Source organism: Synechococcus sp. PCC 6312, assembly GCF_000316685.1.
GTDB lineage: Bacteria > Cyanobacteriota > Cyanobacteriia > Thermosynechococcales > Thermosynechococcaceae > Pseudocalidococcus.
Genome location: NC_019680.1, coordinates 57,672 through 115,342, shown reverse-complemented (window position 1 = coordinate 115,342; position 57,671 = coordinate 57,672). Strand labels below are relative to the sequence as shown.

The 57,671-nt window shown below is 48.7% G+C and carries 44 protein-coding genes and 1 pseudogene (1 of these 45 only partly in view); 19 read left to right on the top strand and 26 right to left on the bottom strand.

Annotation, left to right across the window (positions count from 1 at the left end; all coding sequences use genetic code 11):
- Window positions 1-14 precede the first annotated feature (14 nt).
- Both SYN6312_RS00485 and SYN6312_RS00480 read right to left on the bottom strand, forming a co-directional pair.
- A complete protein-coding gene (locus SYN6312_RS00485) occupies window positions 15-344 on the bottom strand; it encodes a hypothetical protein (RefSeq protein ID WP_015122900.1) in 330 nt (109 codons plus the stop codon).
- A gap of 193 nt (window positions 345-537) precedes the next feature.
- Window positions 538-750, bottom strand: coding sequence for a hypothetical protein (locus SYN6312_RS00480; RefSeq protein ID WP_015122899.1), 213 nt, complete (start codon window positions 748-750; stop codon window positions 538-540).
- A 100-nt stretch (window positions 751-850) separates the two neighbouring features.
- Here SYN6312_RS00480 and SYN6312_RS00475 point away from each other — a divergent pair, with 100 nt between their 5' ends.
- The 3 genes from SYN6312_RS00475 to SYN6312_RS00465 are packed head-to-tail and all read left to right on the top strand — an operon-like array spanning window position 851 to window position 2,783.
- Window positions 851-2,152 carry a NupC/NupG family nucleoside CNT transporter gene (locus tag SYN6312_RS00475; protein ID WP_253276391.1) on the top strand — a complete coding sequence of 434 codons (1,302 nt, stop codon included), beginning with the start codon at window positions 851-853 and terminating at the stop codon, window positions 2,150-2,152.
- Window positions 2,153-2,195: 43 nt separating this feature from the next.
- Complete coding sequence (locus tag SYN6312_RS20875) at window positions 2,196-2,573, top strand: GIY-YIG nuclease family protein (RefSeq protein ID WP_015122897.1); 378 nt, start codon at window positions 2,196-2,198, stop codon at window positions 2,571-2,573.
- Between the two features lie 3 nt (window positions 2,574-2,576).
- Complete coding sequence (locus SYN6312_RS00465) at window positions 2,577-2,783, top strand: hypothetical protein (RefSeq protein WP_015122896.1); 207 nt, start codon at window positions 2,577-2,579, stop codon at window positions 2,781-2,783.
- 2 nt (window positions 2,784-2,785) lie between these two features.
- Here the strand turns inward: SYN6312_RS00465 and rfaE1 are convergent, their stop codons facing one another.
- On the bottom strand, window positions 2,786-3,859 hold the full coding sequence (gene rfaE1, locus SYN6312_RS00460; RefSeq protein WP_253276390.1) for a D-glycero-beta-D-manno-heptose-7-phosphate kinase: 1,074 nt from the start codon (window positions 3,857-3,859) through the stop codon (window positions 2,786-2,788).
- Window positions 3,860-4,042: 183 nt separating this feature from the next.
- Here rfaE1 and SYN6312_RS00455 point away from each other — a divergent pair, with 183 nt between their 5' ends.
- Window positions 4,043-4,810 (top strand): TIGR00297 family protein, encoded by a 768-nt coding sequence (locus SYN6312_RS00455; RefSeq protein WP_015122894.1) that lies wholly within the window; start codon window positions 4,043-4,045, stop codon window positions 4,808-4,810.
- Here SYN6312_RS00455 and urtE read toward each other — a convergent pair.
- The 8 genes from urtE to SYN6312_RS00415 form a co-directional block, all read right to left on the bottom strand.
- Window positions 4,807-5,562: an urea ABC transporter ATP-binding subunit UrtE gene (gene urtE, locus SYN6312_RS00450; RefSeq protein WP_015122893.1), complete on the bottom strand. Its 756-nt coding sequence runs from the start codon at window positions 5,560-5,562 to the stop codon at window positions 4,807-4,809. The genes SYN6312_RS00455 and urtE overlap by 4 nt on opposite strands.
- A gap of 5 nt (window positions 5,563-5,567) precedes the next feature.
- Window positions 5,568-6,578: a DNA cytosine methyltransferase gene (locus tag SYN6312_RS00445; protein WP_015122892.1), complete on the bottom strand. Its 1,011-nt coding sequence runs from the start codon at window positions 6,576-6,578 to the stop codon at window positions 5,568-5,570.
- A 9-nt stretch (window positions 6,579-6,587) separates the two neighbouring features.
- Entirely contained in the window at window positions 6,588-7,673 is a 1,086-nt protein-coding gene (locus SYN6312_RS00440; RefSeq protein WP_015122891.1) for a HindVP family restriction endonuclease, read from the bottom strand.
- 20 nt (window positions 7,674-7,693) lie between these two features.
- Entirely contained in the window at window positions 7,694-8,446 is a 753-nt protein-coding gene (gene urtD / locus SYN6312_RS00435; RefSeq protein WP_015122890.1) for an urea ABC transporter ATP-binding protein UrtD, read from the bottom strand.
- Window positions 8,406-9,617, bottom strand: coding sequence for an urea ABC transporter permease subunit UrtC (gene urtC, locus SYN6312_RS00430; protein ID WP_015122889.1), 1,212 nt, complete (start codon window positions 9,615-9,617; stop codon window positions 8,406-8,408). The genes urtD and urtC overlap by 41 nt, the downstream gene beginning before the upstream one ends.
- 9 nt (window positions 9,618-9,626) lie before the next feature.
- Complete coding sequence (urtB, locus tag SYN6312_RS00425; RefSeq protein WP_015122888.1) at window positions 9,627-10,778, bottom strand: urea ABC transporter permease subunit UrtB; 1,152 nt, start codon at window positions 10,776-10,778, stop codon at window positions 9,627-9,629.
- A 173-nt stretch (window positions 10,779-10,951) separates the two neighbouring features.
- Entirely contained in the window at window positions 10,952-12,250 is a 1,299-nt protein-coding gene (gene urtA, locus SYN6312_RS00420; protein WP_015122887.1) for an urea ABC transporter substrate-binding protein, read from the bottom strand.
- Window positions 12,251-12,515: 265 nt separating this feature from the next.
- Complete coding sequence (locus SYN6312_RS00415; protein WP_015122885.1) at window positions 12,516-14,078, bottom strand: hypothetical protein; 1,563 nt, start codon at window positions 14,076-14,078, stop codon at window positions 12,516-12,518.
- Window positions 14,079-14,278: 200 nt separating this feature from the next.
- Between SYN6312_RS00415 and SYN6312_RS00410 the strand changes: the two genes are divergently transcribed.
- The 3 genes from SYN6312_RS00410 (at window position 14,279) to SYN6312_RS00400 (ending at window position 17,287) form a co-directional block, all read left to right on the top strand.
- Entirely contained in the window at window positions 14,279-15,031 is a 753-nt protein-coding gene (locus tag SYN6312_RS00410; protein WP_015122884.1) for an MBL fold metallo-hydrolase, read from the top strand.
- Between the two features lie 229 nt (window positions 15,032-15,260).
- Window positions 15,261-15,914, top strand: a complete 654-nt coding sequence (locus SYN6312_RS00405) for a cytochrome b/b6 domain-containing protein (RefSeq protein ID WP_015122883.1) — start codon at window positions 15,261-15,263, stop codon at window positions 15,912-15,914.
- Window positions 15,915-16,090: 176 nt separating this feature from the next.
- Window positions 16,091-17,287, top strand: coding sequence for a Coenzyme F420 hydrogenase/dehydrogenase, beta subunit C-terminal domain (locus SYN6312_RS00400; RefSeq protein WP_041430458.1), 1,197 nt, complete (start codon window positions 16,091-16,093; stop codon window positions 17,285-17,287).
- A gap of 1 nt (window position 17,288) precedes the next feature.
- On the opposite strand, the gene ureG is transcribed toward SYN6312_RS00400, so the two are convergent.
- Window positions 17,289-17,915 carry an urease accessory protein UreG gene (gene ureG, locus SYN6312_RS00395; protein ID WP_015122881.1) on the bottom strand — a complete coding sequence of 209 codons (627 nt, stop codon included), beginning with the start codon at window positions 17,913-17,915 and terminating at the stop codon, window positions 17,289-17,291.
- A gap of 73 nt (window positions 17,916-17,988) precedes the next feature.
- Window positions 17,989-18,291, bottom strand: coding sequence for a hypothetical protein (locus SYN6312_RS00390; RefSeq protein WP_015122880.1), 303 nt, complete (start codon window positions 18,289-18,291; stop codon window positions 17,989-17,991).
- Window positions 18,292-18,333: 42 nt separating this feature from the next.
- Here SYN6312_RS00390 and SYN6312_RS00385 point away from each other — a divergent pair, with 42 nt between their 5' ends.
- Window positions 18,334-19,086, top strand: a complete 753-nt coding sequence (locus SYN6312_RS00385; RefSeq protein WP_041430456.1) for a biotin--[acetyl-CoA-carboxylase] ligase — start codon at window positions 18,334-18,336, stop codon at window positions 19,084-19,086.
- Here the strand turns inward: SYN6312_RS00385 and SYN6312_RS00380 are convergent.
- Window positions 19,083-19,604, bottom strand: coding sequence for a metal-binding protein (locus SYN6312_RS00380; protein WP_015122878.1), 522 nt, complete (start codon window positions 19,602-19,604; stop codon window positions 19,083-19,085). The genes SYN6312_RS00385 and SYN6312_RS00380 overlap by 4 nt on opposite strands.
- A 591-nt stretch (window positions 19,605-20,195) precedes the next feature.
- On the opposite strand from SYN6312_RS00380, the gene SYN6312_RS00375 reads away from it, so the two are divergent.
- A complete protein-coding gene (locus SYN6312_RS00375; protein WP_015122876.1) occupies window positions 20,196-22,508 on the top strand; it encodes an NACHT domain-containing NTPase in 2,313 nt (770 codons plus the stop codon).
- A gap of 8 nt (window positions 22,509-22,516) precedes the next feature.
- On the opposite strand, the gene SYN6312_RS19595 is transcribed toward SYN6312_RS00375, so the two are convergent.
- From SYN6312_RS19595 to SYN6312_RS00345, 7 genes are all read right to left on the bottom strand, one after another.
- Window positions 22,517-22,669 carry a lmo0937 family membrane protein gene (locus SYN6312_RS19595; protein ID WP_015122875.1) on the bottom strand — a complete coding sequence of 51 codons (153 nt, stop codon included), beginning with the start codon at window positions 22,667-22,669 and terminating at the stop codon, window positions 22,517-22,519.
- A 35-nt stretch (window positions 22,670-22,704) separates the two neighbouring features.
- On the bottom strand, window positions 22,705-23,196 hold the full coding sequence (locus SYN6312_RS20870; protein WP_015122874.1) for a CsbD family protein: 492 nt from the start codon (window positions 23,194-23,196) through the stop codon (window positions 22,705-22,707).
- Between the two features lie 66 nt (window positions 23,197-23,262).
- A complete protein-coding gene (locus SYN6312_RS00365; RefSeq protein WP_015122873.1) occupies window positions 23,263-23,667 on the bottom strand; it encodes a hypothetical protein in 405 nt (134 codons plus the stop codon).
- A gap of 247 nt (window positions 23,668-23,914) precedes the next feature.
- A complete protein-coding gene (locus tag SYN6312_RS00360; RefSeq protein ID WP_015122872.1) occupies window positions 23,915-24,097 on the bottom strand; it encodes a CsbD family protein in 183 nt (60 codons plus the stop codon).
- A gap of 354 nt (window positions 24,098-24,451) precedes the next feature.
- The gene (gene ftsH / locus SYN6312_RS00355; RefSeq protein WP_015122871.1) at window positions 24,452-26,314 is read right to left on the bottom strand and encodes an ATP-dependent zinc metalloprotease FtsH; all 1,863 of its coding nucleotides are present in this window, start codon (window positions 26,312-26,314) and stop codon (window positions 24,452-24,454) included.
- A 135-nt stretch (window positions 26,315-26,449) separates the two neighbouring features.
- Entirely contained in the window at window positions 26,450-27,076 is a 627-nt protein-coding gene (gene nusB / locus SYN6312_RS00350) for a transcription antitermination factor NusB (RefSeq protein WP_015122870.1), read from the bottom strand.
- A 35-nt stretch (window positions 27,077-27,111) separates the two neighbouring features.
- Complete coding sequence (locus tag SYN6312_RS00345) at window positions 27,112-27,801, bottom strand: DUF502 domain-containing protein (RefSeq protein WP_015122869.1); 690 nt, start codon at window positions 27,799-27,801, stop codon at window positions 27,112-27,114.
- A gap of 375 nt (window positions 27,802-28,176) precedes the next feature.
- Here SYN6312_RS00345 and cysC point away from each other — a divergent pair, with 375 nt between their 5' ends.
- The 6 genes and pseudogenes from cysC to SYN6312_RS00320 all read left to right on the top strand — a co-directional run bounded on the left by cysC (window position 28,177) and on the right by SYN6312_RS00320 (window position 43,983).
- Window positions 28,177-28,743: an adenylyl-sulfate kinase gene (gene cysC / locus SYN6312_RS00340; protein WP_015122868.1), complete on the top strand. Its 567-nt coding sequence runs from the start codon at window positions 28,177-28,179 to the stop codon at window positions 28,741-28,743.
- 86 nt (window positions 28,744-28,829) lie between these two features.
- On the top strand, window positions 28,830-29,885 hold the full coding sequence (locus SYN6312_RS00335) for a TIGR03032 family protein (protein ID WP_015122867.1): 1,056 nt from the start codon (window positions 28,830-28,832) through the stop codon (window positions 29,883-29,885).
- Window positions 29,886-29,966: 81 nt separating this feature from the next.
- Complete coding sequence (locus SYN6312_RS00330) at window positions 29,967-30,848, top strand: Rpn family recombination-promoting nuclease/putative transposase (RefSeq protein WP_015122866.1); 882 nt, start codon at window positions 29,967-29,969, stop codon at window positions 30,846-30,848.
- Window positions 30,849-30,916: 68 nt separating this feature from the next.
- A pseudogene (locus tag SYN6312_RS20865) lies at window positions 30,917-40,369 on the top strand (FG-GAP-like repeat-containing protein); the annotation flags it as partial.
- Between the two features lie 174 nt (window positions 40,370-40,543).
- A complete protein-coding gene (locus SYN6312_RS20460; protein ID WP_253276484.1) occupies window positions 40,544-43,207 on the top strand; it encodes a DUF4114 domain-containing protein in 2,664 nt (887 codons plus the stop codon).
- Between the two features lie 65 nt (window positions 43,208-43,272).
- Window positions 43,273-43,983: a Coq4 family protein gene (locus SYN6312_RS00320; RefSeq protein WP_015122864.1), complete on the top strand. Its 711-nt coding sequence runs from the start codon at window positions 43,273-43,275 to the stop codon at window positions 43,981-43,983.
- 178 nt (window positions 43,984-44,161) lie between these two features.
- Here SYN6312_RS00320 and SYN6312_RS18065 read toward each other — a convergent pair whose 3' ends face one another.
- The 4 genes from SYN6312_RS18065 to SYN6312_RS00300 form a co-directional block, all read right to left on the bottom strand.
- Window positions 44,162-47,359: an ATP-binding protein gene (locus tag SYN6312_RS18065; RefSeq protein WP_015122863.1), complete on the bottom strand. Its 3,198-nt coding sequence runs from the start codon at window positions 47,357-47,359 to the stop codon at window positions 44,162-44,164.
- 385 nt (window positions 47,360-47,744) lie between these two features.
- Window positions 47,745-49,412 carry a DNA mismatch repair endonuclease MutL gene (gene mutL, locus SYN6312_RS00310; protein WP_041430451.1) on the bottom strand — a complete coding sequence of 556 codons (1,668 nt, stop codon included), beginning with the start codon at window positions 49,410-49,412 and terminating at the stop codon, window positions 47,745-47,747.
- Complete coding sequence (locus tag SYN6312_RS00305; RefSeq protein WP_015122861.1) at window positions 49,409-49,858, bottom strand: hypothetical protein; 450 nt, start codon at window positions 49,856-49,858, stop codon at window positions 49,409-49,411. The genes mutL and SYN6312_RS00305 overlap by 4 nt, the downstream gene beginning before the upstream one ends.
- 66 nt (window positions 49,859-49,924) lie before the next feature.
- Entirely contained in the window at window positions 49,925-51,259 is a 1,335-nt protein-coding gene (locus SYN6312_RS00300; RefSeq protein WP_015122860.1) for a MotA/TolQ/ExbB proton channel family protein, read from the bottom strand.
- A gap of 351 nt (window positions 51,260-51,610) precedes the next feature.
- On the opposite strand from SYN6312_RS00300, the gene egtC reads away from it, so the two are divergent.
- A complete protein-coding gene (egtC, locus tag SYN6312_RS00295) occupies window positions 51,611-52,390 on the top strand; it encodes an ergothioneine biosynthesis protein EgtC (RefSeq protein WP_015122859.1) in 780 nt (259 codons plus the stop codon).
- 11 nt (window positions 52,391-52,401) lie between these two features.
- On the opposite strand, the gene SYN6312_RS00290 is transcribed toward egtC, so the two are convergent.
- Window positions 52,402-54,702 carry a cation:proton antiporter gene (locus SYN6312_RS00290; protein WP_015122858.1) on the bottom strand — a complete coding sequence of 767 codons (2,301 nt, stop codon included), beginning with the start codon at window positions 54,700-54,702 and terminating at the stop codon, window positions 52,402-52,404.
- Window positions 54,703-54,929: 227 nt separating this feature from the next.
- On the opposite strand from SYN6312_RS00290, the gene SYN6312_RS18060 reads away from it, so the two are divergent.
- The 3 genes from SYN6312_RS18060 to SYN6312_RS00280 all read left to right on the top strand — a co-directional run.
- Window positions 54,930-55,832, top strand: coding sequence for an N-acetylmuramoyl-L-alanine amidase (locus tag SYN6312_RS18060; RefSeq protein WP_015122857.1), 903 nt, complete (start codon window positions 54,930-54,932; stop codon window positions 55,830-55,832).
- Between the two features lie 127 nt (window positions 55,833-55,959).
- Entirely contained in the window at window positions 55,960-56,097 is a 138-nt protein-coding gene (locus tag SYN6312_RS20860; RefSeq protein ID WP_083853474.1) for a DUF29 family protein, read from the top strand.
- 34 nt (window positions 56,098-56,131) lie between these two features.
- Window positions 56,132-57,671, top strand: the 5' portion of a protein-coding gene (locus SYN6312_RS00280; protein WP_015122856.1) for a cation:proton antiporter. The gene runs 572 nt beyond the window's last position; 1,540 of the gene's 2,112 nt are visible here — the first part of the coding sequence; the start codon lies at window positions 56,132-56,134; its stop codon lies beyond the right edge, outside the window.

Genomic DNA, 57,671 nt, shown 5'->3' with positions numbered 1-57,671 from the left:
GAAGGGACTATACTCTATTCTCGGTTAATTTCACCATCTCGCCGCCCCAATTCATAAACTCCACCGCCAATCGTAGCCATAATTCCTAAGCTGACTGACCAACTCAAGCCCAGAGAGAGGGTAACTCCATAAAATAGCCCCACCCCCAACAAAACAAAGGGCAAAATCCCCGCCATTGCGGCCCAAAACTCGGCCTGGGATGATTTTGCTTGGCCCAGCCAGGTTTCCAGACGCTCAATAATTTTTTGTCCGATGGGGTAAAATCCTAAGTACAGCGCAATCGCCCACAGACCTGAGCCTGCAATCCCCAACGCCGCCCCATGCCAGGCCTCTGATACGGTCATGTGTTACACCCTTGTCGTAATCCTTAACTAATAGTAACAATCTCTGGCTGTAGTCCAAGGGGGTTAGGGCGCGATCTAGGCTTTGATGGAGTTTATTGCCCACCCGAATTACTCCCGATCCGTCAAAAAATTAGACTTGGCTTTGCTCTTGAACCGGGGGGTGGCTGATGCTTATTCGGAACGGCGGCTATCCCTAGTCAATAGAAATAGATTGGGGCCCCGAAGCTGAGTTTTTTGGGGTGCTGCTAGGGGTACTGGTGGAGGTTGCTCCTTGTTTGGCTAACCATTGACTAACAGGTTCCTCGGACAAGCTCAGACCTAATAATCCCGAGACAAAGCCACCGAGAAACGCGACAGGTTTTTTAGCCAGTTCTTGGGCCAGGGGAGAAAGTTCAGTCACAAACATGGAATTGCTTTCCGCACAAAGGTCGTTTCACCATTGCTATCCTAACCTGCAACTCCCAGTTTGGTGATCCAAAGCGCAGTTTCCTGAGGGTAATTGAGCTATGAAACGTATGGGATCAGTGACGGCAATTTGGGGATGTGAGGAAACGATGGAGCGGTGGATTTCCCTGTTGGGCCTGGGGGTGTTTGTTGGGTTTGCCTACTTAATTTCGACCAATCGGCAAGCAGTTCGCTGGCGGACTTTGGCTTGGGGCCTGGCATTGCAATTACTCCTAGGCCTGGTGATTTTGCGCTTGCCCTTGGGGTTAAAACTCTTTCAGGGCCTGGGTAATGCCGTGAGTTGGTTCCTGAATTTTTCTGATGCTGGGGCAGAGTTTGTCTTTGGGGAAAGCTACACGGATCACTTGATTGCTTTTAAGGTGATGCCCACAATCATTTTCTTTTCCTCATTTATTGCCATCCTCTACTACTACGGGGTTCTACAGTGGGTGATTGCCCGTCTTGCAACCGTGATGATCCGCACCATGAAAACTTCGGGGGGAGAATCCTTAGTCTGTGCGGCCAATATTTTTGTCGGGCAAACCGAAGCTCCTCTCTTAGTTAAACCTTTTCTCAAGGACATGACTGCCTCTGAACTCCATGCCGTTATGACTTCTGGATTTGCCACGATTGCGGGCGGGGTGATGGCAGCCTATATTTCCTTTGGAATTCCCCCAGAACATTTAATTGCAGCGTCGGTGATGTCTGCCCCCGCTGCCCTGTCAATTTCCAAGGTGATGTATCCCGAAACGGAAATCGCGGTGACGGCAGGTGATCACATCAATACCAAAATTGAACAGCCCTATACCAATGCCATTGATGCGGCCACTGTTGGGGCTTTGGATGGGATGAAGTTGGTTTTGAATGTGGTGGCGATGTTAATTGCGTTTTTGGCCTTGGTGGCGGCGGTGAATGGGGTTTTAGGAATTCTGGGGCCAATGGTGAACCTACCGCAACTATCCCTAGAGTGGATTTTTTCCTTGGTGTTTGCTCCCGTGGCCTGGTTGATGGGGATTTCCTGGACTGATGTGGGGCAAGTGGCAATTTTATTAGGGAAAAAGACTGTTTTAACCGAATTTCTAGCCTATTTGGATCTCCGCACCCTGATTGAAAACACCGCTAAAGTTGCGGCTGACCAGGCCCCGCCCAATTCCTTACCGACCCTCACAGAACGCTCCCAAGTTATTGCCACCTATGCCCTCTGTGGTTTTTCCAATATTGCCTCACTGGGGATTCAAATTGGGGGGATTGGCGCACTAGCTCCGGAGCGGCAACATGATTTAGCCCGTCTAGGCGTAAGAGCTTTGGTGGCAGGTTCCTTGGCCTGTTTTATGACCGCTTGCATTGCCGGACTTTTGATTTAGGAAATTAACAGGCGGCCTTGAACAATCCATACCCTTTACTGTCATGCCTATCCACAACTCTGAAATTCATAGCCAGGCCCAGGACATTCTAGATGCAATTGCGTTTACTCCATTTGAGTGTTGTCAACCCATCAGTCGGGATTTTATGGATATTCCATGTCGCCCTGGAGTTTATGCAATCAGGCACAGAACTAGAGGATTGCTTTATATTGGCAAAACTCAAAATCTGCGGGGACGTTTTAAGGGGGGACACAAGGCTTTTTTATGGGCATGGCTTGATCAATATCTCCATGAAGATGTTCGAATTGCGATCCAAACAATCCCTTACTCGAAAAATCCAGCACTACTATTGGAATTAGAGTCAATCATCTTGAGGGCTACTGAGCCACCCTACAATGTCAAAATTCCGATGGAGTCTTAACCCATGCAAGTAGAACTGTTGGAACAGCTTTCCCCTGCCGATGCAAAAATTATCCTAAAATGCCTACCACAGAGAGTTCAAGATGCCTTAATCGCTCGTGCTAGTGAAATTGATTATCCCGTTGAAGCCATTATTGAGATGGCCATTGCCAGTTTCCTAGACACTGAGGCATTAAGTTTTGCAGACTGTCAACCCGGCCGGGGGCAGTAACCCTAGCGGAGAAGTTCGCTCCCCAATAAATTGTGTAACGTTGTTTCCATTTCCGTTGCTGAGGTTGTGGCGGTGCCGAATTGGCGGACAACAATACTGGCTGCTAAATTTCCTAAGATTGAAGCTTCCAGAAAACTGCCGCCAGCCACTAATGCCAAGGTCAAAGCCGCAACGACTGTATCCCCAGCCCCTGTCACATCAAACACATCAGTGCGATTAAAGGCCGGAATATGCTCTGGTTCCCCATTCCTGCTAAACAAACTCATCCCATCTTCACCGCGGGTAATTAAAATTCGTTGCGCCTGGGTAAGTTCTAATAAATCCTGACCGGCCTGGAGCACATCGGCGGGGGTTTTGATCCGGTATCCGACTGCGGCTTCGGCTTCGGGCAAATTGGGGGTAAATAAATGAGCATTTTGATAGCGGGCTAGTCCCTGTTGGGCATCCACCATGACATATTTATGAGCCAATGCGGCTTCGATCACGGGTGCAGAAAAAACCCCATCTCCATAGTCGGAACAAATGAGCGCATCTACGGTTTCTAAATGAGCTTTGATGTACTCTGCCATCTGGGCCTGGAGATGAGGGTGGGGCCAGGCATCGGATTTGCGATCCACGCGGACGATTTGCTGAGTGACAGATTGGCGGGCATGGCCAGAAATCCGAGTTTTGGTCACGGTTGGCCGGTCGGGATCGGTAAAAATGCCGCTAGTATCAATTCCGGCTGCCTGAAAAATTCGTTTAAGCGCAACCCCTTGACTGTCATCCCCCACCAGGCCCACCGCTTTCACCTTTGCGCCCAATTTAGCCACGTTATAGACCGCATTGGCTCCCCCCCCAGGAACTTGACGAGTAGATTCATGGCGCAAAATCAGGACAGGGGCTTCTCGCGAGAGCCGTTCGACTTCCCCGGTGAGAAATTCATCAACCGTTAAATCTCCCACAACCAAAATATTCGCCCGTTGATATTGGCCAATCAGGTCTTGGAGGCGCGGCTGGGCTTGCTCAAGTTGCTCATGGAAGGAGAGGGTCATGGGACTGCCACAGGGGGAATTGGGGTCAAGAAAATCTGCCATCCTATCTTAGGGCCTAGACTTGAACCCTGATGCTTTGCCACGCCTGACGGCCCAATAGCATTAGTCATTTAGAGTTAGATAGAGGTAAGTCGTTAAATAGTCTATGGAAAACGCTTAGAAGACTTTTATTTGCTGAGAACATTGAGCCTAATACTATTGTTTTGAGTTGGGAGTGTCTTGGTCATGGTGAGTCTTGATCTGCCTCTAGGGTTGACTTCGCCTTGGGTTGTTGGCCTGGTTGTGAATTCCCTTTTAGCTGGCCTGGCAATCATTATTCCCAAAAAATTGCTGACTCCGGCGGGTTTGGCTCATGCTTGGGGCCTAGGGGTGTTGGTTTGGGGGACATTGGGGTGGCGGGGCTATGTCATTGTCATGTTTTACTTTTTGGTCGGTTCAGCAGTCACAAAAGTTGGACTGGAACAAAAGCAAGCCAAGGGAATTGCTGAAAAACGAGATGGGGCCAGGGGGCCGGAAAATGTTTGGGGATCCGCCTTGACGGGGGCGATTTGTGCGCTTTTAACTGTGATTACCCCTGAACCATGGCTGCCTTACCTAATGCTGGCTTACGTGGCTAGTTTTAGTACAAAATTGTCAGACACAACCTCCAGTGAAATTGGCAAAGCCTACGGTAAGCGCACTTTTTTAGTGACTACTTTTCAGTCTGTACCATCGGGAACTGAAGGGGCTGTGAGCTTAGAGGGGACGTTGGCCGGCCTGGGGGCAGCATTGTTGATTTCGCTCCTGGGATCGGGCCTGGGCCTGGTGAGTGGGTGGGGTGTTGGCCTATGCGTTTTAGCTGCTTTAATTGCCAACTACATTGAGAGTCTGATCGGGGCCAAGTGGCAGGAGAACTATGCTTGGCTCACCAATGAAGTAGTCAACGGGATTAATACCACAGTCGGGGCTGGCCTGGCAGTTTGTGGGGAACTCGTGACCAAGGCCTGGAGTTAAACCGCTAAGAATTTTTGAATCACATCATTACTCAGTTCGCTGGTTGGCCCCTGAGACACAATCCCGCCTTTTTGCATGGCATAGTACCAATCGGCCTGGCGGACAAAGTGTAAATGCTGCTCCACAAGTAATACCGAAATTCCCGTTTCTCGAACAATCCGTTTCACCGCAGCTTCAATTTCCAGAATGATCGAGGGTTGAATTCCTTCCGTTGGCTCATCCAAAACTAAAAGACGAGGTTTTCCCATCAAGGCCCGAGCAATCGCCAACTGCTGTTGCTGTCCACCGCTCAAGTCACCGCCCATCCGATTCAGCATGGTTTTCAAAACCGGAAACAATTCATAAATTTCTTCGGGGACTTTAGCATTGGGCTTGACACCGCCCTTAGTCGCCTCCAGGCCCAGCAATAAATTCTCACCCACCGTCAACCTGGGAATAATCTCCCGCCCTTGGGGAACATAGCCAATTCCCGCCCGCGCCCGTTGATCTGAAGTCAAGTTCTTAATTGATGCTCCTTGAAAGGCAATATCGCCGCGGCGGGGTTTGAGGAGTCCCATAATCGTCTTAAGCAGGGTTGTTTTACCGACTCCATTGCGCCCAATCAGACAGACCATTTTACCTGGAGCTACCCCCATGTCCACATCCCGGAGGATATGACTCTCACCGTAATAGACATTCAGTCCATCAACCTTCAAAGTGGGTTGACCATCATTATCTAAATACTGATTCTTCGAGTTATCTTGAGAAATCATAGGTACTACCTTAAAGAAACTAAACTGGGAGCGGATTGAAGTTGAGAAGAAAGGAAAGAAAGCTGCTCATAAGTAATTAATTGGTTCTGCTCTTTACACTTGATATAGCTCATAACCGATGTGGCAACATAATGGGCAAGTTTTACAGGGACAGCATTGCCAATCATCTGCTCAATATTAGTCTTTGTACCCGAAAATAGAAAGTTAATCGGGAAAGTTTGAATTGTGGCACGTTCTCTCGTAGTTAATGGGCGTACTCTATCAAGTGAATCACAAGCATCAGCAGGATGAATTTGATAATTTTTCGGAATTGGACGATTTACCCCACGAATTGTGGCACTTGGTTCATCAATGCTATATATTGCTCTACGAGAATAGTTTCTAGGGTGTCTATAATAATATTCTGTATCTAAGCTATTCCCTAATTCTTCTTCAAAATATTGACGTACTGTTAGAGGAACGGAACTAAGATTGTGTTCTAAAAAATGATTCATAAAGTGATCATAAGCACCTAAATCACCGATTAGAAAGAGTCTTTTGCGATTTTGTGGGACATGACAGAAACTAGCATTTAATATAACTTCAGTTAATCCGTATCCAGCTTTCTTGAGCAAGTCTTTGGCAACTTCATATTTTTTACTTCTTAAGATGCGATCTACATTCTCCATAACAAATAGTTTTGGCTTAACATAGGTAATAATTCTTGCAAATGTTATGGTTAAATCTGCTCTACCTAATTCTTCATTTCTTTTTCCAGCATGAGAGAAATCTTGGCAAGGTGGGCCACCAATAATTATTTCAGCATCAAACTCTTCAAATTCTTGAAAACTAAGTAGAGGATCGCCTAAGTCAATATTCAGTATTGGATGATCAAAGTTTTGTTGATAGACATGAATCGCTGGAGGCCAATTATCGTAAGCAGCAACAACATCATAGCCAGCAGATTGAAAGCCAAGTGACATTCCACCACAGCCAGAAAATAAGTCAATTACCCTAAGGCTTTTACTGAAAAACATAGGCCAAACTCAAAATAATCCGGGGGTATTGACGATAATGGCATCGAATCTGCGTTCAGGACTTAAAAGATTTTGCCCACCATTTAGGATTATATTTTTAATTTCAGATTTCTTGATCCGTGGCTGAGTTAGTTCTGGACTAGATAGGAATGGGTGCGTTACCCGTCCACTGGCTGCAAAAGCTTTATCGTTCTTGGTATCATATGTTAGCGTATCTATGACTTGAGCTATATTAATCTGCCCATTGATTATAAAGTCATAAAGCATCTTAATTAACCAAATTATTGTACGGGCTGGTCTTGATATGTTTTGAGTTCTTCTTGATGTATTAATTTGATGAAGCGGCAACAAGATTAACGCCAAATCTGACCAAATAAAAGTATCAAGACAGTTATCATGTAGTGTTGATGATTTACCTAGGGTCTTCCAAACTGGTTGGATTACTAGCGGTTGTTGAGTGTATATCTTTTGTTTTTGATTTAGCAAAAAAGATATAACGTCAATCATAGCTTGCTTAAAATGACTAAGGTGAATCAGTATTTCGTTCTTATCCTGCCAATTCTGTATTTGACTACAAATTGGGCTTAGTAACCTAGAAAATATCTGAACTAATCCAGTGTTAGAAATGTGGTTAACTATACCCAGTGCTACAAATGCGATAGTGCTCGGTCGCACTACGATTTCACAGCTAAATTCACTATCACTTAAACTGCAAGTTGTATTGTCAGGTAATGCCGTAAGTTTGATTTCAAAGCACCTGAATTGATGCCTAGTTATCTTGTTGCTCAAAACAACATCAGCAGAGTAATAAATTCCGTGAACAAAGTTTTGATATGGCAAGTATACTGTTTCAAAACCAAAAAATAAGTCTGAGGAATTTGAAGGAATACCAAATAATTGAGATACCGACTCCTTTTCATGCTTAATATTCAGTTTATTATCAATAGAAATGTAGACAGGAGAAATGTTCATGTGACTCATATAGCAACACAGGGCCATAGGGAATGAGCTATTGAAGCAATTTTTTCCCCAATTCTCCTGCTCTGCAAAGTTTCGATTTGAGTGGACGATGCCAAATAATCCAGGGTGCGCCATGAATTGAATAATACTTGATATTAATCTTCTTGTTTGCCGAGATAAACCTCAATCACCCGCGGGTCATTTTGTACCTCGTCCATATTGCCTTCAAATAAAACCGACCCTTGATGTAAGACCGTTACCTGTTTGGCAATCTGGCGGACAAACTCCATATCATGCTCAATCACCATAATCGAGTGAGTTTTGGACAAAGCTAGAAGCAAATCCCCGACTTTTTCCGTTTCTTCATCAGTTAAGCCAGCCACAGGTTCATCAACCAACATTAAGTCGGGTGATTGAGCCACAAGCATCCCAATTTCTAAGCGTTGCTTTTCTCCATGAGAAAGAAGTGCGGAAAGCATATCTGCTTTGTGTTCCAGGCCAACTGTTTCCAGCACCTCATCAACGGTGAGTTTTTCTCGCTTAGATGTCTTAGCAAAGAGTGAGCCAAATAAGTTTTTTTTACGGAAACAGGAAAGTTCTAAGTTTTCTCTGGGAGTGAGATTTAGAAAAACCCGAGGCGTTTGAAATTTGCGGCCAATCCCCATTCCCATCCGGGCAATTTCATATTCAGCGTAGGGGCGTAAGTCCTTCCCTTTAAAAATAACAGTCCCAGAGGTGGGTTTAGTTTTGCCCGTAATGCAGTCCATGAAGGTAGTTTTTCCGGCACCATTGGGGCCAATCACAACCCGGAGTTCCCCTTCTTCCATGCTGAAATTAAGGTTGTTAATGGCCTTGAAGCCGTCAAAACTAACGGTCAGATTGCTGATGCTCAATAGTTTCCCGCTCATACTCCACCTCTGGATCTAGCTCAAGACTGGGATAGGTTTCGATGGGTTGTGGGCCAAAGCGTCCCCAAATGAATTTCCAACCTGTGGTGCGGAACCAGCCTAAAATCCCCATCGGTAAGACAGTGACCACAATCAGGAATAAAGCGCCTTGGAAAAACAGCCAAAAGGCAGGAAATTGCTCACTTAAAAGGGTTTTGGCAAAGTTGACAATTAGGGTTCCTAGGACTGCCCCGATCAATGTCCCCCGCCCCCCAACCGCAACCCAAATCACCATTTCAATGGAAAAAGCCACACTCATGGAGGAACTCGGGGTAATGATCCCAGACTGAACTGTAAACAAAGCCCCCGCAATCCCAGCCAAAATTGCCGAAATCGCAAACACAAACACCTTGTAGCCGGTGGGGTTATAGCCAGAAAATCGCACCCGAGTTTCATCGTCCCGAATCGCCACCAACATCCGCCCCATGCGCCCACTGGTTAACCACCGACAGAGGACATAGCCAACAATAACAAAGAGAATACTGAGGGCGTAAAAAGTGGTTTGAACCGGGGGTGAGCCGACTAAGACTCCAAAAATCGTGGCGGTATCGGTTTTCAGGCCATTGGTTCCATTAATGAGCTTTTGTTGCCCATTGAAGAAGTTAAAAAATACAATTAAGGCGGCCTGGGTCAGGATTGAGAAATAAACGCCTTTGATCCGGTTGCGGAAAATCAAATAGCCGAATGCCGCTGCCACCAGGCCTGGGATGACAATAATTGCCGCTAATGTAAAGGGAAAGGAATAAAACGGCTCCCAAAACCAGGGCAGTTTGTCCACCCCATAGAGAGTAAAAAACTCAGGAATCAGGACTTCAGTTTGCCCCGGTAATGGCTGCAACTGTAAATACATGGCCAAGGCATAGCCACCCAAGGCAAAAAACAAGCCATGGCCCAAACTGAGTAAACCCGTATAGCCCCAAATTAAGTCAATCCCCAAGGCCGCAATCGCCAAGGCCATAAACCGCCCCAACTGGTTGACCCGTACCCCCTGACCGGCCTGGGCAAAAATCCAAGGCATGACAAAGAGTAAAATCAGGGCAACCACGGCTACGACAATCGCTTCAGTAATGAGTTGCTTTTTACGACTGCGGGGTGATTTTTGGAGGACAGGGGGAGCAAGTGTTGGAGTCATAAGCTATTCCTAGGCATCCACTGTGCGGCCTTTCTGGGGGAATAAACCCGCTGGCCGGAATTGGAGAAAAACAATAATTAAGGCAAAAACGACCACCTTGGCCATACTGGCCGTTGCAAAGAACTCTAGGACTGTTTTGATTTGGTCATTAAAGCCAATTAACGGGGAAAGGGCGTTGGAGCCAATCACATAGCTCAGGGTGCCAATAGTACCAGCCGCAACAATACTCCCGACCAATTTACCAACCCCACCCACGACCACCACCATGAAGGTATCGACAATATAGGCTTGGCCAGTGTTGGAACTCACAGACCCTAAAAGAGCCACCGCACATCCGGCAATTCCCGCCAGGCCTGAACCAATGGCAAAGGTGAGCGCATCCACTTTTTGGGTCGGAATCCCTAGACAAGCACTCATGGAGCGATTTTGGGTCACGGCGCGAATTCGTAAGCCCCAGGCCGTCTGATTTAAAAACCAATAAACGGCAACCAGACAGAGAATGGTCAAAATAATGATGAATAGGCGGGTATAGGGAAGCTGGTAGGTATCAATCACCAATCCACCCCGTAACCATTGGGGAGCCGTGACATCTACACCTTGAGTGCCAAACCAGGGTTTTGTAAAAGCAAGCTTATAGGCATTGCCCAAGACATTGGAGACCACCAGGGCAATAATGGCCGACAAGGGGAGCATAATCCCGATAAACCAGTTACGGATGCGGTCAAAGTCAGTTTTCCAGGCCAGCAACGATTGCGCCCCAAAATAGAGCAAACAAAAAATCCCCAGGCCCGTCACAAATTGCCAACTGACACTACGAACAAGCTGTTGGAGAATCAGACTCACTCCCCAAGTCGCCAAGAGGGTTTCTAGAGGTCTGCCATAGAGAAACCGCACCACACTTCGCTCCAAGAGCAAGCCCACCAAAGCGGTGACAATGAAGGCCGCAATCAGGGCGACAAAGATATAAACGGGGGCCAAGGGTGTGGCTTTGAGAATGTTTTGGGTCACAAACGTGGTGTAGGCCCCCAACATCATCAATTCACCGTGGGCCATATTGATCACCCCCATCAGGCCAAAAACAATCGCCAGGCCAAGGGCAGAGAGGAGCAAAACAGAGCCAATACTTAAGCCACCGAAAACCGCTTCTAAAAGCTGTGTCAAGGTAAGTTCTCCTTCTCCAGGCAAAAACTGATTACACGGGCCTTCATTTGTCCGAACCCCGCTTGGTTTCCCTTAATTTGGTATAAAAACTGGGGTACAGTCTAAATCCAATCCGAACTTAAATCTGTAACCCCAGATGCCAAATCAAACGGGATTTGAAGACGTAGGTGTCATTAGCTCATTTTGAACTTGCCACCTTTAGCTGGATCAGACCAGTCACAGGCAAAGCCCTTAGTTTCCGGGACAAATTGGTTCCAGGGCAGAGGCGCAACGGGGCCATCAGTAGAATAGACAATCTCAAAGAGTCCATCATCCTGAACCTTACCGATCCGGACCCATTTGGACAAGTGGTGGTTATTTTCCATCGTCACGTTTCCTTCTGGAGCATCAAAGGTTTGCCCAAGAGCCGCCATCCGAACTTTGTTGAGGTCATCAGCAGTTCCAGCTTTCTCAACGGCTTGCTTCCAAATATTGACAGCAATGTAACCCGCTTCCATCGGATCGTTGACGACCCGATCTTCTCCGTACATTTTCTTGAAGTTAGCCACAAAGACCTTGTTGGCCGGGGTATCCACGGTTTGGAAATAGTTCCAGGCCGCAAAGTGACCTTTCAAATATTCCACCCCAATGGCCTGGACTTCTTCTTCGGCGATACTGACAGACATAGAAGGATATTTATCTGGCCCCATCCCAGCCCCTTGCAATTGTTTGAAGAAGGCAACGTTGCTGTCCCCGTTTAAGCTGTTGTAGATAATCCCGCCATCGGGCATCGCCGCCTTGATTTTGGAAATAATCGGGGTGACTTCTGTACCGCCCAAGGGAATGTAGTCTTCACCGACAACCTTGCCCCCCTTAGCGGCCAACTGGGCCTTGATGATCGTATTGGCGGTGCGGGGGAACACATAGTCAGACCCCACCAGGAAGAAGGGTTTACCGGGATATTGCTCCATTAACCAAGTCACAGAGGGTTCAATCTGCTGGTTGGGAGCTGCACCAGTGTAGAAAATATTTTTCGAGCATTCTTGCCCTTCGTACTGGACGGGATACCAAAGCATATGATCTTCGGCTTCAAAGGTGGGCAACACGGCTTTGCGGCTGGCAGATGTCCAACAGCCAAAAACAGTGACAACCTTATCCTGCTGGATCAGTTTCTTGGCTTTTTCGTTAAAGGTTGGCCAGTCAGAGGCCCCATCTTCTTGGATCGCTTCAATTTGCTTGCCGAGGACACCGCCTGCGTCATTAATTTCTTTGATCGCCATCATCGTGGAATCAACAACACTTTTTTCACTAATGGCCATCGTGCCGCTGAGGGAGTGCAAAATCCCAACCTTAATGGTTTCGCCACCGGCTGCTGGGCTAGGAGAACCCTCCGTTGTGGTTGTTGTTTCGCCGCCACAAGCCTTGAGGAGAATACTCCCGGCCGCCACGGAACCAAATACGATAAAGTCACGCCGCCGAATGCCCCTGGTCATGTAGTTAATCTCCCAAATTCACACATAGAATTCATACATACAGATGTTGGCCGGCTTTATTCAAACTGGAGAATATTGGCCACAGCTAAGTGATAGTAGTGCGATGACTGGACTGGGAATTGTATCTGAATATACATTTTCTCCCTTGTTTGCTTTTCTTTTAGATTTTGCTTTGTAGTCTTGGCTACATCTGAGTCACGCCCTCACCCAGGCCAGGAGGTAGCCACCACCGGCTCCACCACTCTGTTTCAAAGGATGCCTTGCCTTATCCCAAATTTCCCAGTTTTGGCCCTAATCCCCACAACCAGGCCCAGGCCCGTTCTATCCATAGAAAAAGACGATCCAGCCACAACCAAATCATTTCCAGGCCTTGGGGTTCATAGCCTAAAAAGGTTGAGTCAATATCCAGGGTGAATGGATGCGTGGCGGTTAGACCTGGGGATTGGGTGGGGTTGGCTAGTTTTGGGGTATGTGAGCCGGATAAGGGACTGATAAATTGGGTTGGATTTTGGCAAATAGCCCTGACTGGAGCTTCAGGAATGATCAGGGATTGGGCTTCACGAGAGCGAGGGGGCCAACCCAATAACCAGGCCTGGAATTGATCCCAGAGGCGATGGAACGGTAAGGGTGATCTGCCAAGTTGGGGTAGCAAGCTGACATGGGGCCGGGGTGGATTCGGGGGGGCTGGATCAAGGGATACAGTTGTGCTGGTGGCTAATCCCCATTTGGCTAAAGACTGGCCGGTGAGATGCTGCCACTGCCGGAGTTGATAGTAATACCCAGCCAATTCCCACAAAATCCGTTCTCGGAGTTGTTGTTGCTGTTGGGGGGTGAGAATATCAAAAATCTGATTTTCAGAACCGACTAAGACCAAATCCTGATTGGCTAGCTGACTGGCAATGCCGTGAATTTCGATTTTTGGGGATACTAAGTTGCCCGTTGGCCAAGCTTCTAAATCTGAGGCATTGCGGAGTTGAATCTCTGAGGCCTGGGGAGTTAAGGCTGCGGTAAGGGTTTTGGGCCGGGTGAGGTGATCCCGCTTTTGCCAAAGTCCCAGGGTTGTTTGGGAAACTTTTTGGCTAATCTGTGTCGCGGCCGTTTTGACCCAGGCCCAGCCTTGAGAACCTGATGAACGAGTCAGATGTTCTGGAAGTTCTGTTGTGGTTAAGTCCAAAGAGGTGGTTTGAGTGGCCAAGGCAGAGGTTCCTGGGCTGGCGGGTGGAATTGGCACCACTGGACGAACAGAACGAATTTTTGCGGATTGAGTCTGAAACCACTGCCACCAGGCCTGTAGGGGGATGATGGGTTTTAAGGGGGGTGAGGCAAGGGATGGGGCGAGGAGCAGTGGATCGGGAGTAGTCGTTAATTGGGGCGATTCCAGCGGATGAAACCAAGTTTGCAGAGTTTGCCAGCCCGTGATTCCTAAGGATGTGAGTTGCGCCCAGGCCTGGTCTAGGGGTGATCGTGGCTTGGGTTGCGGAGGATGGAGAATGAACTGGGGAGCCGCTACCCCATCGGCGTGAATCAGAGTTAAACCTGGACTGTCCAAAGAGTGCAGCAGATTGACAATCGGGGTATCACTGGCGGGCGGCGGTTGCGGTTCGGCCTGGGCCTGGAGGGCTTGCCATTGTTGTTTAAGACCCTGTTTGAGGCCCCTGGGTAACCACTGGTTTAATTGGACGAGGCGATAAAGAGGATAAACCCAGGCCTGGACTGTCCACTTAAAAGAGGTTTGCCAGCGGCGGTGCTGAATTTGCCAATGATGTTGCCAGCGGTGAACTTGAACCCGCCAAAACCGGAGGAACCGACTTTGATAGACAACGGTCATAAGCAGCCACAGGGGAATGCATGTTCCTATAGTAGCGAACCCCAGGCCCCGCTGGAAGAACCTAACTTTTATGATCCTGAAGTGGTTACTTATGCAGGATTATCCCGTAAACTTGGCTAAGACTTTTGACCCACCCAACCCATACCCTAGTTTGCTGCCATTAGTTCTAAGCCACAGTCTTTGTCTTGTGTAGGAGTCTTATGCGTCGCCGTCAGTTTTTTCGCTATGTCCAAGGGGGTGCAATTGCCAGCTTAGGGGTTGCTTGGTCGGCCCAGGCCCAGTCTGGTGGCTCTTTGGGGGTGCAATGGTTCGGCCATACCTGTTTCTTGTTTACGGGCAGTGGACAACGAATTCTCAGTAACCCGTTTCAACCCCGTGGCTGCACCAAAAACCTGCCGGCCCCAAAAGTCGCTAGTAATATTGTCATGATTAGCAGTCGGCTCTTGGATGAAGGCTTTGTGGAAGGCTTACCCGGCCGGCCAAAATTGCTCTTTGAACCCGGTTCCTACACTGTCAATGGGATTAAATTTCAAGGCGTTCGGACTAATCATGATCGGGTCGGGGGCTATCGGTTTGGTACCAATGTAGCCTGGGCCTGGACGCAGGGGGGAATTAAAATCCTCCAACTGGGCGGAATTGCTGCACCCATTACCTTAGAGCAAAAAATCCTCATGGGTAAACCCGATTTACTGATTATTCCCGTTGGTGGTAGTGAAAAAGCCTACACCCCAGAAGAAGCTAAAGCCGCCATCAATTTTCTCGACCCCCGTGTGGTCATTCCCAGCCATTATTTAACGAAAGGAGCAGATCCGAAGGCCTGTGACCTAAAACCCCTGGAAGCCTTTTTAGAGATCATGGCCGGGACAACCATTCGCCGCGTTGGGGGTAGCAGTATTTCCTTGAGTCCGAGTAGCTTACCAACAAGTCTAGTAATTAACGTTCTGTCTCTCTAGTTTGCTCAACTGAAATAATTTTTGACTCCGATAACTGTAACGAGGTCAACTCCCCAGGCCTGGTGATTAATCCTTTCAGTCGGTAGCTATGGTCATTGCGCTTAGGAATGAAACACAAAAATACTTGAAACCGTTACGAGCTGGACTGTTGAGTGCCCCAGTTTTGGCAGAAATGACTATACAATGATTCGGGGGGGTGAAACTGTGTTACTAACTCATAGAACCACTAATGCCCTACCAACCCGCGCTGCTACGAATTCTTCATGGACTAATCACAGCCTTAGTTATTTTTGCCTTAGTTTCAGGATTTTGGGTTTATAACACCTACGATCATCGCTGGGGTCAACTACCGCTGCCAAATTTAGAGGATATTCAAGGAATTCATGGGACAGGGGCCCTAACATTTCTGATTGTCTTACCCCTATTCGCAATCTATAGTTTTCATTGGGGATATCGTCGCTTAGTTCAACCCCAATCCTGGCAACAACTCCAAAAGGTTGGACAACCGAGTAGCTGGGTGGCACTCCAGAAAATATTGAATTCCGTGATGTTACTAGCGGCAACCTTTGCAGCCATTACTGGACGCTTGATGCAAGAAGAATGGTTACCGCGGGGCGAGCTAAATCATTGGGCCTACTTGGGACATCTACTTGCCTGGCTGGTGATGCTGGTGGTTTTGGTTCTGCACATTGGCCTGGGGGTCAAGGTCGGCGGAGTTCCCCTAGTTGTGGCAATGTTTCAACTGAAAGTGCGGGCCAGTGATCATCCTAAAACATGGCTTCAAGGATGGCGGTTAATGTCCTCAAAGCTTCTGCTAGTCTGGGAAATTATAGTTATTAGTGGAATTATTGCGGCCTTCATTCTCCCTGCCTTCAGTGCCTAAGAAATCTGCTCTGCCATAAAAGCCCCAGGGATTACAAAAATTTCCCACCATGCTTTTCCTCGAAAACTTTACCCGGTGATCCAGGTTAATCTGAACAAAGGAAGAGGGCCATAGCCAATATCCAAGCTCTTTTTTCCTCCAGGCCTGCCCACTCATTTATGTCTGCTATTATCCCGATGACCATCACACCCTCCCACAAGAAAGCCAAAGCTATCGCCGCTAACAGCCGCCGCCCGGCCAAGGAGCTGTGCAGTGAATGTGGTCTGTGTGATACCTATTACATCCATTACGTCAAAGAAGCCTGTGCCTTTATCAATCAACAGTTTGACACCCTCGAAACCCAGACCCATGGGCGTTCCCGAGATCTAGACAATTGGGATGAATGTTATTTCGGGGTACACCAGGAAATGATCACCGCCCGTAAAACCGATCCGATTCCAGGGGCCCAGTGGACAGGGATTGTGAGTTCCATTGCCATTGCCATGCTCAATCAAGGCTGGGTGGAAGGCGTGGTTTGTGTCCAAAATACCCCAGAAGATCGCTTTCAACCCCGGCCGATCATTGCCCGCACCCCAGCAGAAATCTTAGCGGCAAGAGTCAATAAACCAACCCTCTCTCCTAACTTGTCGGTATTGGAAGAAATTGAAAAATCCGGCTTAAAGCGCCTACTGGTGATTGGGGTCGGTTGCCAGATCCAAGCCTTGCGGGCCGTGGAAGATAAGTTGGGCCTGGAAAAGCTGTATGTGCTAGGAACTCCCTGTGTCGATAATGTGACGCGGGCAGGCCTGCAAAAGTTTTTAGATACGACTAGCCGTTCCCCCGATACCGTGATTTATTACGAATTTATGCAGGATTTTCGGGTGCATTTTAAGCATGAGGATGGCTCTACAGAAACCGTGCCCTTTTTTGGCTTGAATACCAAAGAACTAAAAGATGTCTTTGCCCCCTCGTGCATGAGTTGTTTTGATTATGTCAATGGCCTAGCGGATTTAGTCGTCGGCTATATGGGCGCGCCCTTCGGCTGGCAATGGATTACGGTTCGAAATCAAACGGGTCGGGAAATGTTGTCACTGGTTCAAGATCAACTGGAAACCCAGCCGATGATCTCCCAAGGAAATCGCCAGGCCGCCGTGCAGCAAAGTATTCCGGCTTACGACAAGGGTGTGACCTTACCCATGTGGGCGGCAAAGTTGATGGGGGTTGTCATTGAGAAAGTTGGCCCGAAAGGCTTGGAATATGCCCGTTTTTCCATAGATTCCCACTTCACCCGCAATTATCTTTATACGCTGCGGAATTACCCCAGTAAACTTGCGGCCCATGTCCCCGAATTTGCCAAGAAAATCGTTGATCAGTACCGTTTACCCAAAACTTAAGTTAGGCCATTACAGCGATGGGTCGGGGTGGGAGTTGCGCTAAGACAAACTCAATAACATACTCCAGGCCAGCCCCAGTTTTCAAATTGGTCATTAAAAAGGGCTTTTTACCCCGCATTTTTTGGGCATCTTGGGCCATGACCTCTAGGTCTGCACCCACATAAGGGGCCAGATCAATTTTGTTAATCACCAATAGGTCGGACTTGGTAATTCCAGGCCCACCTTTGCGGGGAATCTTATCTCCGGCCGCCACATCAATCACATAGAGGGTAATATCCACCAATTCGGGGCTAAAGGTGGCCGCTAAATTATCCCCCCCACTTTCAACAAAAATGATGTCCAGGCCCCTGAGTTTAGTTTCCAGTTCCGCAATCGCGACTAAATTCATGGAGGCATCTTCCCGAATGGCCGTATGGGGACAGCCGCCTGTTTCGACCCCCAGGATGCGTTCTGCCTCTAGGGCCTGATTACGAACCAGAAAATTTGCATCCTCTTGGGTATAAATGTCATTGGTGACAACGGCCAATTCATGGGTTTGGCGCAGGGCCTGGCAGAGAGAGGCAACCAGGGCTGTTTTTCCCGAACCGACTGGCCCGGCCACCCCAACTCGCAAAGCATGACTGGACATAAACCACAACTCTCAATGATCTTAGTGACTTATCCTAACGCCATCTTGGCCTGGGAGGCTGGGCTGAGTTGGACTATTGACCGACACAATAATTGCCTTGGGTAACATAGCCCACTGGACAGACTCCCGATTTAATCACAGCGGGTTTAGCCCTTTGATTCCCGACACAATAGTTCCCTTGGGTGGCATAGTTAATTGGACAAACCCCCAATTTAGGAATCGCGATTGTGGCTTGGCGGCCGGGGACGCAATAATTACCTTGGGTGGTATAGCCGATGGGACAAATGCCATCTTTGAGGATCGGGAGAGCTTGGGCCTGCACCGGATGAACACCCACCCCCAGGCCAAGGATAACCATCATCACGGTGGGTAACATGGGACTATTCTGCTTCAATTTTTTGAGAGTAATACTTAGGATGTGTTTTCTATTGTGGGCAGTGAGATCAGGGATTGGCTATGGGAACTGGCGGAATGTCCGAGTACCAACACCTGGGCCAAGGAAAATTCAGCACGGTTAAAGCATGGGCAAGCGGTTTTTACCCCACAGCAAACGGCCGGGCGGGGACAATGGGGGCGGGCCTGGTTAGCTCCGGCGGGGGTCTTGACGGTCAGTTTTGTTTTGGATTTGCCGGGGGCCATTTGTCCGGGGTTTACGCTGGGGGTCGGTTTGGCGGTTCTCTACGCAGTTGAGGCGTTATGTGCCTTTGGGCCTGGGGGAGTCGGGATTAAGTGGCCCAATGATCTCTATGCCGATGATCGCAAACTGGGGGGGATTCTCTGCGAAACCTTACCCTCAAAACCAGGCACACGGGTAATTGTCGGGATTGGTTTAAATCGGGCGGTAGATTTGGCCCAGGCCCCGCACCTGTCCCAGGCCATTAGTTTGCAGCAGATCAGTGAAACCGTTCCCGATCAGGGTGAACTATTGGAACAAATCAGGGTCTATCTCCTCCAGGCTTGGGGTGTTTTAATTCATCAAGGGTTAACGCCATTAGTGCCAGATTTAAACCGATACCACATTTTGCAGGGAAAACAGATTTCAATCCAAAGAGATCAAGAGATAGTTAAGGGCATCGTCACAGGAATTAACAGCAAGGGACAGTTGGAGTTACGATTGGCCGCTGGGGAAACGATCACGATTGCACAGGGACAGATTACGGAATGGTGCTAGGCCTGGTGGGGTTTGCGAGGACGGGAACGCTTCCAGAAACTTCCCAAAAAATCACTCAGATAATGCCCCATCGCGCCAATTTCTAAGCTAATCAAGCCAATGATCCAGGCCTGATCATCCTGCCGCCACGATTTTTCTAGCCAAGCTAAGCTGTCCTGCCACCGCCAAGTCCACCAACCAGTCTCCTGGCCAACCCAACCCAATCCAAATCCAATCAAACTCAGCCAGCCGATTAAATAAGCGACCCGCAAGACCGTTCCGACAATCGGGCCATGGGATAGCCAAGAGCGATGGGGAATAAGCCGTTGATAGGGCCACCAGAGCCAGCGCAGCCAACCCCAGCGTTGATAAGGCTTTGAGGGAATATCTAAATCGGGACTTAAGAAAAAACCACTGACTAAGACACCGACAATGGCCAATGTTGCTAATTCCCAGCGTTGCCCCCAAACTCCAGCCCCCAGGCCAGCTAAAGGCGATAAGACCACTGTGACCCGATCATGAACCCGTCCTGAAGGCATAACTTGAGACTACCCAGACATCCTTGCTTCAGACATTAGGGGACAACCAAGATGAATTATGCGATTTAGATGGAAGTTGAGGCATAGGGCGGGGCCTGGCAGGAATTTGACCAACGTGCGACTGTCCAATCTCTCAAGACATCCCCATGCTTGACCAAGTTACCGAGGGCCTATGAGCGATTATCAGGCTGAGTCAATTTCGTGAATTGATTTTATATTTCAGCTTGGGTCAATCTCAACTGTTTGATTTTGCAACATTTTTTAACAGAAAATCAATCAATAAATACAACACCGACTTGCCAGGATAAAAAATGAGTATCCAATCTGTTTATTTAATCGGTGTAAGCGTCCTGAGCTTAAATCTTTGGGAAAATCATCAAAATACAATGATTGATCGTGTTTGATTTGTTTGAATATTTTATATTTCAATCATATTTTATTGGAAATGTATATTTTCCTGGAAATTTAAAAACGTATCTTTTAGACTCTATAAGATAACTAATTGTTTTGGGTAACAATCTCAAGCATTTTTGTCATCTATTGTGATTCCCCTGCCCGTCTATAGGTCATATAATTTCAAAGGGAAAATAAATGGCAAAGCGATCACTCCAAGCTTCACCCACTGGCATTCAACTCTCAAGAAAGGCCTTTGCCCAAAAAGGTTGGACACAGGAAAATTTGGCGTGGGAAGTCGGACTCAAAACCAGGCAACCAATTTGGCGTTTTTTTACCGGACAGCCTGTTGATCGACATATTTTTCGCGAAGTTTGTGAAATTCTTAATCTTGACTGGCGTGAAATTGCCCTCAACCCTCCAGCCGAATTTCCAGATTTATTCGGCCATGGATCATCCTCCGATCAGGGATTAGATAGGTTGATCAAACAGGTACGCGATTGTCGGCATGAGAAGATTCAAGATCAATGTGGCAATTTACAATTACTTGATATTAGTCGTCCGGTTAGTATTGATGATATTTATGTTGATGTCAATATTTTAGAGTCTATTACTAGTCAACAACGATTAAATATCAGTATGCTCCAAAGCCTGCCACCGCAATCATTTGATCGAGTTGGCCTGGGAGCCGTTGAGCAAAGACAAATCTCTGGCCTGGAAGCTGTCAATACCTATAGCAAACTCAGAGTTTTAGGCAAGCCGGGCAGTGGCAAGACCACATTTTTACAACATTTAGCAATCCAGTGTAACTCCGGTGAATTTTTAGCCCATTATGTGCCAATCTTCATTTCTCTGCTGCATTTTTCGGAAGCCATAACTGGCGATCAAACCCCAAATTTACTCACCTATATTGTCGAGGAATTCCAGGCCAATGGCATGAGTGATGCTGCGATTCCAGAGCTATTACTGAAGGGCGGGCGGGTTTTGCTGTTAATTGATGGACTTGATGAAGTTAAACAGCATCAGAGTGCGGAGACATTAAGGGAAATTCGCCGGTTTACGGATAAGTATCATAAAAATCTGTTTATTATTTCCTCTCGCACCGCAGCAGAGCGGCAAAAATTCCGAGGCTTTACGGATGTTGAAATTGCCCCCTTTACGGAAGCACAAATTACCGCCTTTGCCCAAAAATGGTTTGTTGTCTTTAGTGAAACCACTTCCGCCGCAGGCCAGGCTGAAGCTCAAGAATTTATCCGCAAATTAGACTTGCCCCATAATTGGAAGTTTCGCCAACTGATTGTCACACCCTTGTTTCTCCATCTGGCTTGTTGGATCTATCGAAGTAAAGGTGGATTTCCGACCCGTAAAACAGATTTTTATAAAGAAGGATTAGATTTACTCCTCGATAAATGGAACGAAGCCAAAGGGATTGATCAGGATGCAATTTATCAGAGTTTAGCCTTACCTCAAAAAGTGAAGATGTTAAGTCGAATTGCTGCCACAACATTTAGTCAGGGACAATACTTCTTTGAGCAGCGGAAGCTAGAACAATATATTGAAGATTTTATTCGGACATTGCCCCAGTTTTCGGATGATAGTGAAGAGTTGCGCCAAGAAAGTGAAGGAGTTCTCAAGTCTATTGAGTCTCAACACGGCATCTTAGTAGAACGGGCCCGGGACATTTTCTCGTTTTCTTACTTGGCATTGCAGGAATACTTAACGGCTCGCAATATTGTGGCCAGTTACAATATCAATGCCCTGGAAAAAGCGTTGAATGGCCTGGTCAGTCATCTCACTGATCCCCACTGGCATGAAATTTTTCTCTTAACCACAATGATGTTACGCAGTGCGGATTCTTTGATGCAGTCCATGAAGCAACAAATTGATAATTTGGTATCGGGAGATCCCTATTTACAGGAATTCTTGGCCTGGGCAAATTCTAAAACACAATCTACTCCTCCTGAACAAAAAGAAGCAACCCGCCGTGCTTTTTACTTGGCCGTGGCTCATGTCCCCCACCTCGCGCCTAACTTTGCCGTAGCCTGTACTTTAGATCAGGGCTTATTACTCGATGTAGCATTAGATAATTTATTGCACGAATGCGCCATTCAAGAAAGTCCTGATTTTAGATTTTCGATAGCTTGCAGTAATGTAATTAGTAATATTTTAGGCGTTGTGATTGATGCGAGCTTAAAAAAATCATTAGATCAGCTATCTAGCGAACTTTCTGAGCATAATAATAATCAAAAACAATATGAAAAATGGTGGCAAATCCATCACCAGGCCTGGGTTGAACAGCTTAAAAATGCCTTAAGGACACATCGTAACATTCTGCATGAGTGGGATTTTACGCCAGAACAAAAAGAAACTCTCAATAAGTACTATGACGCAAATAAATTATTGGTTGATTGCCTCAATAGTAATTGTGAAGTTACTGCCGCGGTGCGTCAGGAAATCGAATCTACTTTACTCTTAGACCAGGCCGAGTTAGAAGATCGGGAGTGGGAGTAGTTGCAATATTAGATTTTTCGCCGCATGAATAAGTTGTAAATCACACCAATTAAGACTAAAACTAATAAGATGTGAATCAGACCACCACCAATGTTAATGGTAAAGCCCAATAGCCAAAGGATGAACAGTACAACCACAATTGTCCAAACTAAATCAAACATATTCTTCCTGCCTTGTTTTTAACATTGAATCAAACTTATTTAACGGCTTTCTTAACCGAGTCTTTCACATTTTCAACCATGTTCCTGGCCTGGCTTTCCACTTGTTTGGCCCGACCAGCAATTTGATCACTGGGATTTCCGGTAATATTGCCCCGAGCTTCTTGGAGATGACCTTCAATGTTTTTACCAAAGGCTTGCGTCCTACCGGAGGATTTAATCTGATCTTTGACATTTTCAACAATATTACGGGCCTGGCTTTCCGCTTGTTTAGCTTTGCCCATGAGTTGATCCTGAGGATTGCCACTCAAATTTCCGGCTGCTTCTTGAATTTTCCCTTCCAGGTTTTTAGCGGTAGCCTTAGACCGATTTATATTTGCCAGTAACGGTTGATTATTCAGGCTTGAATCTGACATGACGGCCCAGGCCCAGGTGTTCGTTTTACCAAAATCAAATCCAAGCGTCAACATAAACATAGCCGTTAAAAGTATCGTAATTAAAAATCGGCGAAACTGTTGAGGTGAAATCATGATTTTGTTCCTTTTTTCAATGGGTGAGTTAGTTATTAATTGATCGTTTATTTCAGGTTGAGAATTCTAGTTGTAAGCTTGCTTAACCTTCTTTTCCATCCCTTCTAGGGCATTCTGATCCTGGCGATTGGCTTCTTTGGATTTGCCCTGAGGTTGATAATCAGGATTAGAGATGCTTGTATTAATCGCCGCGCGGGTTTTAGTTTCCATTTGGTTGACTTCATCTGCGGCGTTCTGTTCAGCTTTATTGGTTAGCCGATTAATTCCATTTTTAATGTTAGCCCCGACCTGATCCATTATGGAGTTAGAGGAATTTGTTGCCACTACCCAAACAATCGGCTCAGGATTAGATTGTCTAGTCAGGGAAGCCGCAAAACTCGGTTGACAGCCAGAAATCAGCACGATTGTCCCCAAGACAATGACTAGAGTGGCAGTTAGAAATGCATTGCGATAACGCTGAGTTAAAAACATGGCTAAATCCTCAAAATTAATGATCAGTATCAAACGTATCGAAAGTCAAAAATCAATTAACTGAATTCCATTTCTGGCTTTGAACTAATTAATTCTTTATTGTTAAGATATTTCAAATTTTGGAGTTAAGTTATTAATTTAAATTTTTCAATGCAAATTTTTCATAAAAAGTCATTCCATGAAGTAATTAATGCTCACAACAACTAAATCATGGAATGACATTGAAGGCTTTCCGAGTCAATCAAAACTAGTCAACAATTTTCTTGACTTCATCCTTAACATCTTCTACGGTATTTTGGACTTGAGCTTCTGCCTGCTTAGCCTTACCTTCTATCTGTTGCTTCTGATTACCCGTAACATCTCCAACAGTTTCTTGAATTTTACCCTCAACATTTTTCGCGGCGGCTTTGACTCTATCTTGAAGTCCCATGATTCGCTCCTAAATTACTTGTTGAAGAACAAAGTACCTCGCTAAAATCTCAGCTTGACACTTCCGTATCTGACCTCAATCTAATTTGATGCTGGTGTATTTGAGGGATGATTAGATTTAGTTCAATTTCAATGGTTGAATATGATACAAAACGTTATAAATTTGCAGGCTAAAGCTTAATCCATAAGACTTCTATAAACAGCTGAAAAAATAGTGTGGCTAGTGTATCTGAGCTAACCTGGATTGGGTGACTACTTGAGCCTTTCTAGTTTGAGAAATAAGAAAAGCATTGTAGTCAGTATTTCCAAGGTAGATTGCTCACAACCTGGCCACTGTGGATTGTTAGTAAATTAACTATGCCACTTGACGTTCTTTGGCCTGAATTTGCCCTAGGAGTTCATGGAGCGTTGTCCCTTCAATCACTTCTTTTTCCAGCAGCTTTTTGGAGATTGTTTCCAGCAAGTCCCGATTGGCTTTGAGGATGTCCAAGGCGGTGTGATGGGCCGTCTCGATAATTTCTTTCACTTCCCGATCAATGGCCTGGGCGGTTTCTTCACTCACCGAGCGTTGGACTGCACCTTCCCCTAAAAACATCGCCCGTTGTTCTTCAAAGGCAAGCGGCCCAAGAACTTTGCTCATCCCATAACTGCGGACCATCCGCTCGGCTAAATCCGTTGCCCGTTGGAGATCGTTGGATGCCCCGGTGGTAATACTGCCAAAGATAATCTCCTCAGCGGAACGGCCCCCTAAGAGCGTGGCAATTTGACCCCGGAGTTCAGCTTCATCCAATAAAAACCGATCCTCTGTGGGGAGTTGTAGGGTATAACCCAAGGCCGCCATGCCACGGGGAATAATCGAAATTTTCTCGACTTTGCTACTTCCTGGCATCGCATAGCCAACAATGGCATGACCGACTTCATGGTAGGCAACAATTTCTTTTTCCCGATCACTTAAGACCCGGCTTTTTTTCTCCAGGCCAGCCACGAGTCGTTCAATCGCTTCAGCAAAATCTTCCTGGGCCACGGCTTGACGTTGATTCCGGGCGGCTAAAAGGGCGGCTTCATTGACCAAGTTGGCTAAATCCGCTCCGGCAAATCCAGGGGTACGGGTAGCAATGGTATGGAGATCTACATCATCACCGAGCTTCACGGCCTGGGCATGGATTTTCAAAATGGCTTCCCGACCGGATAAATCAGGACGATCCACTAACACTTGGCGGTCAAACCGGCCTGGGCGCAAGAGGGCGGCATCTAAACTTTCCGGACGGTTGGTGGCGGCTAAAACAATCACCGTGGCGGTATTAGAAAAGCCATCCATTTCCGTTAAAAGTTGGTTGAGGGTTTGTTCCCGTTCATCATTACCGCCATAAAACCCATTACTGCTGCGGGATTTACCAATGGCATCCAGTTCATCAATAAAGACAATACAGGGGGCTTGTTTTTTCGCTTGTTCAAATAAGTCACGCACCCGCGCCGAACCTACACCCACGAATAATTCCACAAACTCAGATCCAGAGATCGAGAAAAAGGGAACTCCAGCTTCACCCGCGACAGCTTTCGAGAGCAGGGTTTTTCCGGTTCCAGGCGGCCCAACGAGAAGAACACCCTTGGGAATTTTGGCACCAATGGCTTTATAGCGTTCGGGACTTTTAAGGAAATCAACCACTTCCACCAGTTCCGCTTTGGCTTCTTCCACGCCGGCCACATCATCAAAGGTAATCCGGGGGGCATCCCCTTCTACATAGACCTTGGCTTTACTTTTCCCAATCGAGAGCGCGCCTTGGGGCCCACCTCCACCCGCCCCGCGACTGGCGAAAAACTGAAACACGGCGACAAAAATTAAGGGCGGAATGACCCAACCCAATAAACTGGTAAACCAACCATTCCGAGGCGGTGGGGCAGCGGCAAATTCAATCCCTTTTGACTCTAAAAGTTTCGGGAGTTCGAGATCAAAAATGGGCGTTGTGGAATAGACTGTGGCGGGCGTGTCTCCTTCGGCTTTGACTTGATAGCGAATTTCGTTTTGCCCCACATAGGCACTGGTGACATCCCCTTCTTGGACTTGATGGATAAACAGACTGTAGGGAACACGGGGAATTCCAGAACCAAAAATTTGCGGAAAGAAGATGTTGATCAGTAAAAGTCCCCCCCCAATCAGGAGAAGGATATTACCAATCAGGCGGGAGCGGGAGGGTTGCGGAGAGTTTTTAATCGCCATAAAGTCACTGCCTACTTGCAAAACAACGCATTGGGCTGGAATTTTGAAGGGTATCTGATTGAGGATGACGCGCCGAAAAAGGCTTGATCCCCAATATTTGCATGGTAAGGCCTGGGGGGATTTTTACAAGGACGGTTATTTCGACTCTGGTTTGAGTTGATCGCTGACCCGTCGTAAGACTCCGTTGATGAACCGATGCCCCCCTTCTTCGCTGTAGCGTTTGGATAGCTCTACGGCTTCGTTGATGGCGACTTGGACGGGCAGGCGGTGATAGGTGATTTCAGCCACGGCAATTTCCAAAATGTAGCGGTCTAGTTGAGCAATCCGGTCTAACTGCCAATCGACAAGCGCGGCGGTAATCCGCTCCTCAATCTCCCCATGGTTTTTGTAGAGGGTGGTTAAGATTTCTACAGCCTGGGCCTGGACTTCTGGTTGATGGGCAAGATAGAGAATTTCCGGGAGTTCGAGGGCAATGCCTAAACGATTGATTGCTTTTTCAGTCAGGCCGATGGCATTTTGGACTGTGGCCTGGGCCTGGGAGAGGGTGGCGGCCTGGAGTTCCCCAGTCAAAAGCGTGGCATGACTTTCTTGAACTGCAGATCCGGCCACTTCTAGAGCTTCTTGGGCTTCACTGGCCAGGGTACGGATACCCGTTAAGACTAGGGTTTTATAGTCCTGATTGCTGGGGGGTTGTTTTTGGCGCAAAACTTGGCCAACACTGAGGAGTGCTAATTCGCGGGCAACTCGACGCGGGGATGTCACGGATTCACACTCCTGAAAAATAAAAGATTAAGGGGTTAAGAGGGTAGGTTGGTGAGGGCAACCTCAGGCCTGGGGTTAATCGCTGTCCAGTTAGGGGTAACAATGCCGCCGGAAATAATCAGCTTAAAGGCATCTTCAATAGAAATATCCAGGCCAATGAGTTCCTGTTCGGGGGCAATGGCATACCAGCCGGTGGTTGGATTTGGGGATGTGGGAATAAAGATGCTCACCATTGGGCTGGGAAACGTATCCGCTAGAGCACCGGCAATGGAGCCTGTCACAAAGCCCACGGCCCACAGGCCAGGCCTGGGATATTCCACCAATACAACCCGGCGAAAGCGATTGCGCGAATCTCGAAGTAAGGTTTCTAATAACTGCTGTAAGACGCGATAAACTGTTCCGGCCAAGGGAATCTTGGTCAAAATCCCTTCTCCCGCTTCTAAAAGCCAGCGGCCGACAATATTGCGGGCCATGAGACCAATCAGCAAAATTCCGAACAATGGCACGGCCAGGCCAACGAACAGATTCACACTCTCCAGAATGATTGGATTCCAGGCCGTGAAGGGGTTTAACTGTTTCGGAATTCGGGTTAGCCAGCCAATCACCGAGCGGGCAATGGTAAAGGTCAACCAAATTGTCGTCGCCAGCGGAATCACAACCAAAAATCCAGCAATTAGGTCACTTTTAATCGCCTGCTTAATTCGATGCCACACAGCGAGTTCCATTCCTCTTGAGGTAAATAGTCGGTCTGTTCTGAATCTGTTCAGCTTCTATCTAGCTTAGAGCAGCCTTACTCTCCCTGCACAACTCTATTCAAGGCGGGTCTCATCGTCTTAGGGGGCCACTGAACCCAGGCAGTTGATGAAAGTGAGCATCAAAATCGCTAAACCAGTTAACCTTCCGGTCTACGGCGATAGTCAATTATTGAGGATAGAGAGGACGTAAAGTTCCAGGCCATAGACTAACCCGCAGCAAACTCACACCCCAGAATGCACACCGTTTAGTTAGTATCTGCTGAAATTAATCTATTATCTAAGCCAATGTTTAGACATCATATTAGGCAGAGATGACTGGTCAGTAAATTATAGGTTTTTAACAGTATGACCGATGAAAAGAGCATGAATAGGGCTATTTCCGGCGGAATTATTTGGCTGACTGGATTGAGTGGTTCAGGAAAATCAACGATTGCCACTCATCTATGCAAAACCTTAATCCAGGCCAATTTGAAGGTGGAAATCCTAGATGGAGACCAGATTAGAAGTTGGTTATCCCCTGGCCTGGGTTTTAGCAAAGCCGACCGAGACTTAAATGTGCAGCGAGTGGGGATGGTGGCGAATCTACTCAGTCGCAATGGGGTATTGGTAATTGTGGCCATGATTAGTCCCTATCGGGAAATTCGCAATCAGCTTAAAGCAACCACCCATAATTTTATCGAGATCTTTATTAATGCGCCTTTAGAAGTGTGTGAAGTCAGAGACATTAAGGGTTTATACGCCCAAGCCAGAGCCGGAAACATTCAGGGATTTACAGGCGTGAGCGATCCCTATGAAATTCCCTTGGAACCAGATTTAATCTGTCATACGGCGGATGAAACCATTGCGGAATCTGTCTCTAAAATCCTGCAAATGCTTTCTAAAATGAATCTAATTCCTAGTTTGCAAGCCTGATCAGCTTCATAAACTTTGTTGGTGATAATCGGGGATTAAATGTATCCTAGGTGAAGATTATTTTTTCGGAATTTAGCTAGGTTGATATGTCCACTGCGCCGCAAACAACACCTCCAGAAACTCCGTTAGAATTAACGGCATCACGGCAGTTTGTGGATTGGTTATCCTCTGAAACAATGAGTCTGGTGTTTAGCACCTATCAAGCTAATAAACTCTTTTTCATTGGTCAGAGTCAGGAACAACGACTCTCTATTTTTGAACGAACCTTTCAGCGGTGCATGGGGCTTTGGGCTACTCCCGATACTATCTATTTGAGTACGCTCTATCAGATTTGGCGATTAGAAAACTCCCTAGCTCCGAGAGAAACCTATAAAGACTATGATCGCCTCTATATCCCCCAACTGGCCTTTACAACTGGCGATTTAGATATCCATGATGTGGTCGTGGATCGAGAGGGGCAAATTATCTTTGTGAGTACCCTCTTTAGTTGTCTGGCAACAATCAGTTCAACCCATAGCTTTAAACCCCTGTGGAAACCGGACTTTATTTCTAAATTAGCGGCAGAAGATCGCTGTCACCTCAATGGCCTAGCGATGAAAGAGGGGCAGCCCGCCTATGTCACCGCTGTGAGTCAAAGTGATGTGCATGATGGCTGGCGGCAATTTCGTCAAGGTGGGGGCCTGGTGATTGATGTTCAGACTCAGGATATTGTTGCGCAAGGACTCTCAATGCCCCATTCGCCCCGGTGGTATCAAGGTCGACTCTGGTTGTTAAATTCGGGTCGGGGTGAATTTGGCTATTTGGATGGATCAACGTTTCAAGCCATTTGTTTTTGTCCTGGCTATTTACGGGGCCTGGCTTTTTATCAAGACTACGCCATTGTTGGCCTGTCTAAGCCCCGCGAAAAATCCTTTAGCGGTTTAGAGTTAGATCAACGATTAACAGATCTCAATACCGAGCCTCGCAGTGGTCTTTGTGTGGTGGACTTAAAACGGGGTGATATTATTCATTGGCTTTATCTGGATGGGGTGATTACAGAGCTTTATGATGTGGCGGTTTTACCGGGTGTCAAGCGACCCATGGCCCTGGGGTTTGCTACCGATGAAATTCGTAGGATATTAACCATTGAACCCACACTATGAACCAGGCCTGGCAAATCCCCTCGTCATCCAGTCCTAAAGCAACTCAACTCGCTTAGTTTTCATAACTCTTCTAAGCTCAACATGGCCTACGATAATCTCTGCAAATCTCTTGTGGAAAGTAATCCCAGTCCCTTCGTTACGTGGCTCTTAGGTCAATCGGTTCAGGATAGTGAAATCAATATTCTCAAAACCGAGCTTTCTGTAGAACCCATCCGGGCCGATTTTGTCAGCTTTTTAGTAGTGGGTGATCAAATCCTGCATCTGGAATTTCAAACCCAGGCCGACCCAGAAATGCCCTTGAGAATGCTCGATTACTACACCAGGCTTTATCGCCAATACCGCCGACCAGTTAGGCAAATTGTTTTATTTCTGATCGCAACCACCTCAACTGCTGTCCAAGTGGATTTTTTTGAAACAACCAGCACTCTGCATCGCTATCAAGTTATTCGGTTGTGGGATGTAGAAGCATCAGAACTCTTGGTGTTTCCAACTCTGTGGCCCCTGGCAATTCTGGCCAAAACGGCAAATCCTGAAAGCCTCTTAACTGAGGTCGCCCAGCGATTAGAGACCTTAGAAAATCGCGAGGAACGGCTAAGTTTAACGACCTATACCTATCTATTGGGTGGGTTAAAGTTTAGGAAAGAGATGTTACAGCAACTACTGCGAGAGGAAATCATGCGCGAATCTGTCACCTATCGGGAGTTAGTTGAAACCAGCGAACAGCGGGGTCTTCAGCAAGGGATTCAGCAAGGACTTCAACAAGGGATGCAACGAGGACGACAAGAAGGAGAGATTGAGTTAACGCTTCGGCAACTGACTCGCAAATTTGGCCCCCTGTCGGATGGTCTCAATCAGCAAATTCGCAGCTTATCCATTCCTCAACTCGAGAGCCTGGCCGAAGCTCTGTTAGAGTTTCAAACGCCCACTGATCTCGATAACTGGTTCACCCAGGCCCCCCAATAAGCACGGCCACAACATCCTCTGTAAATCTCTTCTCGCTCCTAATTTTTTACGTTCCCTAGGAATACCCCATGAATCCTTATGCCTCCTATGCCACAACTGCAGTTGATCTTGCCGGAACCAATCACATCCTCTGGGAGAACAATGGGCAACTGATTCATGCCACCTATGACCAAAATTCCGGGACTTGGGATCAGGCCCGGCCAGTAAGTGATGCCCGCGGTGGTGAAAATCTTAAACTTTTAGCTGGCAATATTTACCCCTATGTTGAGGGCGGTGCGACAAACTTTGCCCCAGGCCTGATTGCATTTTGGGAAGAAGGGGTAGCAAATTCCAAAGAAATTTATGCCGTGGTGGGGCGTTATGGGGCCGATGGCCAGATTGAATGGTCGCGGGCTGTGCAACTTACGAATGATGGGGTTGCGGATCAAAACCTCGATGCAGCACTCCTCCAAAATGGCCTGATGGATGTGGTCTATCAAAAGTCGTTAGTGATGGATCCACGGAATCCTGCCTATAGCCTTAACCCCGCCCAGATGGCGATAGATGCTGCCAACCCCAATCGAGATGACACGGATTTGTATCACACCTATCTATCTGTGGATCTCGACAATAACGGTAATCCATACCTAAATATTTTTGACGGTCAGGTATTCGATCTCACCTTTGCGGCCAATGAACCGACAACGGCCTTTTATACTCCCTTGGGGCCTGGAGTGCAGGGAATCAGTGCCAATGATGCCAACTCTAGCCCTGATCCGGAACTGGCAACACCGCAACCGTCTAATAATCCAGGCCTGCCGCAAAACTCATTCATGGCCGGTGTGACGCGGGGTTTCAATGTTGTCTTTGGCTCGCCAAGCAAAATGGTGGATGGGCGAATTGGCGTTCCCCTGATTAGCTCCACGAGTAATTTTGGCTTGCAACTGTCTGGCAGTGTTGGCTTGGCCGGTAATCGCAAGGCTCTGAAAGCAAAGCTGGGGCTACAACTATCTAACTACAACAAAAAAGATGGCACGAAAGCTCCCGATAGTGGCTTAGGGTTTTCTTCAAGTACGCGTACTGGTGGCAATATTTTTGGTTATATCTATTCGATCAATTTAGGTGCTAGCGGCCAGATTAACTACAACGCCGAAACCGGGAATCTCGTGGGGACACAGCGGGCCTGGGAAGTTGATATTGGTTTTTACAAGCAATATAAAGCCAACTTTGGTTCCAAAGAATTTAGTCTGGGGCAGTTTCGGGCAGGCATCTATTTTGATGTGGGCATTGGAGCCGGCTTTACCTTTACAGATCCCCTCCCCGGCACAACTCCGCCCTTTTTGTTAGTTGTTCCTGAAGATGCCAATCTTTACGCGGGAGCGGCGGGGACGATTCTGGCTGAAATTGGCTTTTTAATGTCCTCCGTTCCCGATGCCAATTTAGGGGTTGGGGGGGGAATTCTCCAGGGAGTTGGTGATCTGGCTGCAGTTCCAATTTTGATCTCGGCTGTTGATGTGACGATGCCCCCCTTTGTCCCCTGGCCAGGCCTGGATGAGTACCAAAATTTTGCCTATGGTATTGAAGTTCCGCTGGGGTTAAAAGTACAAGGAACACTGGGGATTTTTCAAAACACCCTGGTTGCTTCGGCAACTGCCACGGCCGGGATTACCTTTGAACTGGCCACCCCAAATAACAACAACCCAAATTTTGCCTTTTCCATCCCCTGGCAAATTGGCTTCCAGGCCGGGCTACAAGCTGGAATCTTTACCTGGAGTTGGAGTTGGAGCAAAGGTGGCACGATTTACAACAGTGATCCAAGTTCTTCCGCGGCGTTAACTCTTCCGTCCACCGAGTTTGCCCCGGACAACAATGGCTTAGTGACAGTTGGATATAACCCCTATACGGGCAATGCGAATCATTACCAAAGCCTCGCCTCAAAATCGGTGATTCAACAACTAGTTGGCCCCAATAGTAATGGCGGCATTCAAACAACCTCAACCGATCAAATTGGCTATGCCACCCTCAGTAACGGGGGAGCGAATTATTTCAATGGTCAAAGTGGTAGTTTTCAGATCGCGATTCCGGGTAGTAGTACTAATGATCCTGCCTTGGCAACGGCTTTTGTCACCCTGGGCCGGATTACTAATCTGACAATTACGGATCAAGGCAGTGGCTACCAGGATCAACCCCTAGCTGTTCAATTTAATAGCAGTGGGGGCACAGGGGCGGGGGCAACCGTCACAGTAGATAGCACCGGCCGGATTACACAAGTCCAAGTCACTAATGGCGGTTCTGGCTATTTAGGGGGCAAATCAGGCAATTTTGTTGTCACCCCCTCTGGCTCCAATACCAATCCAGCCTTGCTCTCGGTAGCGGTCACGAATGGGGCTGTGACTCAGGTACAAATTCTCAACCCCGGCCTGGGCTACAGCCAAAGCTCAGTGATGATTGATTTCAGTCAAAATGGCGGTGGTGGCACAGGGGGAACGGCATTAGCCCAACCGATTAATACCCAACTGGTGAATGTGGTCAACGATGGCCCGCCCCAAATTAGCTCGATTACCTATAACGTCAACAATACAACTCAAACAGCGACCACTCTGGCCTGGGTTGCCGATGGGGTGGATAATGTTACGCCCTTAACCAATTCAACCCAAAACAATAGTCTAATTACCCGCATTCAAACCGCTAGCTTATCTGGAACCGATTGGAGCGCGCCGGAGTCCATCCCAGGAGTTGGCAGTACAGGCTTTAATTTTGATCCGGCCATTGGCTATTACTTAGATGACTCTGGCAATCCGGGGCGGTTTTTGGTCTGGGCCCATGCGGACACCACTCTCCTTAATCCCTCCAGCCCGTCCTACGATATTGTCGGTAGCCTCATAGAAACCGATATTTACTACTCCATTGCTGCCAGTGGAGAGGCCTGGAGTACGCCCCAACTTTTAACCCAAAATCTTGGCAGCGATACCAAAGTCACCATCGGGGAGGGGCCAACACCGGGAGAATTGATCGTTAGCTGGGTGAATACGCCATTGCCCAATCCGCAAACTGGGGAAACGAGCCAAACAGTTTATGCAGCCGTGTTCAATGGACAAACCCAGGCCTGGACAACTCCTCCCACCGCCATTCCCAACGTCGGCAACTCCACCGGAAAAGCCATTGCCAGCTTAACGATTGGTGAGTTTCAAGGTAATCCCGCCGTGTTTTGGAGCGATACGACTACGCCGGGGTATGCCTATACAGTTCTCCAAAATAATCCTGACTTCTATTTTCGTCTCTCGGAACCCGTTGACTCCTTGGTGGCCTTTAACTGGGCTTCGGGAGGAACTTCCGGCAATGGAACCTATGTCGGCACGATTAACTATGGCCAATCGGGAGCCTTATTAGCCCCTAATGGCCAGGGAGATCCGAATCCCAGTGTCGGGTTTAACGGTCAGGGTTATGTTCTCGCCCCAGGCCAGGTCAGCAAGTCCACCCTGGGTGATTTTAGTGTCGAGTTTTGGGTCAACGCCGATAACCTAAGTCCCGGCCAAAGTCTTGTCGATCAGGGGGTTTACAATCCCACCGCCGTCCTGCCCACCGCCGCCTTACCCCTGACGATTATCAAAGCACCCACCCAACGCAACGGGGCCTGGGGCTACCTCTATGGGGTGGTCATTGCCGCGAATCCCTCGGTCAACATTACCAATGGCGGTTCTGGTCTTTCTCCCTTTAACCTCGATTTAGCCAACCTGCTGCCCGGAACCAGCCTCACCCTCAGCGATGGGACTCCAGTCACCCTCAATGGCCTGCCCCTCCTCAACCTCAATGTCAACAATGGGGAACTCACCGGCATTACCGGCCAGGCCGTGACACAAATCATTGGCTCGACCTTTGTGGCCAATCCCCAGGCCGAGGGACAACAAACCACCACCTTTAGCCAAACCGAAACTCTGACCTTTAACCAAACGCCAGGCTGGTATGTCCGCACAGGCGAGAACAACACAATTGTCTTTAACGCGGGCGGTGGCGAGGCGGTATCCAGTGCCTTAAATGCAAATACTTGGTACTACGTTGCGGCTACCTATAACTCCAGCACCCAGACGGCTTCTTTGTACATCAATGGTGAACTTGCAGCCCAACAAACTGGGAGTCGTTTTAGTGCCAGTGGCCTACCGCTAATTCTCGGCTATAACTTTACGGGCAAACTGGACGAGGTGGCCTACTACAACAGCCTGATTACCACCAATACCAACAGTGCCACTCTCGATAGCAATGGGCAGGTTTCTAGCTTTGACTTCAGCAGCAATGGTCAAATTACGGCCCACTACCAAAACCGCTTTAATGACCCCAATGCCGCCGAAGATGCCACATTTTACAGCGTTTATGATCCCAATTCCGGGGTCTGGAGTGGTGCGACCCAATTTAGTGCCCAAGCCGCTGACCAACCCACCTATCCGCTTCTGGAACGCAACCCAGTGGTGGATATTGTCGCCAATTCGACTCAACTGATACCGGATGGTCAACCCGATAGCCGTGTCCGTGTCCAGATCGGGCCTGGAGTAGTTGCCCCTGGTGTCACCATTACCGGCATTAAAATCACCTCGGTTGACGGGTTGAACTGGACTGTGGGGAACGCCCCCGAGCCTGGCTGGGCGATTGGAGTTGTCGCGAATGGTCAGTTGCTCAATTCCCTGAATCCCAGTGCTGACTTTGCCTATACCGTAATGTCACTCAATCCCACCCTGGATCTCTATTTTCAAGATTCCTATTCTGAAAGTAATCTAGTGCTGGGAAAAACCGTTGACATCACCTTTTACATCGAAACCAGCAGCGGGGAGACTCAACCAACTAGCCCGATTACGGCCACCATTATTCCCAACCCCATTAGCACGATTGGTGGAGTCACAGAGGATGGCCGGGAACAGGTGGCGATTGGGGTGATTCTCGAAAACGAAGTCACAGCCTTAGATCAAGTCAATAGTGGCGTTGTTCTGGATGTACCAGCCAATACCGGAAAAGCCCTTGCCGCCGGGAATTTTCTTAATAATCAAGTTGCTTTGGCCATCAGTAAGCCCAGTGCCAATAGTAGCGAGGGAGTTGTTTGGGTCTTACCCGCAGGCAGTACAGATACCCTCGACACCAATAATCTCCAGCCCCTTTCGGAAACCACACCGCCACCCGGTGGAGCACTGATTAAAGATTCAACCCCCAGCACGAATAGCAATGAAACACAACTGGGAAACGTAATTGCGGCGGGCGATGTTAACGGAGATGGCATTGATGATCTGATCATTGGAGCTGCTGAGGCCAACAACAAAGCGGGGCAGGTCTATGTCATTTCTGGGGCCACAATTACTCCCAACAGCACCATTGATTTGGCCAATTCAGCAGCGGTAATCCTGAGTGGCCAGGCCGGAAGTCAGGCTGGGTTTGCGGTGGCCGCGGGGGATGTGAATGGGGATGGGTTTGCCGATATTATCGTGGGCGCACCCTATGCCAGCTACAACGGTCAACAGGTGGGGGCCGCCTATGTGATTCTGGGGGGACAACCCTTCTTCAATACCCCAACAATCAATCTAAACAGCAATAATCTTCTCTTAACTGGGACATCAGGCAGTTACATCGATCAATACCTTGATAATGTCACCTGGACGAGTCAAGTGGGCTTTTCTGTGGCTGTGTCACGCCCGAAGCCGACCCCTCCATTTTATGATCTCTCTCCCTCTCAATCTGTTAATGGAGATAACTTTGCCGATATTGTCATTGGGGCCCCCAACTATCGCCAAGCGGTACAATTTGCCGGAGACGGATTGAACCAAGGTGCCACCAAAGCCCAAGGCCAGGCCTACTCCCAACTGGTGGCCACGGTGGCTAATACGGGCAGTGGCTATAGCTACACCAAGAACATGAACACAGGCCGGGGTTACATCATCTTTGGGGGCCAAACTCTGCCAACAAATCTAAACGACTCCAGTTTCAATGGCTCTAATGGGGTTGTCCTGGATGGCTCGCCGATGACCGTCAGTGATACGCAACTGGGATGGGCCGTCAGTACAGGGAATGATGTCAATGGGGATGGGTTTGATGATGTCTTAATCGGTGCGCCCTATGGCAACAATGGTACGGGTTTAAGTTTTGTCCTTGCCGGGCAGGCCAGTGGCTCTCTCTTCCAATCTGAGTATGTCCTGACCCAAGCGGCGGATTTAGTTATTGGCGGGAATAGTGCCTTCTCCTTTATGGGTAAAACCCTAAGTTTGGCGGGCGATATCAATGGGGATGGTTTAGCGGACTTAGTTTTAGGCGCACCCAACACCCAATACAGCACTGGCCAGGCCCATGTCATTTTTGGCAAAGATAGGATTTTTAGCAATGGCACCCCCAACTACATCAGCTTGCAACCGGGAGCCACGTCCGGCGTATTTAACCTCAATGGTGGCGGAGTTGGACACTTAGCAGCCGGGTCGATGTGGTCAGGGACAGATGTTAACGGAGACGGGATTGATGATCTGTTACTCAGTGCGCCCTATGGTGGTTCTGCCTATGCCGTTTTGGGTCACCCGTGGTTAGCGGATGATGGCAGCCTGAAGCTGAGCAATCTAGCTGGAGACAATGGCCTGGTTATTGATGGAACGGATTTAAGCAACTCATTTGCAGCCCAGAACCTTAATGGCCTCAGCAACAATAGTCCGTCCATGACAAATGATGGTGATGACACACTCTTTATTGCCGTTCGGGGAACCAATAACGTTGACTATGTGGCGGCTAGTACGAATGGCGGGCAAAGCTGGGGTGGATTTAATGCGTTGCCACCTGGAGAAACAGATGACTATTTCCCTTCAATCGCCTTTTATGATGGTGTACTTTACCTAGCCTATGCCGGTGGAGGATATAACCAAGTTTTTATTGCTTACAGTACAGATCAAGGACAAACTTGGGAGTCCGATAACTATTACGCTCTGGGAAACACGGCTTCAGGTACTGCCCCTACATTGGTGGTGTATCAAGGTCAGTTGATGCTGCTGACAATCAATGAAAATAATGGGGATATTCAATATGTTTATTCCTCTAATCCTGAGGATCCGAACGCTTGGTCTAACACTTATAACGTCACCTACAACAATGGCAGTGCGAATCAAACCAGTTCTTCCGCCGTTGGAGCCGCTGTCTTAGATGACACACTTTATCTGGTCTATCAAGAAGGAACTCTAGGGTCTCCATCAACGGGTGTCTATGGGTTAGGAACTGCCACGCTTGATGTCAACAACCCCACAGACCTAGGTAACTTAATCTGGGACTACAACGGGAACACTAATATTGGTCTGGGAGCAACGCAGGGAGTTGGATTAACCGCCGATAGTAAGCAACTCTATCTCACCTATACAGATGGTCAAGGGGCGTTTTACGTTAATACCTCTCCCAATGGCCTGGATTGGCGTAATGCCATTGTTATTCCTAACCAATTCTCTAACCTGGCTCCAGCCGTTACAACCCTGAATGATCAGCTTTATGTAGGTTATACGGGGACAGATACCTCTATCTATGTCACCAATACGGCTTTTCCAGTCTTAGGTAATGTTTCTGGGAGTCCCGCACGGCTTTTAGGCGACATCAATGGGGATGGCTTTGCTGATGTCTTAGCAGGGGGAGAGAATGCCAGCTTGGTGATTTTTGGCAAGGGAACAGAAGCATTACTGGATGAATCTTTGGGAACCAGTGACTTAACTTTAACCCTGGCTAATGGAGGCTTCCAAGATGTCTTTGGTCTGGGAGATGTGAACGGGGATGGCCTCAAAGATTTAGGTGGCATTGATAACAATAATAATGCCTATCTCCTTTTGGGAAATGCTGACTTAGGTACTAAAACTCAACTCACGGTTAATCCCCTACCCAATACCACACCTACGCCCTTGAATTTTGGTACGCCTGCTGGCGACTTAAATGGGGATGGCTTTGCTGATGTAATTGTTGGTTTTCAGCCCACTACCCCGGATAGCACAAACTATAACCAACTCTACATTGGCTTTGGTAATGTTACAGGAACACTAAATTTCCAGGCCTTGAACTTGCCCCAAAACACTAGTGTGAAATCTGCCGGAGATATTAACGGGGATGGGTTTGAGGATCTGGTTCTCGGTAATCCCGCGTTGAATCAGTCGGCTGGGGGAGTGTATCTGCTTTTGGGTAATCCTAACCTGGCCACTCAAGTCAGCACCAACACCCCTTTGCCCGTAACAACCTATCCAAGCACACCGATTGTTAATACTCCTGCGGCCAATGATCTCAACTGGTCTGGTGAAAGTACAAACAATATCAATGCTAATTTCAACGATCCGATCAGAGGTACTTTGGGCAATACAGGCCTGAGTACGGTGGTTTTTAATGGGGAAGTTGTGACGATTTGGGTGAATCAAAATAATCAATTAGCCTTTTCCACTACTAAGGATCCACAAAATTGGAACTCAGGTAACTTATTCCCCAACAATTTTCAAACCGATGCCGTCCCAGGCCTGGTGGAGTTTAACAATCAGCTTTATGCCTATTGGTATTACAGCGGCAATGGGGCAAACAGTACTGCTATCTACTACTCCCAATATCAAGGCAATGGCCAATGGGGACAACTCGGTTACACCAACTTAACGAATAACGACCTGAATCCATCCAATGGCCTGGGGGGGGGAATTGATTTAGTTGAATATAACAATACCCTTTTTGCGATTTGGCAAGGAGTTGGTAACGATCAAGGCAATTCCCTCTTCTTTTCCCAGTCAACCGATGGCATTAATTGGACAACTCCCCAAGGGATTCCCGATGCCGCAATTTGGCAACAAGAAAGTGTTCCCAGCTTAGTCGTTTTCCAAAATACCCTCTATGCCTATTACGTTGGAGAGGGGGGCCAGGGGGTCTTTTACACCACGTTTGATTCTGCTACCAATGCTTGGACACCCGTACAGTTCATCAGTAATCTTTCCAGTGAAAATAACGCGCTGACGAATTACGGTTTATCCCTGGTCAATATTGATGATAAAGTTCTCTATGCGTCCTGGGTGGGTGGACAAAATGCCAATAACGATCTGTTTCTAGCCTCCTCCACTGATGGGGTGAATTGGACGGTTCCTAATCAAGTTGACAATATCTATGGTTGGGGAATTCCCAGTCTTTATCTGTTTGACAATGAGTTAAATCTTGTCAGTCCGGCTGCAACCAACAACAACACATCGGATACTAGTATCGTCACGACTGCTTCACAACAGATTGTGTATCCAACGGCCTTAGGAAATAATCTTGCGCCAGTGGGGGATGTGAATGGGGATGGGTTTGGTGATGTCGTCATTTATGCCCCATTGTTCCCGAACCAAACTGGGACACCCGGAGCCGCCTATCTTTGGTTTGGGGCTGCCACTGGTTTCTCTTCATCCCAAGTTCTATTGACGGGGGCAAACTTAACCGCAGACATTACCTTTTCTACGGCTGGGGATGTGAATGGGGATGGCTTTGATGACATTCTGATTGGCAACCCCAACTACAGCAACAGTACGAATGGCCAAAATGCGGGGATTAGCTATGTAGTCTTTGGGGCCAGCAACCTGACCAACTTGAGCAGTATTAACCTCGATGAGTTACAACCTGTTAGTACCAGTGGCGGCACAATTACCGATGGCAAGATTGGGGCAATTTCTCTCACGGCGGCTGGCTCCGGCTATCTCAGTAATGGCTCTGGAACCTTCAGTATTGTGGTGGCCAGTCCAAGCAGTACCGAGGCGGCAATTATTCAAGCGACAGTCACAGGCGGGGCAATTACTGGGGTACAAGTCACCAATCCAGGGGCCGGTTTTACCAGTATCAATACCCTCAGTTTTGACTATAGCCAAGGGGGGGACGGCACAGGGGCAAGCATAACCGTTAATTCTTTAGTCAGCCTAGCTGGGTTCCAAATTGTTGGGGATGCTAACTCCAACGCGGGACAATCCGTGAGTGGTGGCGGGGATGTGAATGGGGATGGCTTTGACGATATTGCCATCGGTGCGCCTGGGGATAGCCTGAGTTATGTCTTGTTTGGGGGGGACTTTACCGCCAGCGTCAATCAATATGGCAGCATTGGCGATGACACATTGGAAGGCACTGCAACTGGCGATGTCTTAATGGGCCAGGCCGGGAATGATGTGCTTTTAGGTAAGGGGGGCCTGGATGTTTTACTGGGCGCAACTGGCAATGATTGGCTGCAAGTGCAAGATCCAAATTTCCGGCGGGTGAATGGCGGCAGTGGCACTGATACATTGGCTCTCTATGGCTACAACGCCCAGGCCTGGGATTTAACCGCCTTAGCTCCCGGCAGTCGCATTAAAAATATTGAAACGATTGATATTCGCAACTATGGCAGCAATCTTTTCACGCTGAATCAAGCCACAATTCTCCAACTTTCCCCAACCAAGATTTTGACCATCAATGGGGACAACAGCGACACCATCAATCTCAGCCCCGACCTCACCGCCAATGGAACCCAATATGCCAACGGTCAAACCTACGCCGTCTATCAAGCTGGAGTGGCCCAGGCCTGGATTAATACCATGATTCCCAGTGGCAACATTAGCTTTACAGCATCAAGTACCAACAGCCCTGGCCCTGTTCCCCCAACCACCCTAACCGGGGTTAGTAACAATCCCCATCTGGTCGCCCCAACACTCACCTCTACTGGCTCAACCAACCAGGCCACCCAATTTGCGGTTAACAGTCCCGTTATCGCAGAAAATGGGCAGGCTCTCATCTTTACCATCACCCGCAGTGGCAATTTAGCCCAATCCGCCGCCGCCCGTTATCGCACGCTCAATAATTCTGCCCAGGCCGGAGTTCACTATGATGCCCAAGCTGGCTATGTTGTTTTTGCGCCTCATGAGGCCGTTAAGGAGGTTGTGATTGCCCTCAAGGATGACCAGGAGTTCGGCCCTCGGCAACGGCAGGTACACCTTGGGTTAGTGCCTTTAACCAGCACAGCCGCCGCACTCCTGAGTAACCGTTCCCTCAGCTTCACAAATGCACCCGGTACACAACTGCGGAATTTAGGCATGAATCCCGTTGGCCTGGAGCAGGGCTTAAGTCGGATGGGTGGCCTCCCCTTTGCTGAACTCAACTTTAATGTCTCCACGCCCAATGGGAAAACAACGGTCACCTCCGCTGTCAATGGATTAAGCAGCCTCAATAGTTATTTCCGCTTCAACCCTAGGGTCAAAAAATATGAGGAGTTTCTCTACGATGGCCATACGGGCGTAGAGTTTCTTGATACAACTGGTGACAACTTGGTTGATACCCTCAAAATTCACCTCGTTGATGGGGGGCGTGGCGATAGTGATGGGGTTGTTAATGGAGTCGTTGCAGGCTTCAATGCTCCGGGCCAAGTCACCCCTGGCCCCATACAAGTTAATCCCGGTATTTTCTATATTCCGACCGCCAGCGATGGGGCACTCCAATTCCATAATGTCACAGCCCAAGGGGCTTATCGGTTTGGCCTGTTTCAGGTGGATGATGCTCAAGGGCGGATTGGTCATTTACTCCCCAGCAATCCGGGATATGGGGCCGCCGCCCAGGCCCGCCAACAAACTATTTTCCAAAATGCATCGGCGAGCAACTTGAATGCCCTGACCGCCAACACTGCCCATGCTGCATTAGAAGATCCTCAACTCCTTGTTCAATCTGAGTTCCAGGCCAATGGGGCATTCCAAGCAACGGCCCTCACCGGAAATCAGCATTATGGGATGTTCCTGAGCCAAAATGGGCAAACTCAACTCTCTACCAGTGACCCTGCTTTTGAGGCTGAAGCCGATAGTCGAGGCTATTTTGATCTCCGCTGGTCAAACACCCAATTTGAGGTGGGCACCCCCGTCCTTGTCACCCCAGGCCAACCCGGACAAACCATCACGGCACAGGTTGAAATCGCACGGGGCGGGGCCTACAACAATACGCTGGCCTTATTCAAGGTGGATAGCTTAACGGGGGGGCTAGATACTACTGGGGATGGCATCATTGATCTCCAACCGGGAGATACGACCTATACCCAAGCTGTGATGGAACGGATTCAAGACCCCCTGACAGGCAAACTATTACCCACTGTGCCAACCATCTTTACAAGTCAAGGGCAATCCGTTACCCTCCCCACTGGCTTCCTCTATGGGATGGCCCTAATCACCAATGGTAGTCTGGGCGAATTTTTAGGGTCAAATCCCAGTAATGCCTCCACCGGCTTCATTCACACCTTCTTCTCTTTTGAGGCGGCAAATCCCGATGGAGTAGCCCATATCCGGCGGTTGGGACAAACTCTCTGGGGCTTTGAAGACCTTTTCGGAGGCGGTGATCTAGACTACAACGATATGGTGGTTGGCTTAACTTGGCAGCACCATTCTTGATGGAGATAGTCGTCAATACCAATTAGAAGCATCCCATCTACACTGAAATTTAAGGGAAAGCAGCCATGATCAAACGTTTTGAAGAATTAGCCCGTACCCTACGCAACTTCCAGGCCGTGTCAGACCTGCTCAAGTCTATGGGGGCAAATACGGACGATGTTTTCGATATTGAGGATAATTTTCGTGGCTCTGAACAACTGCGGGTTTGTTTAGACCGGGTGCGGGCAATTCCCGAAGCCCAGGCCATGATGACAGAACGATTTATTGGCCCAGACATTGACCTGTCAGCTTTAGCCACGCTCCCTGCTGGAACCCTTGGACATACCTACGCCACCGTTTTACTGACTTTGGGCTATGATCCCAATTTTTATCGAAAAACTGACATCCAGACCGATGAAGACTGGTTAATCATGCGGCTGCGGAAAACCCACGATATTATCCATGTCGTCACTGGCTTTGGCCCCACTGGAGGAGAATTAGGCGTGCTGGCCATTCAAGCCGTCCAAATTGGCTATCCCATGTGTGTCGTTTTACAGGTTGCTGGCATGGGACTCGGCCTAAAACGCCAACCCGATCGCCTTGCAGGAGTGACGACCCAAATCGCCCGGGGAATGGCCATGGCCCTAGAGGCAAAACCGCTTATTGCCCAACGCTGGGAAGAGGGCTGGTCAAAACCCATACCCCAATGGCGACAGGAATTAAACATCACCCAGCCCGTGATTGATGAACCCTTTAGCCTGAAAAATCGTCTTCCAGACTTGAACCTGGCCTGGTAGGCGGGGGAACATCCATCCGCAAATGCTCGCCTGGCGTGAGGATAGCTCTCTGACTATTGCGTTACGCAGACTGTTCTGAGAGAGTAGAAATCTTAAAAAGACTGCGCCCATCAAGCCTTTTCTGACTTGTCCCAATAAGAGCCCTAAATGACTAACGCAATATGGGGTCTTCCTAGGTTCAGTTAACTTCTGCCGAATGAACACAAAGCTTGACTAATTCATCAAACCGTAACCGTTGCAGCAGGCCCTCTAAACTCTCCTTTAAGCTGGCTTGTTCAGCGGGAATGGCGGCAATTAATTCTTTGACTTGTTTAGCATTAAGTTTCTTCGCCGCCGCAGCGAGGTTAGCAATCCAGGCCTGGGGCATGACCTGCAACGCCGCTGGAGTTAAGTCAGCAACTACAGTCACGGGGGTGAGCCGGGGCGGGGCCGCATCAGCATAGACATACTCACAGCCCAAGTGCACCTTAATCCGTTCTAAAAGATAGTCATTGTTAAAGGGCTTCACCATAAAGTCGTCACAACCCGCATCCGCAAGGGCCTGGCGCTCCGACTCAAAGACACTAGCGGTTAAGGCAATAATTTTAGTTCCCGATCCTCGCTCCTCCCCCAGCCGTGCCCGAATATTCCGGGTGGCCGTTTCCCCATCCATGACGGGCATCTTAATATCCATCAGAATTAAATCAGGATTTTCCCGATCCCAAACGTCAATCGCCTCTTGACCATCATTGGCCGTCATTACCTCAAAACCAAGGGGGCGTAACAACTGGCAGAGTAATTCCCGGTTTTCAGCTTTATCATCCACCGCTAAAATCCTGTAGAGACGTTGACCAGCAGCCAGATGGGTAATATGCTGAGGCGATGTTTGAGAACGCTGAGGCTGTAACCGCTTCAGGGGAATGGTAAAGGTGAAGGTACTCCCTTGTCCTTTGAGGCTCTGTACCTGAATATCCCCCCCCATTAACTGGATAAACTGACGGCTAATGGCCAATCCCAGGCCGGTTCCTTCACTGACTTTTTTACTACTGTCGGTTTGGACAAAGGGTTGAAAGAGAATCTGCAGCTCCTCAGGCCCCATCCCAATGCCCGTATCTGCAATTGTGAAGGTGACGGGAGTTCCGGGAACATCTTGACGTAAGTCTGGGGAGGTCATCGGCTCGGCCTGGGTCACCGTTAGGGTCACGCCTCCCCGTTGGGTAAACTTAATGGCATTCCCTAACAAATTCACTAGGACTTGCCGGAGTTTGCCGGGGTCTGCCTCCACCGCCGGGGGTAAATCTGGGTCAATCTCAAACTTCAGGTAAATCTGCTTGGCCGATGCCCGCACTTGCAACATATCCTGAACCGTTTGCAGTAAATGGCCTAAATCAACGGCTTCCAATTGCAGAACCGTGCGACCGGCTTCAATTTTGGCCATATCTAGCACATCATTAATCAAGCCCAAGAGATGCTCACCACTGCGGTTAATCGTCCCCAGGGTTTGTTGTTGTTTATGGGTTAGGCTCGCATCCCGTAAAAGTAATTGACTAAACCCCAAAATGGCATTCAGGGGCGTGCGTAATTCATGACTCATATTGGCCAGAAAAATACTTTTGGCCTGGTTGGCCGCTTCAGCAGCTTCTTTGGCTTTGACCAATTCAAGCTCGGCCTGGACCCGATCTCGCGCCGCAATCCCCAGGGAAACCATATCCGTTAAGTTACGAATAAAGTTACGTTCTTCAATCAGCCAATCCCGGACTTCCCCAACCGCCTCCACCCCCAAAAAACCCACTACTTTGTTACTGAAGCAAACTGGCATATAGAGAATGGCCTGAATATCATAGGCCTCAAAGTAACTCATCAATTCCACTAAGCGAGCATCTGTAGTCAAATGGCTGGAAATAAAGGTCAAGCCCTGTTGTAACAAGCTCAAAAACTGGGGATATTTAGCCCAACTCCACTCTAGATCTGAGCGATGTCGCCGTTCTCCCTCTCGATACAGATCCACGCAAACCAAGCCTGTATCCGTAAACTGCCAAATTGCGGCCCGTTTCAGGTTCAGGGTTTCCCCCGCAGCCTGGGTGACAGAGCGTAACAGAATTCCCAAGTTACCCTGTTGGAGTGCCGGAGAATTATTCAAGCGCGGAATGACTTCGCTCTGTTTCTGGAGTAGGGCTTCTTTTTGCATCAGTTCAGTATTGGCAACTTTTAGGGCCTGGGTGCGCTCAACTACAAGGGCTTCTAAGCTTTGATTAAATTTTTGTAACTCCCCAAAAGATTCTTTGAGTTGACCCGCCATATCGGAAAATGTCCGGGCCAAGTTGCCGATTTCATCATGACTATCAATCTCAACAACTACATCCAAATTTCCCTGGGCAATGTCCCGCGCCGCTCCGTCTAACTTCCGCAGAGGCATGGTCAAGCGATTCGTTACCAACCAAGTTAGGGAAACAATTAACCCCAAGGAGACAATTAAATAGAGAATCCCCTTTAACGTTTGCTCATGGACATAGGCTAAGGCTTCACGTTCATTAATCCGAATGGCCAAGCTCCAGCCAGTACGCCGAATCGGAGAGTAAAAAACCCACTGCTGCTCATTATCTGACCACCGTGGCATTCGGACTTGACCCGATTCACCAGCTACCATTGCCTCAACCAAGGCCTTAATATCTGGGCGATTTAGTTGTTTAGCAATGTCAAAAGCATTTTGATCAATAAACTCTGTCTTGTTGTGAAAAATGACTACTCCTCGTCGATCCAAGATGAAAAAGTCTCGTTTCTTCAAAGCCTCAATTTGGATGCGGTCACTTAACGTTTCTAAGGGAACATCAAGAGTAGAAACCCCGCGCACCTTACCATTAATCGCGAAAGGGGCAGAATAGCTCACCATCAACACTTTACCCGCCTGTCCTAGATAGGGTTCTGACCAGGCCGGTTTACCTGTGCTGATTGCCTGATGAAACCATTGATAGTCTGGACGGGTATAATCATAAATCTGAGCAATGTTGACTTTTTGAATTTGCCCATTATCAAAGACATAGGGAGCAAAAAGCCGTTGATTGGGACGAAATCCATAGGGTTGATAGGCAATAGCTGAACCATATATTAACGGATTGAGCTTGACATTTCGGGTTAGGTAATCATAGAGTTGCGCTTCAGACAAACTTGGAAACGACTCTAGAGCATTGACAATTGTTTGGTTAATTTCTTCTAGTTCCTTAAGATTCCCATCTACTTGATTGGCATAGGTTGTAACTAACTCTTTCATTTGCTCTTCAATTTGTCGCTTATCATCCCGAGATAAGGTGATGACCGTGTAAGTCCAAATGCCAATGTAAAGGAGAGCAATCGGGGCGGCAATGTAAATGAGCAGCTTCTGTCGAAAGGAGAATTTCACAACTCAGCACACCAAGAATTATTTACATCGATCCGCAATGAATCGTCAACTTAAAAACTGTTATCCAGGCCAGGGCTGGGAATAATCCCAAATTGCCCCTCAGGAATTGAGATATTTCCATTAAACTACAACAATATCAGTCTTGGCTGCCCTGGATTCCTGCCCCAAACCAACCATTGGAGGATTAACCCCCTTGAACCCAGTCAGTGCATTCAAAAAAGTATCTCCCTAGTCGGCAACCATCATCAACGTCCTGTCACCCAAAAAATTGTCATCTCACCGATAGGGTATCCGCGGGACAGGCCAGTGGCGGAAGCTTTGGGGATTGAGGTTTACAGTGATGCCGAGGGAGTTGAAGGGTTGTAATATCCAGAAAATAGGCTGCCTAAATCCCATGACTTTTGCCAATGACCCAATGGCGGCGAAAAAACCTCGCTAAGGACGATTCTTCTAGCCGTAAACAAATGGGGCGGCCGTGGGGGCAAGTTTGGGGTTGTTCCGTTCGTTGCCATTGGTCAATCAAGGTTTGCATTTCTCCCAGGCCCAGGGGAGTCCCATTGCGAATCGCACTCCGACAGGCCGTAGCCACGAGGGCCGTTTCAAACTGGTGAGTTAAACTCAATTCCCAAAGCGCGGCGGCCAAGTCTGGGCGATCCTGAAGCATTTTCGGGACTTGGCGAATCAACCAGAGGGAGGGGCCAAAGGGTTCTGGAGGCAGCCGTAGCTGGGTTAACTGCTCAATCTGGGGCGGGGTCAAACGCTCAAGTTGGATCGGCGACTCTAATTCCACCAATACCCAATCGGCCCGGAGTTGTTCATATAAGACTCGTTCATGGGCAATGTGCTGCTCTACCAACCACAGCCCCGTGGGATGCTCGACCAAAATATAGGTTTGATGCACTTGAGCTAATACTTTTAGTTCTGGCGGACTGGCGGCGGGATTGGCTTGGTTCAGGAGGGTGATTCCCCGACCATAGACCCCTTCTGTTTCGGCGGCCCGGCCAATCTGAATGCCTAAGCTAGAGGTAAGCAGGGTTGTGTCTGGGCTAGGGGTGATCTGGTTGAGTTCCCTCAGGGCCGTTTTCAAAATATTTTGCCAGGCCTGGGGATGAGCCACATAGAGTTCCTGCTTCCCTGGATGACAATGCCAATCCACTTGTTCACTAGGGATCTGAAAATGGGCAAAACAGAGGGGAAAACGATGGCGCGGGAGAGTCTGCTGCCAGGCCTGGAGTAAGGTTTGTTGGAGTTCTTGGCCCAAATCCCCTTTTAATTGAACACAGCGTCCATTCACCGCTAACAAGACCCAATCTGGCCGCCGCCGATGATACCGATCCGGTCTGCCCATGGCTAACTCTAATTGGGGGGACTGCCAGGCCTGGAGATCGCCGGGATGGAGGTGGGGGAAAATTTGGAGAAGAATATCCTGAGCAGTTTGACCAGGACTCAACTGGAACCAGGCCCGCGGGCCATTATGAACCTGCCAAGTCACCTGGGGATGGCAAAGGGCGGCTTGATAAATGATCCGTTGCAGGTCTCGTAAGTTGGGGGGATGCTGACGATGGGGCCAGGCCTGGAAGAGATTTTTGACTGTGATTTTTGTCCCAGGGGCCATAGCAATGGTCTCAATCTGCTCTACCTGTCCCTGACTGCTATAAACAACGCACCAGCCTGGCTCCTGGGGATTGACCCGACTGGCAATGGTTACCTCACCCACCTGTACCAAGCTATGGAGAGCCTCACCCCGAAATCCTAGAGTCTGAACAGCGGGCAAACCCTGATCGGCAGGAGCTTTACTGGTGCTATGGGGCAAACAACAGACTTGGAGATCAGCCCAACTCATCCCCCAACCGTTATCCGTCATCTCAAGGGACTGGCCGGATACATCTAAATGGAGTTGAATCCGCTGGGCCTGGGCATCGAGGGCATTTTCAATTAATTCCCGCACCACGGCTCCCCAATCATCCATGACTTCCCCAGCCGCCATTAGTTGGGTCACTTGGGGGGCAAGGACTTGAATCCTGGGAGGGGTCGCAGGGAGGGCAGACATCATTGACAGGGTTGCTTCAAACAGAGTTTCCAATCCGCATTAAAGGGTTCAAAACCAATGGCCACCCCAGCTTGCTCCACAACGGCCCGCGCTTTTTCAAAGCAGTCAAAACCATCGGGGCGAACCGCAACGATAATATATTCCGATGGACGACTTTTGATCTGATTGACGAGTTTAGTAAACGCAGCGGTGGGGCTATCCAGTTGGGCTGTGGGAACCAGGGTTCTTTGGGGATGAATCAAGACTCCTCTGGCCAGACATTCAACATAACGGGGCGTTTTTTCACCTTGGGCGGTTTCTCGGGCCAAAATTTGGACATTACTCCGGTCTTTTTGAAGACTGCTGGTACTGATCACCACCACCATCAGAATCAGCGTGCCAATGGTACAGGCCAAGACAGAGAGGAATGGAAAGAGATCCAGTTCAGGAGCGTGATGGCGGCGGGGCATAATTCATCAAGACCTTCGGTGAGGTTTCAGGTAGAGAGATCGCGCATTATTAAGCAATGCTAAGGCTTAGGATTTGTTGTTATCCCAGGCCTGTTCAACGAGGGTGACACGGCGAGGTTGAGAAAGCTGCTGCAAGGTCGGTTGCAATTGGATCAGGGTTAGTTCTAACTCCTTTAAGACCCCCTGTAAACTCCCCGTATCCGCTAGGGTTTTTAAGGCCCCATCCAGGGAAGTAATCACCTCCAATCGCTGCTGCAAAATTTGATTGGTTTGATCGAGAACTTGGGCCACTTCAGCGGCTTGACTGGTGATTTTACTGGAAGCTTCCACCTGTCCCTGCTGCATCGTCTCCAGGAATAATGCCCCTTGATGATGAAATTGAGCTAACAGTTGCTCTAGGGCTTGGGCCTGGGTTTGCTGGTTTTCCGTTAAGGTGGCTAAAAATTGCTTGCGGTCATTGGCCAAGGCCTGGGAAAGTCGGCCAAACTGATTTAAGACGGTTTCTAGTTTTTCGGGCAGGGGGACAATTTTTTCCTCCAGGCCAGGTAACTCTTCCCGTAAAACCTCTTGCACCGTTTGCCGTAACTCCTCTACCCCCAAACTGGGGCCGGCTGTTTCCGCCGCAGTCCCGCTAATGCGCCCCAAAACAAAGTCATTGATGTAACTGTCCATATTCAGCAATAACTGGGACTCCAGCCGCTCCACCATCACCAGGGGAATCATCACCAAGACACTCAGCACCAGAGCCAACAGGGTTGTATCAAAGGCTACAGCTAACCCAGTGGTGACACTGCCAATCCCTTCTTTAATTTGATCCACCTCTTGGGCGGCCTGGAGAAAGCGAGAAAATCCATCCACGGCCTGGCTAATCCCGACTACAGTACCGATAAACCCCAGCAGCGGAATCGCCCATACCAAAACTCGCGGCAAGGTATAAGAACTCTCCGATGCTGCACTAGCCACTGCCCCATCATCCAAGGCCATCTCTGCGGCAGCTTCTCGGGTTTGCCCCTGCATATAAGCCCCCAAAATCCGGGCACAACGAATCGGCAAAACCGCCCGGCGTTTACTCAGGGTTTGTTGAAAGTCCCAAAGTTGATCATCGGTCGGGGATTGAATGGGAAAATTTCCGGGAATCCAGGCCTGCTTCAGGGCCCGCGCCTCCACTAGGACTCGCATCCACTTGAGGAGGGTAAAAATCGCCACTAAGAGGGCAAACAAAATCACCACGGGCTGAGTCCAACCCCGATTAAACAGCAATTGCCCAATATAACTAGTCTGAAACGGGATCAGGAGCGCATAAATAATAACCGTCCCCACCAGGCCCCCTGCAAGGGCTAACCAGATATTGGCATCAATGGACTTACGGGCGGGCAGTGAAGGGGGGGCAATCAGGGGCATAGGATTAAAATCTCGAAGGAGTGCAATTAAAGCAGGTATCTATTCCGGTAGATCAGCGCATGGATCAACCCAGTTAACTTTCTCTAACCTAACAGTCAGCGGATTCCAGGCTCTAGTCAGCAGAATGACATCCCAAACAGAGAGTCCATCTATCCACTGCCTTCTTAATTGGGCCGGCTGCAACGATGAGACCTTTAGTATAGTGATCAGCATTATCTTTGAATGACTTAAATTAACTCCCGGCCAGCCTATCCCCCAATGATGCGGAGTCTTGCTCGGGTGAGTCGGAATTGAGCCGTGTTGAAGGGTAGCCCCCATAATTAAACTAGTCCCTCTGGAGTTTTGCCTGCTATGTGTCGTCTCTTAGCCTATTTGGGGCCGGTTCGCAGTCTTGAACATTTAATATTAATCCCAGAGCATTCTCTCCTAGTCCAAAGCTACTTACCCCGTGAGATGACCGTAGGCTTACTGAATGCCGATGGCTTTGGAGTCGGTTGGTATCATCCCCGCCAGGCCGTAGAACCGTTTTTGTATCGGCAAGTTCTCCCGATTTGGAGTGATCTCAATTTCACAGAGCATTTAGCCCGCTTTGTTGAGTCCGGCTGTGTTCTGGCCAGTGTGAGAAGTGCCACCCCTGGGCAAGCGTTACAACTGAGTAATTCCCAACCCTTTCGCTGGGGCCGCTGGTTAGGTATTCATAACGGTTTTATTGAAAACTTCCGGCAAAGCCTCTATCGCCCCATTCGCAATCGCCTCAACGACTTGTCCTATGCCCTGATTGAGGGAACGACAGATTCTGAACATCTGTTTGCCCTGTTTTGCAGTGAAATGGTCTCGAATCCCCAGCTTTCCCCAATTATGGCCCTCCGCCAAACCCTCCGCATCGTCCTAGAACTAGCCGAAGCCAATGGGGTTCGAGTGGCCTTAAATATGGTTGTCACCGATGGTAACTATCTCCTCGCCGCCCGCTGCGGTAATCCTGAACCCATCCCAACTCTCTATTGGCAAAATCCAGGGGGGGTACAAATTGCCTCGGAACCCTTTACCCCCCAAGAGAAGTGGGAACTGATGAAAGAAAACTCTCTTCTCCTGATTGGCCCTGGAATCGAGCCGCAATACTTTCCAATTTAATTTTTGTCCGGTTAAACTGCTTCCAATTGGGCTGATGTCAGCAGCACAGACCGGGCAGTGAGTATATCCCCAGCTAGGGTCAAGTCATTCACCAGCCCGCGGAGTAACAAACGATCTCCCCCTTGCAAAATGGTCTCGGCGGTGGGCAACATCGAAAACACCCCATCCCGGCGCAGGGCTTGGACAATGATTCCCTCCGGTAAACCCACTTCCGCGAGGGGACAATTAATTCCGGCACTGTCCGGCGGTAACATCAGCCACAAATTGGCGATGACATCCCCGTTGCCACTGCCACTGCTGAGAATTGGACTGGGAAATGGGGCCGGTTCACTAAAGAGGGCCTGAGCCGCTTTAATTTCAGTGGGTTGCCCTGTAATCAACAAGCGATCACCGGCCTGGAGTTCTGTTTCCCCACCTGGGTAGTCAATTTCTGTGCCATCGGCTCGCATCACCGCTAGCAAGGTCGCCCCCGTCAATTGCCGCAGTTCAATATCCTTGAGGCTCATGCCCAAGATAGGAGAATTATCGGCTAAAGTCTGCCATTGGCTATTTAAATCTCGAGCGGCCTGGCGGAGTTCTCGGGAGACCAACATTGCCGAGCGTTCTCCCCGTAAATCTTGGTAGTGGCGGTTGCGAATATTTTGGACTTGCCGCTGAATTTTTGGCTCAGATAGGCCCAAGCTAAACAACAAATGGGCCGCAAGTTCCAGGCTGGCTTCAAATTCCGGCTGCACCACTTCCCGCGCCCCCAGTTGGTAGAGCAATTCAATGTCTTTGTCTTGATTCGCCCGGACAATCACATCTAATTCTGGGGCAAATTCTAATCCCCGTTTGAGGCACAACCGGGTACTCATACTGTCGGAAAGAGCGATAGCCATCCCCAAGGCCTGGGATACACCCGCTTTTTCTAATACGGTCGAGCTAGACGCGTTGCCATAAAGATAGGGAATATCCGTCTGACGGAGTTTCTGGATGGCCTCTTCACTTTGATCAATCACCAAGACGGGATAATTCTGTTCCCGTAACAGTTGCACAATGCTTTGCCCGACTCGCCCATAGCCACAGACAATTAAATGGTTTTGTTGCGGTAATTCGGTTTCGCCAATTTCAATCACCCGATCATCATTCTGAAACCAGGCCTGGAACCAAGGCATCGCCATCACCAAGGGAACCGCTTTCAAGAGGAAGGGAGTCACAATTAATGTCACCGCCGTTGTGCCGAGGATCAGGAGATACACTTGCCGCGACACCAGGCCCAGGGATTGTCCTTCACTGGCCAGGACAAAGGAAAATTCCCCAATTTGGGTCAGGCCGATGCCCGTAATCAAGGCCGTTTTCCAGGAATAGCCAAACAGCTTGACGATGGGGGTGATAATACAAAACTTGCCAATAATCACCAAGGCCACTAGGCCAAGGATCAACTCCAAATGATTCCAGAGAAAGACCGGATCAATCAACATCCCAATGGCGGCAAAAAAGAGGGTGGCAAAAATATCCCGTAACGGCTCCACATAGGAAAGGGTCTGATCCGCATACTCCACCTCCGAGATCATCAGCCCCGCAATGAAGGCCCCAATTTCAATCGATAGTCCCAAGCGATCCGTCAGTAGGGCAATGCCGAGGCAGAGAGCGACAACTCCAAGCAAGAATAATTCCCGGCTCTCTGTGCGCGCCAACAACCGCAATAAGGGGGGAATGAGCCAGATCCCGGCAATTACGGCTCCCCCAGCAATTAGGGCAATTTGGACTAAGGCCCAGGCCAAGGCAATCCCCAATTCCTCTGGGGGTTTATCCAAAGCTGGTAATACCGCCAACATCAGACCTACCGCCAGATCCTGCACCACCAGAATGCCTAACATGACCTGACCGGGCGGGGTATTGGTGCTATTGCTGTCCATCAAACTCCGCAAAACCACGGCCGTTGAGGAGAGAGATAAAATTGCCCCGAGAAAAACACCCTCCTGGGGAGAATTAACCCAGCCCACCCAGAGGGAAATGCCAGTCGTAACCAAAATAGTGAGGAGGATTTGGAGGATGCCACCCCCTAAGCTAATGCCCTGGACTTTCTTGATTTCACTCAGGGAGAAGCTGACCCCCAAGGTAAACAGTAAAAAAGCCACCCCAAATTGGGCCAGGGTTTCGACTTGGACGACTTCCTTAATCCAACCCAGGCCAGCCGGGCCGACAATCATGCCCCCAATTAAATAACCCAAAAGGGTCGGTTGTTTCAGCAGGGCTGCGAGGAGGCCGCCGATGGCCGCAATCCCTAAAACTGTCACGAGATCAATAATGAGTCGAAAATCTTCTTGCACAAAATTGCCTTGGAGGGGAGATAGATTAAAGGTGTGTCACATTACTTAACTTTAGGTGATTTTCTAGAAGCTTACGGCGGCTGATTCTAGCCAGGGAAATTCCTTGCATTTAGGGGCAACATCGGTTAGAACCAATTGGGCAAACTGTCTGCTACCACACAGGCCTGGCCGTCAAAGTTAGGTTTACTGGTTACTTAAGGTGTGAGTTGCAATCCGGTTAGACGACGATGATCAAAAAACAAATGCTCTGGAGTATCAGTTTCTTCTTAGCAATGATGGCTATTGTCATCCTCCTCCAAGGACAGCGAGAACTGGCCGAAAAAGCCCACGCTCAACACCAAGCCCAACTCCAGGCCGAAGTTGCTGCGGTGATGAATCAGTATGTCCCGGCGGTGAATACGGGGTTGATTAAACCCGGCCTGGCCTGTGACTCACCGATAGCTCAAAGAACTCAGATTCCCCATCCTCAAGAACTAGCTCGACAACTGCCCAAATATCACCCCAAAGAAATCTGGAAAAAAGCGGACCCAAGTAATTATGGCCCAAGGCTGAGCCAAGACATTCAGGGTAAGCCAGTGAACAATCCCCTGTTGATTGTCCTCCATGAAACGGTGGGAAGCATTGACAGTGCCTTGAGTATCTTCCAGGCCTACAATCCCCGCGATGCTGACCAAGTGAGCTACCACACGATGATTGCCTTGGATGGGACAGTGGTTTATGTCGTTCCTCCCGAAGCTAGGGCCTATGGAGCGGGTAATTCCGAGTTCAATGGTGAGTCGGTACTCAGTAGCACCAAAGTCCCCTCCTCTGTTAATAATTTTGCCTATCACATTTCCCTAGAAACCCCAGCCGATGGGATGAATGAGAGGGATTATCACAGTGGTTATACGGATGCCCAATATCGCTCCTTGGCCTGGTTGGTAGCCCGCACAAGAGTTCAACCGGATCGGATTGTCAGTCACAAAGACGTGGATCGGGATGGGGCCCGCAGTGATCCCCGCAGCTTTGACCAGGCCAAGTTTTTGGGACTATTAGACGACTATCAGATTCTGTTTACAACCCACTGCACCTTAACCGCCCTAGGCAATCCAAGGGTATCCATCAATCCGCCCAAATCGAATCTCCAGTAGTTTTGGTTGCTTGGACTAATTAACTTGAATTAGCCCATTTGATTGATGAGAGCGCGCAAATCTGGACTATTACCTTGGCAATACCCCAAGTTTGATTTGATGCCAGAGTGGAGAACAATGAACGAAAATTTATCGGATTGCTCGTCGAGATGCGGCCATTGAAACGGGTTTGCCTCTCAATACCCTGCCCCAGACCTGCCCCTATAGTTGGGAGGAACGTTTAGAACCATTCTTCCCGGCAGATTTGGCCTGGTCTGAATCTTAAGTCAGTATCAGGATTGGATCAGGGCAGACTTGGAATGTTAGGATTTTCCGTTCCTTGGCTATACTCAGGCCTGGGGCAATTGGTTCTGGGGGGACTTGTGCTACTCGATAATCCGGTTTTTATTTTTACAATTCTCATTGCTGTGAGCCTCTCGATTCCCCCGATTTTTGAGCGGATCAAGTTACCTGGCCTGGTGGGGTTACTCTTAGCGGGCATTATCCTCGGCCCCAGTGGTCTCCAGTTTCTTAATCACAAGACTGAAACCATGGTGCTGCTCTCAGGGGTGGGCAAAATCTATTTAATGTTTGTGGCGGGCCTGGAGATTGATCTGAGCCAATTTCGGAAAACCCGCAATCGCTCCATGGGCTTTGGCTTTTTGACCTTTATTGTCCCCTTAATGACCGGGATGGTGGTCGGACGCTGGTTTGGGTTTGGCTGGAATGGGGCCCTGTTGATTGGCTCCTTATTTGCCTCCCATACCCTTTTGGCTTATCCAATTGTCAGTCGGTTGGGGGTTGTTCAAAACGAAGCCATTACCGTCACGATTGGGGCCACCATTTTTACGGATACAGCAGCCCTGTTAGTTTTAGCCATTTGCGTGGGGATTGCGGCCGGAAACTTTACGGCTTGGAGCTTAATGCTGCTACTGGTGGCCTTAGCAGTCTATTCGGTGGCGGTCCTTTGGGGCATTGATCGGGTCGGGAAAGAGTTTTTTAGACGCTCAGGAGATAATGAGGGAAACCAATTCTTATTTGTCCTCTTAGCTCTGTTTGTGGCTTCGGTCGGGGCCCAAGTGATTGGGATTGAGCAAATTGTCGGGGCGTTTTTGGCTGGCCTGGCCGTTAATGATGTGATTGGGGAAAGTCCAGTTAAGGAGAAGGTGGAGTTTGTCGGCGGGGTGCTGTTTATTCCCTTCTTTTTCATTGATATGGGCTTACTGATTGACCTCCCCGCTTTTCTAAAAACCCTCAGTTCTTGGGGCCTAACCCTGGCCATTGTGGGTGGTTTAATTGGCAGTAAATTCGTCGCGGCCTGGTTGGCAAGCGTGATTTATCGGTACAGCCGGGTAGAAATGCTCAGTATGTGGTCATTGTCCTTACCCCAAGTGGCGGCCACCTTAGCTGCAACCCTAGTGGGTTATCAACAGGGAATTTTGACCCAGGATATTTTGAATAGTGTGATTGTCTTGATGGTTGTGACTTCAATTTTGGGGCCATTGATTACTTCCCGGGTCGCCAGTCGTATCCCTGTGCCACAACCAGAAACTGATACGGTTGATGAACTGTGGCGGGATACAGCTGGTTTAGAGGGGGAGACAGATGACTCTGCCCCTTTCACGGTAATTGTCCCAGTCCAGAACCCCCAAACAGAACGCTCCTTAATCCAACTAGCGGCGTTGTTAGCCCGCCATGAACAGGGGCGAGTTGTCCCATTAGTGGTTACCCGGGCGGCTGTGCACATGGATGATCCAGGCCTGGAAACCAGCTTGCAACGGGGCCAAAAACTCTTACGGCGGGCTGTGGAAATTGGCCAAGCCTACGCTGTTCCCCTAGAGCCACAGTTACGGATTGATG

What these genes read in the sequence shown, in the direction of transcription:
- SYN6312_RS00485 (WP_015122900.1), bottom strand. Translation starts at nt 344, where the DNA reads ATGACCGTATCAGAGGCCTGGCATGGGGCGGCGTTGGGGATTGCAGGC.
- SYN6312_RS00480 (WP_015122899.1), bottom strand. Translation starts at nt 750, where the DNA reads ATGTTTGTGACTGAACTTTCTCCCCTGGCCCAAGAACTGGCTAAAAAA.
- SYN6312_RS00475 (WP_253276391.1), top strand. Translation starts at nt 851, where the DNA reads ATGAAACGTATGGGATCAGTGACGGCAATTTGGGGATGTGAGGAAACG.
- SYN6312_RS20875 (WP_015122897.1), top strand. Translation starts at nt 2,196, where the DNA reads ATGCCTATCCACAACTCTGAAATTCATAGCCAGGCCCAGGACATTCTA.
- SYN6312_RS00465 (WP_015122896.1), top strand. Translation starts at nt 2,577, where the DNA reads ATGCAAGTAGAACTGTTGGAACAGCTTTCCCCTGCCGATGCAAAAATT.
- rfaE1 (WP_253276390.1), bottom strand. Translation starts at nt 3,859, where the DNA reads ATGGCAGATTTTCTTGACCCCAATTCCCCCTGTGGCAGTCCCATGACC.
- SYN6312_RS00455 (WP_015122894.1), top strand. Translation starts at nt 4,043, where the DNA reads ATGGTGAGTCTTGATCTGCCTCTAGGGTTGACTTCGCCTTGGGTTGTT.
- urtE (WP_015122893.1), bottom strand. Translation starts at nt 5,562, where the DNA reads ATGATTTCTCAAGATAACTCGAAGAATCAGTATTTAGATAATGATGGT.
- SYN6312_RS00445 (WP_015122892.1), bottom strand. Translation starts at nt 6,578, where the DNA reads ATGTTTTTCAGTAAAAGCCTTAGGGTAATTGACTTATTTTCTGGCTGT.
- SYN6312_RS00440 (WP_015122891.1), bottom strand. Translation starts at nt 7,673, where the DNA reads ATGGCGCACCCTGGATTATTTGGCATCGTCCACTCAAATCGAAACTTT.
- urtD (WP_015122890.1), bottom strand. Translation starts at nt 8,446, where the DNA reads ATGAGCGGGAAACTATTGAGCATCAGCAATCTGACCGTTAGTTTTGAC.
- urtC (WP_015122889.1), bottom strand. Translation starts at nt 9,617, where the DNA reads ATGACTCCAACACTTGCTCCCCCTGTCCTCCAAAAATCACCCCGCAGT.
- urtA (WP_015122887.1), bottom strand. Translation starts at nt 12,250, where the DNA reads ATGACCAGGGGCATTCGGCGGCGTGACTTTATCGTATTTGGTTCCGTG.
- SYN6312_RS00415 (WP_015122885.1), bottom strand. Translation starts at nt 14,078, where the DNA reads ATGACCGTTGTCTATCAAAGTCGGTTCCTCCGGTTTTGGCGGGTTCAA.
- SYN6312_RS00410 (WP_015122884.1), top strand. Translation starts at nt 14,279, where the DNA reads ATGCGTCGCCGTCAGTTTTTTCGCTATGTCCAAGGGGGTGCAATTGCC.
- SYN6312_RS00405 (WP_015122883.1), top strand. Translation starts at nt 15,261, where the DNA reads ATGCCCTACCAACCCGCGCTGCTACGAATTCTTCATGGACTAATCACA.
- SYN6312_RS00400 (WP_041430458.1), top strand. Translation starts at nt 16,091, where the DNA reads ATGACCATCACACCCTCCCACAAGAAAGCCAAAGCTATCGCCGCTAAC.
- ureG (WP_015122881.1), bottom strand. Translation starts at nt 17,915, where the DNA reads ATGTCCAGTCATGCTTTGCGAGTTGGGGTGGCCGGGCCAGTCGGTTCG.
- SYN6312_RS00390 (WP_015122880.1), bottom strand. Translation starts at nt 18,291, where the DNA reads ATGTTACCCACCGTGATGATGGTTATCCTTGGCCTGGGGGTGGGTGTT.
- SYN6312_RS00380 (WP_015122878.1), bottom strand. Translation starts at nt 19,604, where the DNA reads ATGCCTTCAGGACGGGTTCATGATCGGGTCACAGTGGTCTTATCGCCT.
- SYN6312_RS00375 (WP_015122876.1), top strand. Translation starts at nt 20,196, where the DNA reads ATGGCAAAGCGATCACTCCAAGCTTCACCCACTGGCATTCAACTCTCA.
- SYN6312_RS19595 (WP_015122875.1), bottom strand. Translation starts at nt 22,669, where the DNA reads ATGTTTGATTTAGTTTGGACAATTGTGGTTGTACTGTTCATCCTTTGG.
- SYN6312_RS20870 (WP_015122874.1), bottom strand. Translation starts at nt 23,196, where the DNA reads ATGATTTCACCTCAACAGTTTCGCCGATTTTTAATTACGATACTTTTA.
- SYN6312_RS00365 (WP_015122873.1), bottom strand. Translation starts at nt 23,667, where the DNA reads ATGTTTTTAACTCAGCGTTATCGCAATGCATTTCTAACTGCCACTCTA.
- SYN6312_RS00360 (WP_015122872.1), bottom strand. Translation starts at nt 24,097, where the DNA reads ATGGGACTTCAAGATAGAGTCAAAGCCGCCGCGAAAAATGTTGAGGGT.
- ftsH (WP_015122871.1), bottom strand. Translation starts at nt 26,314, where the DNA reads ATGGCGATTAAAAACTCTCCGCAACCCTCCCGCTCCCGCCTGATTGGT.
- SYN6312_RS00345 (WP_015122869.1), bottom strand. Translation starts at nt 27,801, where the DNA reads ATGGAACTCGCTGTGTGGCATCGAATTAAGCAGGCGATTAAAAGTGAC.
- cysC (WP_015122868.1), top strand. Translation starts at nt 28,177, where the DNA reads ATGACCGATGAAAAGAGCATGAATAGGGCTATTTCCGGCGGAATTATT.
- SYN6312_RS00335 (WP_015122867.1), top strand. Translation starts at nt 28,830, where the DNA reads ATGTCCACTGCGCCGCAAACAACACCTCCAGAAACTCCGTTAGAATTA.
- SYN6312_RS00330 (WP_015122866.1), top strand. Translation starts at nt 29,967, where the DNA reads ATGGCCTACGATAATCTCTGCAAATCTCTTGTGGAAAGTAATCCCAGT.
- SYN6312_RS00320 (WP_015122864.1), top strand. Translation starts at nt 43,273, where the DNA reads ATGATCAAACGTTTTGAAGAATTAGCCCGTACCCTACGCAACTTCCAG.
- mutL (WP_041430451.1), bottom strand. Translation starts at nt 49,412, where the DNA reads ATGATGTCTGCCCTCCCTGCGACCCCTCCCAGGATTCAAGTCCTTGCC.
- SYN6312_RS00305 (WP_015122861.1), bottom strand. Translation starts at nt 49,858, where the DNA reads ATGCCCCGCCGCCATCACGCTCCTGAACTGGATCTCTTTCCATTCCTC.
- SYN6312_RS00300 (WP_015122860.1), bottom strand. Translation starts at nt 51,259, where the DNA reads ATGCCCCTGATTGCCCCCCCTTCACTGCCCGCCCGTAAGTCCATTGAT.
- egtC (WP_015122859.1), top strand. Translation starts at nt 51,611, where the DNA reads ATGTGTCGTCTCTTAGCCTATTTGGGGCCGGTTCGCAGTCTTGAACAT.
- SYN6312_RS18060 (WP_015122857.1), top strand. Translation starts at nt 54,930, where the DNA reads ATGATCAAAAAACAAATGCTCTGGAGTATCAGTTTCTTCTTAGCAATG.